The organism is Pirellulales bacterium, assembly GCA_019694435.1.
Classification (GTDB): domain Bacteria; phylum Planctomycetota; class Planctomycetia; order Pirellulales; family JAEUIK01; genus JAIBBZ01.
The window spans coordinates 1-57,671 of sequence record JAIBBZ010000010.1; the positions used below are offsets into that span (position 1 = coordinate 1).

46 protein-coding genes (1 of these 46 running past the window's edge) are annotated in these 57,671 nt (G+C 65.8%); 28 read left to right on the forward strand and 18 right to left on the reverse strand.

Annotated features, from left to right (window positions below):
- The 3 genes from K1X74_09930 to K1X74_09940 form a co-directional block, all read right to left on the reverse strand.
- Positions 1-356 (reverse strand): hypothetical protein (locus K1X74_09930; GenBank protein ID MBX7166651.1); only part of this gene is annotated, 356 nt, incomplete at its 3' end.
- Positions 357-406: 50 nt separating this feature from the next.
- The gene (locus tag K1X74_09935; GenBank protein MBX7166652.1) at positions 407-1,321 is read right to left on the reverse strand and encodes an alpha/beta hydrolase; all 915 of its coding nucleotides are present in this window, start codon (positions 1,319-1,321) and stop codon (positions 407-409) included.
- Between the two features lie 131 nt (positions 1,322-1,452).
- Positions 1,453-1,683 carry a winged helix-turn-helix domain-containing protein gene (locus K1X74_09940; protein MBX7166653.1) on the reverse strand — a complete coding sequence of 77 codons (231 nt, stop codon included), beginning with the start codon at positions 1,681-1,683 and terminating at the stop codon, positions 1,453-1,455.
- 691 nt (positions 1,684-2,374) lie between these two features.
- On the opposite strand from K1X74_09940, the gene K1X74_09945 reads away from it, so the two are divergent.
- Entirely contained in the window at positions 2,375-3,433 is a 1,059-nt protein-coding gene (locus K1X74_09945; protein MBX7166654.1) for a tartrate dehydrogenase, read from the forward strand.
- A 13-nt stretch (positions 3,434-3,446) separates the two neighbouring features.
- On the opposite strand, the gene K1X74_09950 is transcribed toward K1X74_09945, so the two are convergent.
- The 4 genes from K1X74_09950 to K1X74_09965 form a co-directional block, all read right to left on the reverse strand.
- Positions 3,447-5,327: an exo-alpha-sialidase gene (locus K1X74_09950; GenBank protein ID MBX7166655.1), complete on the reverse strand. Its 1,881-nt coding sequence runs from the start codon at positions 5,325-5,327 to the stop codon at positions 3,447-3,449.
- 36 nt (positions 5,328-5,363) lie between these two features.
- Positions 5,364-7,208, reverse strand: coding sequence for an exo-alpha-sialidase (locus tag K1X74_09955; protein MBX7166656.1), 1,845 nt, complete (start codon positions 7,206-7,208; stop codon positions 5,364-5,366).
- Between the two features lie 378 nt (positions 7,209-7,586).
- Positions 7,587-8,660 (reverse strand): lipid-binding SYLF domain-containing protein, encoded by a 1,074-nt coding sequence (locus tag K1X74_09960; GenBank protein MBX7166657.1) that lies wholly within the window; start codon positions 8,658-8,660, stop codon positions 7,587-7,589.
- Positions 8,661-8,753: 93 nt separating this feature from the next.
- Positions 8,754-9,803: a LysR family transcriptional regulator gene (locus K1X74_09965; GenBank protein ID MBX7166658.1), complete on the reverse strand. Its 1,050-nt coding sequence runs from the start codon at positions 9,801-9,803 to the stop codon at positions 8,754-8,756.
- Positions 9,804-10,154: 351 nt separating this feature from the next.
- Here K1X74_09965 and aceB point away from each other — a divergent pair, with 351 nt between their 5' ends.
- From aceB to K1X74_09980, 3 genes are all read left to right on the forward strand, one after another.
- Complete coding sequence (gene aceB, locus K1X74_09970; protein ID MBX7166659.1) at positions 10,155-11,759, forward strand: malate synthase A; 1,605 nt, start codon at positions 10,155-10,157, stop codon at positions 11,757-11,759.
- 72 nt (positions 11,760-11,831) lie between these two features.
- On the forward strand, positions 11,832-13,133 hold the full coding sequence (gene aceA, locus K1X74_09975) for an isocitrate lyase (protein MBX7166660.1): 1,302 nt from the start codon (positions 11,832-11,834) through the stop codon (positions 13,131-13,133).
- 233 nt (positions 13,134-13,366) lie between these two features.
- Positions 13,367-14,884, forward strand: a complete 1,518-nt coding sequence (locus K1X74_09980) for an arylsulfatase (protein ID MBX7166661.1) — start codon at positions 13,367-13,369, stop codon at positions 14,882-14,884.
- Here K1X74_09980 and K1X74_09985 read toward each other — a convergent pair.
- Positions 14,881-15,309 carry a hypothetical protein gene (locus K1X74_09985; GenBank protein MBX7166662.1) on the reverse strand — a complete coding sequence of 143 codons (429 nt, stop codon included), beginning with the start codon at positions 15,307-15,309 and terminating at the stop codon, positions 14,881-14,883. The two genes, K1X74_09980 and K1X74_09985, sit on opposite strands and share 4 nt — an antisense overlap.
- Positions 15,310-15,518: 209 nt before the next feature.
- On the opposite strand from K1X74_09985, the gene K1X74_09990 reads away from it, so the two are divergent.
- Positions 15,519-16,511 (forward strand): tetratricopeptide repeat protein, encoded by a 993-nt coding sequence (locus K1X74_09990; GenBank protein MBX7166663.1) that lies wholly within the window; start codon positions 15,519-15,521, stop codon positions 16,509-16,511.
- Positions 16,512-16,681: 170 nt separating this feature from the next.
- Positions 16,682-16,921 (forward strand): hypothetical protein, encoded by a 240-nt coding sequence (locus tag K1X74_09995; protein ID MBX7166664.1) that lies wholly within the window; start codon positions 16,682-16,684, stop codon positions 16,919-16,921.
- A 33-nt stretch (positions 16,922-16,954) separates the two neighbouring features.
- On the opposite strand, the gene K1X74_10000 is transcribed toward K1X74_09995, so the two are convergent.
- Positions 16,955-18,829, reverse strand: a complete 1,875-nt coding sequence (locus tag K1X74_10000; protein ID MBX7166665.1) for an ABC transporter permease — start codon at positions 18,827-18,829, stop codon at positions 16,955-16,957.
- Between the two features lie 119 nt (positions 18,830-18,948).
- Between K1X74_10000 and K1X74_10005 the strand changes: the two genes are divergently transcribed.
- On the forward strand, positions 18,949-19,662 hold the full coding sequence (locus K1X74_10005) for an SDR family oxidoreductase (protein ID MBX7166666.1): 714 nt from the start codon (positions 18,949-18,951) through the stop codon (positions 19,660-19,662).
- Positions 19,663-19,961: 299 nt separating this feature from the next.
- Here K1X74_10005 and K1X74_10010 read toward each other — a convergent pair whose 3' ends face one another.
- The gene (locus K1X74_10010) at positions 19,962-20,948 is read right to left on the reverse strand and encodes a hypothetical protein (GenBank protein MBX7166667.1); all 987 of its coding nucleotides are present in this window, start codon (positions 20,946-20,948) and stop codon (positions 19,962-19,964) included.
- Positions 20,949-21,205: 257 nt separating this feature from the next.
- Here K1X74_10010 and K1X74_10015 point away from each other — a divergent pair, with 257 nt between their 5' ends.
- A complete protein-coding gene (locus K1X74_10015; protein MBX7166668.1) occupies positions 21,206-22,507 on the forward strand; it encodes a SpoIIE family protein phosphatase in 1,302 nt (433 codons plus the stop codon).
- Positions 22,508-22,529: 22 nt separating this feature from the next.
- On the opposite strand, the gene K1X74_10020 is transcribed toward K1X74_10015, so the two are convergent.
- The 4 genes from K1X74_10020 to K1X74_10035 all read right to left on the reverse strand — a co-directional run bounded on the left by K1X74_10020 (position 22,530) and on the right by K1X74_10035 (position 28,428).
- Complete coding sequence (locus K1X74_10020) at positions 22,530-23,579, reverse strand: hypothetical protein (protein ID MBX7166669.1); 1,050 nt, start codon at positions 23,577-23,579, stop codon at positions 22,530-22,532.
- 437 nt (positions 23,580-24,016) lie between these two features.
- A complete protein-coding gene (locus K1X74_10025; protein ID MBX7166670.1) occupies positions 24,017-24,628 on the reverse strand; it encodes a superoxide dismutase in 612 nt (203 codons plus the stop codon).
- A gap of 143 nt (positions 24,629-24,771) precedes the next feature.
- Positions 24,772-26,190, reverse strand: coding sequence for a hypothetical protein (locus K1X74_10030; protein ID MBX7166671.1), 1,419 nt, complete (start codon positions 26,188-26,190; stop codon positions 24,772-24,774).
- Positions 26,191-26,250: 60 nt separating this feature from the next.
- Positions 26,251-28,428 carry a diguanylate cyclase gene (locus tag K1X74_10035; GenBank protein MBX7166672.1) on the reverse strand — a complete coding sequence of 726 codons (2,178 nt, stop codon included), beginning with the start codon at positions 28,426-28,428 and terminating at the stop codon, positions 26,251-26,253.
- A 308-nt stretch (positions 28,429-28,736) separates the two neighbouring features.
- Between K1X74_10035 and K1X74_10040 the strand changes: the two genes are divergently transcribed.
- Entirely contained in the window at positions 28,737-30,206 is a 1,470-nt protein-coding gene (locus K1X74_10040; GenBank protein MBX7166673.1) for a DUF1501 domain-containing protein, read from the forward strand.
- Between the two features lie 31 nt (positions 30,207-30,237).
- Here the strand turns inward: K1X74_10040 and K1X74_10045 are convergent, their stop codons facing one another.
- The 3 genes from K1X74_10045 to K1X74_10055 are packed head-to-tail and all read right to left on the reverse strand — an operon-like array spanning position 30,238 to position 34,258.
- Positions 30,238-31,863, reverse strand: coding sequence for an alkaline phosphatase family protein (locus K1X74_10045; protein MBX7166674.1), 1,626 nt, complete (start codon positions 31,861-31,863; stop codon positions 30,238-30,240).
- Complete coding sequence (locus tag K1X74_10050) at positions 31,860-32,642, reverse strand: class I SAM-dependent methyltransferase (GenBank protein ID MBX7166675.1); 783 nt, start codon at positions 32,640-32,642, stop codon at positions 31,860-31,862. The genes K1X74_10045 and K1X74_10050 overlap by 4 nt, the downstream gene beginning before the upstream one ends.
- 32 nt (positions 32,643-32,674) lie before the next feature.
- Positions 32,675-34,258: a glycosyltransferase family 39 protein gene (locus K1X74_10055; GenBank protein MBX7166676.1), complete on the reverse strand. Its 1,584-nt coding sequence runs from the start codon at positions 34,256-34,258 to the stop codon at positions 32,675-32,677.
- 418 nt (positions 34,259-34,676) lie between these two features.
- On the opposite strand from K1X74_10055, the gene K1X74_10060 reads away from it, so the two are divergent.
- Positions 34,677-35,813, forward strand: coding sequence for a hypothetical protein (locus K1X74_10060; GenBank protein ID MBX7166677.1), 1,137 nt, complete (start codon positions 34,677-34,679; stop codon positions 35,811-35,813).
- Here the strand turns inward: K1X74_10060 and K1X74_10065 are convergent.
- On the reverse strand, positions 35,810-36,592 hold the full coding sequence (locus tag K1X74_10065) for an alpha/beta fold hydrolase (protein MBX7166678.1): 783 nt from the start codon (positions 36,590-36,592) through the stop codon (positions 35,810-35,812). The two genes, K1X74_10060 and K1X74_10065, sit on opposite strands and share 4 nt — an antisense overlap.
- A 116-nt stretch (positions 36,593-36,708) precedes the next feature.
- On the opposite strand from K1X74_10065, the gene K1X74_10070 reads away from it, so the two are divergent.
- From K1X74_10070 to nusA, 18 genes are all read left to right on the forward strand, one after another.
- Positions 36,709-37,053 (forward strand): DMT family protein, encoded by a 345-nt coding sequence (locus K1X74_10070; protein MBX7166679.1) that lies wholly within the window; start codon positions 36,709-36,711, stop codon positions 37,051-37,053.
- A 118-nt stretch (positions 37,054-37,171) separates the two neighbouring features.
- The gene (gene gltX, locus K1X74_10075) at positions 37,172-38,734 is read left to right on the forward strand and encodes a glutamate--tRNA ligase (GenBank protein MBX7166680.1); all 1,563 of its coding nucleotides are present in this window, start codon (positions 37,172-37,174) and stop codon (positions 38,732-38,734) included.
- 95 nt (positions 38,735-38,829) lie between these two features.
- Positions 38,830-39,732 carry a sugar kinase gene (locus K1X74_10080; protein ID MBX7166681.1) on the forward strand — a complete coding sequence of 301 codons (903 nt, stop codon included), beginning with the start codon at positions 38,830-38,832 and terminating at the stop codon, positions 39,730-39,732.
- A 46-nt stretch (positions 39,733-39,778) separates the two neighbouring features.
- Positions 39,779-40,363 (forward strand): RNA 2',3'-cyclic phosphodiesterase, encoded by a 585-nt coding sequence (thpR, locus tag K1X74_10085; GenBank protein MBX7166682.1) that lies wholly within the window; start codon positions 39,779-39,781, stop codon positions 40,361-40,363.
- Positions 40,364-40,624: 261 nt separating this feature from the next.
- A complete protein-coding gene (gene recA / locus K1X74_10090; GenBank protein MBX7166683.1) occupies positions 40,625-41,788 on the forward strand; it encodes a recombinase RecA in 1,164 nt (387 codons plus the stop codon).
- A gap of 86 nt (positions 41,789-41,874) precedes the next feature.
- Positions 41,875-43,425 (forward strand): PDZ domain-containing protein, encoded by a 1,551-nt coding sequence (locus K1X74_10095; GenBank protein ID MBX7166684.1) that lies wholly within the window; start codon positions 41,875-41,877, stop codon positions 43,423-43,425.
- A gap of 381 nt (positions 43,426-43,806) precedes the next feature.
- On the forward strand, positions 43,807-46,428 hold the full coding sequence (gene alaS / locus K1X74_10100; GenBank protein MBX7166685.1) for an alanine--tRNA ligase: 2,622 nt from the start codon (positions 43,807-43,809) through the stop codon (positions 46,426-46,428).
- Between the two features lie 142 nt (positions 46,429-46,570).
- On the forward strand, positions 46,571-46,759 hold the full coding sequence (gene rpmF, locus K1X74_10105) for a 50S ribosomal protein L32 (protein MBX7166686.1): 189 nt from the start codon (positions 46,571-46,573) through the stop codon (positions 46,757-46,759).
- A 187-nt stretch (positions 46,760-46,946) separates the two neighbouring features.
- Complete coding sequence (gene fabD, locus K1X74_10110; GenBank protein ID MBX7166687.1) at positions 46,947-47,804, forward strand: ACP S-malonyltransferase; 858 nt, start codon at positions 46,947-46,949, stop codon at positions 47,802-47,804.
- Between the two features lie 73 nt (positions 47,805-47,877).
- On the forward strand, positions 47,878-48,645 hold the full coding sequence (gene fabG / locus K1X74_10115) for a 3-oxoacyl-[acyl-carrier-protein] reductase (protein ID MBX7166688.1): 768 nt from the start codon (positions 47,878-47,880) through the stop codon (positions 48,643-48,645).
- A 499-nt stretch (positions 48,646-49,144) separates the two neighbouring features.
- A complete protein-coding gene (locus K1X74_10120) occupies positions 49,145-49,387 on the forward strand; it encodes an acyl carrier protein (protein MBX7166689.1) in 243 nt (80 codons plus the stop codon).
- Positions 49,384-50,631 (forward strand): beta-ketoacyl-ACP synthase II, encoded by a 1,248-nt coding sequence (gene fabF / locus K1X74_10125; GenBank protein ID MBX7166690.1) that lies wholly within the window; start codon positions 49,384-49,386, stop codon positions 50,629-50,631. The genes K1X74_10120 and fabF overlap by 4 nt, the downstream gene beginning before the upstream one ends.
- A 236-nt stretch (positions 50,632-50,867) precedes the next feature.
- Positions 50,868-52,100, forward strand: coding sequence for a hypothetical protein (locus K1X74_10130; GenBank protein ID MBX7166691.1), 1,233 nt, complete (start codon positions 50,868-50,870; stop codon positions 52,098-52,100).
- Between the two features lie 78 nt (positions 52,101-52,178).
- Positions 52,179-53,585, forward strand: coding sequence for a DUF1501 domain-containing protein (locus tag K1X74_10135; GenBank protein MBX7166692.1), 1,407 nt, complete (start codon positions 52,179-52,181; stop codon positions 53,583-53,585).
- 167 nt (positions 53,586-53,752) lie between these two features.
- Complete coding sequence (locus tag K1X74_10140; GenBank protein MBX7166693.1) at positions 53,753-55,123, forward strand: beta-ketoacyl-[acyl-carrier-protein] synthase family protein; 1,371 nt, start codon at positions 53,753-53,755, stop codon at positions 55,121-55,123.
- 22 nt (positions 55,124-55,145) lie between these two features.
- Positions 55,146-55,646: a DUF1569 domain-containing protein gene (locus tag K1X74_10145; protein ID MBX7166694.1), complete on the forward strand. Its 501-nt coding sequence runs from the start codon at positions 55,146-55,148 to the stop codon at positions 55,644-55,646.
- Between the two features lie 112 nt (positions 55,647-55,758).
- Complete coding sequence (locus K1X74_10150) at positions 55,759-56,964, forward strand: ATP-binding cassette domain-containing protein (protein ID MBX7166695.1); 1,206 nt, start codon at positions 55,759-55,761, stop codon at positions 56,962-56,964.
- A 305-nt stretch (positions 56,965-57,269) separates the two neighbouring features.
- Positions 57,270-57,671, forward strand: partial view of a transcription termination factor NusA gene (nusA, locus tag K1X74_10155; protein ID MBX7166696.1) — the 5' portion only. 954 nt of this gene lie beyond the right edge of the window; only the first 402 of its 1,356 coding nucleotides appear in the window; it begins with the start codon at positions 57,270-57,272; its stop codon lies beyond the right edge, outside the window.

A 57,671-nucleotide genomic window follows, 5' to 3' on the forward strand; every position in this document is an offset into this window, starting at 1 on the left:
TCCGCGGCGCCGTCGCGCGCGGCAGCCGAGACGAGCGTTTCGGCCGCCGGCGCCGCAGCGCCGCCCAGGCGTCCGAGCAGCGTGGCTGCCCAATAGGCGACGTCTTCGGTCCCGTTGCTCAACAGCGCAGTGAGCTGCGCCAGATCGGCCGCGGCCGGTGGTCCCAGGTCTTCCAGCACGCCGCTGGCAAGCTGCCGGACGGCTTCACTCGCATCGCCGCTCGCCTCGACGAGGGCCACGGCCGCCGCTTGCAGATGCGGCGAGCGCATGAGCTGCTCGATGGCCGCCGTGCGGCGCGACTCGGCATCGGCGCGCAATTGGTCGATCCAAGGCTTGATCTGTGCCGCCGGGTCCATCGATGCGCTCCCCTGCGAAAACAGCCGCCCCGCTGGCAATGGCACGCAACTCAGCGCCGCTCGATCCAGCCATGCGCGATCATCCAGTTGGCCGCCAGCTCGGGCCACACGGCCAACGCGGCATCCTGGACGCCCAAGCCGAACCCGTGCGGGCCGTGATCGAAAATGTGCAGTTCGCAATCGACCCCTGCACGGCGCATCGCCAGGTAGAACAGCACACTGTTCTCAGGCGGCACCGGCGCGTCGGTCGAAGAGTGCACCAGAAAGGCCGGCGGCGTCTGGGGGGTCACCTGTAGCTCGTTGGAAAACAGCTTGACGAGTTCCTCGGAAGGGTTGTCGCCGAGCAGATTCTTCCGCGAACCGGCGTGTACGAACTCGGTCGTGAACGAGACGACGGGGTATCCGAGGAACACGAAATCGGGCCGGCAGCTCTGCTTGTCGACTGCGTCGGAGGACTGTTCGTCCCCGCGATCGAAATGCGTGGCGGCGCTCGAAACGAGGTGGCCCCCGGCCGAAAACCCGATCATCCCGATGCGGTCAGGCTTGACGCCCCAGGCCTCGGCCTGCGAACGCACAAAGCGCACGGCACGCTGCGCGTCGGCGAGCGGCGCGGGGTGGTGGTAGCGCGGGGCCAGGCGATAGCGCAGCAAGGCCGCAGTCACACCGTGCCGATTGAGCCATTCGGCAATCTGCACTCCCTCATGATCGACTGCCAGATGGGCATAACCGCCGCCCGGACAGACGATCACCGCGCACGGTTGGCGCGCGTCACGTTCGGGGCGATAGATCGTCAGGCTCGGACGATCCACTTCTTCCTCGCCCACGGCGCCCGGAGCGCCTTGCGGCCACAGTAACATTTGCTCGGGATCGTCGGCCACAGCCGGCCGCACCCCAGGCGCACCACACATGGCCAATAGACCGACGATCACACCACGACGCCAAACCAGCGGCAACGACCAGCGCATAGCATTTCTCGGGTTGCAGGCTCGAAAGCGGGAACTCCCCCGGCCGGCAACATCATGCCACTGGGCAGCACGCGAAACAACGGCGGCGTCCCGACGAGCCAGGCGGCCGACCGAAGAATTCCCCGGGCCGGCTAACCGGGGTATTTGAGCGCCACGACCCGCCCGCGCGAGGTCTCCTCGATGGCGACCTTGTCTTCGCGAGCCAGCCAGCCGAGGGCTTGCATCACGAGATCGCGTGGTGCGCCGACCTCTTTGATGAGCTTGTTGAAGCTGAGCGGGCCATGATCCGCCAGCGTGCGCCACACCGTTCCCGAAGTCTCGCCGATCTGTTGAACGGCTCCCTCGACGATATCAGTCGCCATGCATGCGCCCTCCGTAGACCGCAAAGGTGGCCGCGGCGCGTCGTGCGGGTGTGCCGCTGGTCCGGCAATATACCTGCATGGGAAATCGACCGACAAGTCGAAGACCGCCGCTCGCAAGGTGCGGCGGTAGCGCCGGCCAAATTGCAAAAAAAGAAGGGTCCGCCTGGCGTCGGAGGAATGCCAGGCGGACCCTTGGCCGTGAAAAGATGGCCCCAGCCCGTTGTGGGCGTGGTCGCCGGTTGCGCGGCGACGGGCGACTAAGATTCACGGAAACGCCACCGGCAAAGGCGGCGCGGGTCGAGCAAGCAGCGCGTTGCGGGCTACGCCAGATCGACCCTCTCGTTGCTGAAGATGGATTGCAGTTCCCGTGCCATGCAGGCTTCGAGTCCGGCCCCGTGGACGGCTGTTGCCGGCTAAAGCCCGCTGGAGGAATGTCTTGCGGCCCGTTGGCCCGCGTGACAGCACGCGTTTCGTCGCGCGCGAACCGATGTAGTTCTTGCAACGCACTACACGCGTCAGGCTCGCAGCCACGGCCGCGGGCGAAATCGGGGAATTTTCGCCCGCGGCGGCACACCGGCCGCGCCCGCTACGCGAACGCGACCAAATCGCGTAAAACTCGCTCTCCGTGGCTGCCCGGCAAGTTGGCGTGCCGGCACGAGGCGGCCTCCCGTTGAAGCGATCGGATCGACCTATGCAGTCTTACAAAATTGCGGTTTATCCCGGCGACGGGATTGGAAAAGAAGTCACCCCCGAGGCGCTGCGCGTGTTGCATCGCGCGGCCGAATTGGCGGGCACTTTCAATCTGGAAACCACCGAGCTCCCCTGGGGCGCAGACTACTACGCGCAGACGGGGCAGGTCGCGCCTGCCAACTTTCTCGACGTCTTGCGCCCGTTCTCGGCGATTTACCTGGGGGCCGTCGGCTGGCCGGCGACGCTTCCCGATCACGTGACGCTGGCCCCCTTGGTGCGCATCCGCCAGGCGTTCGATCAGTACGCCTGTCTGCGGCCGGTCAAGCTCTATCCCGGCGTGCGCAGCGTGTTGGCCGGCAAGGGGCCCGAACACATCGACTTCGTCGTGATCCGCGAAAACAGCGAAGGGGAGTACGTCGACTCGGGCAGCCGGTTCCGCGTCGGGCAGCCCGATGAGACGGCCCTGCAAACGGCCATTCACACCCGTCGCGGCGTCGAACGTATCGTGCGCTTCGGCTTCGAAACGGCGCGTCGCCGGCGAAAGCGGCTGACGATGGTGACCAAGAGCAACGCCCTGCGCTATGCCTTCACGCTGTGGGACGAGGTCCTCGAACAACTGCGGCCCGAGTATCCGGACATCGAGGCCGACAAGCAGCACGCCGACGCATGCGCGATGAACTTCGTCCGCCAGCCCGAGACGTTCGACGTGGTCGTGGCGTCGAATCTGTTCGGCGATCTGCTCACCGATCTGGGCGGAATCATCGCCGGCGGCCTGGGCCTGGCGCCGAGCACGAACACCAATCCGGAGCGGCGGTTCCCCTCGATGTTCGAACCGGTGCACGGCTCGGCGCCGGATATTGCCGGACGGGGCATCGCCAATCCCGTGGCGATGATCCTGAGCGGCGCCTTGATGCTCGATTGGCTCGAACAGCCCGCCACCGCCGACAAGGTACGAGCCGCGGTCGCTGGAGCCCTCGCGGCCGGCGAGACGACCGGCGACTTGGGCGGACGGCTGACGACGGCTCAGGCGACCGACGCCGTGCTGAAACGCCTGGGTTGAGTTGGCTGCGGCGTTAAGCCCGGCGCCTGCGCCGCCGTTGGACCACCCCCAAGGTGATCACGCCCGTCGCCAGGAGCACATAGCTCGACGGCTCAGGGACGGCGATGGGCGCGTAGCCGCCGCGGGTGATCTTCACATAGTCGAGATCGCCGACAAACGACCGGGCCAGGTTCGACCATTCGCCGATGATGATGTCTTCGTCGTTGAACAAGAACGACAGATCGTCGTCGCGAAAGGTCGTCAACTGATCGTTGATGTAGAGCTTCAACAGGTGCTCGTTGGCATCGCGCACGGCGTTGACCTTGTACCACTCGCCGTCCGACAGGCCTTCGCCGGCGAGCAGCGTACGCGTGCGGTTGGCGACGTCGCGCAAGACGAACCGCAGTTGTCCATTGTCGACCTGCAGCACCCAGTACGATCCGCTCAGATCAGCTTTGCCGCTGCCGATGATCACGCCGCCGCCGCTGAACCCCCCGGTGCCATGCGACGTGGTGCGGAACATGGCCTCGATCGAAAACGAGTCGTAGAAGTCGAAAAACAGCGACGCGTCCTCTTTTTCGATGACCACCCGATCGTCCGACGCGGAAAAATGCAGTGCGCGGCCGTCGCCCCCGGGGGCACCGGGCACGTAGGTCGGTAGCTCGTAGGCGCTGCCGTGCATGTCGACGCCGCTCGAGTCGAGAATATTGCCGTCGACATTGTGGGCCGCCGCGCCGCTGGACTGCTCGGCGAAATCGTAGCGGACGAAGTCGTCCTGGCCGCCTTCGAGCCACTGCTGGTCGAACTGGGCAAAGGCGATGGATTGGTAGGTGTGCTCGAACCCCGGGACGTTGTACCGCCCGCGTTCGTAGAGCAAGTTGACCGACTTGTCAGGACTGACCGCCAGGTCCGAATAGGCCGAGCGGCCCCAATAGACCGTCCGCGGATTCGTCCACGAGTCGGTCTCGTCGTAACTGGTCAGCACGGTCATCTTCTCGCGCGTCGTGGTGCCGTACGGCGTCGAGAACAAGATCCGGTTGGCATCGTCGTTCACTTCGTCCGTATAGCGAATGGAGCTTCCCTCGACGTTGACACCGCCCAAGTCCGCCTCGTACTGCGCATCCGACCAGGTCTCACCGCCATCGGTGCTCCGGGCCGTATTGCGAATGGACGACGCCCCCCAATCGTAGCGCATGATCGCCGTCACGTTGCCGTCCATGGTCTGCACCGAGGTACCTTCGCCCAGGTTGAATTGGCCGATCGTTTCGCCCAACTGCCACGTGGCGCCGTGATCGTCGCTGTAGAACGAGTGAGCGTAGGGCGTGCCCGACACGCCCGGCCGGTGATAGGCCTGCACCAGCAGCCGTCCGCTGTCGAGCTGGATCGCATGGCCCGGCCCCGGGGCATACCAACCCCAGCCCGGATCCTTCACCTGCGAGGTGATTTCGACGGGCGCCGACCAGTTCGCCCCGTCGTCGCTGCTCTTGGTCACGAACACCCGGCTGGCGTCGAGAATGAAGGGCATGATGATCTCGCCCGTCACACGGTCGACGATCGGTGTCGGATTGTTGTAGTTGCTTTGCGTGGCGAAGCCGGGCACCACGACCTGGGTGTTTTGCCAGGTCTGACCATTGTCGAAGCTGCGGCGCAGGATCAGGTCGCTCGTCGCGCGATCGTTGAGCGTCTCGTAGCGACCTTCGGCAAAGGCCATCAAGGTTCCGGAGTTGCTCACGACGAGGGCCGGGATGCGGTAGGTGTAATAGCCACCGGAGCCACCTTGGAACAGGATCTGCTGGTTCAGTTCTTGCGCCGCCGCCCACGGGCAGACAAACGCGAACAGGGCCGCAACGGCCAGCCCCAGCAGCCCGCAGCGTCGACGACGATCGTCCGCTCGATAGATCGAATGCAAAGCCATGAAGATCCTTCGCGCCCCGCGATTTGAATCCGCGCCTTAGGGATGAACTTCGCGCGCCTCGTGGCGCCGCCGCCTGCAGAACAACCCGCCCGCGAACACCCCCGTCGCCAGCAGCACCAGGCTCGAAGGCTCGGGCACGGCCACGGGCGAGAACACGCTACGGCTGAATGAAATATAGTCGATATCGCCGTCAAACGATCGGGTCATGTCCAGCCACTCGCCGATCATCACATCGGCCTCGCCGGTCAGGATATCGAGCAAGTCGTCCGACCGTTCGGCGACCAGCACACCGTTAATGTAGAGCTTGAACAAGCGATCGTTGGTGTCGCGGACAGCGTTGATCTTGAACCACTCGCCGTTGGCCAGATCGGTGCCCCCGGTCAGGGTTCGTGCGCGGTTGAGCATATCGCGAACGAAGAACCGCACCTGCCCGTTGTCGATCTGCAGGAACCACTGCGAGCTGGCAGCACTCTCGGCGCTGCCGACGATCATGCCGGCGGCGCCAAAACCGCCGGAAGCATGACTGTTGGTACGGAGCATCACCTCGATCGAGAACGGGGCGCCGTACTTGAAATCAAAGAAGTCGGCCGTATCGTCCTTGTCCAGCACGATGCAGTCGTCCGTCGCCGAACTGAAATGCATCGCCCGGCCGTCGCCACCCGCCGCGCCCGGCACGTAGGTAGGCGCGCCCAAGGCCGTGGCGTGCATGTCGTAGCCGCTCGAATCGAGGATCGAGCCGTCGCGCGGGTTGGGTGTGCCCGCTGCCTGCTCGGCGAAGTCCCAACGCACGTGTTCGGCGGGCCCGTGTTCGAGCCACTGCTGGTCGAACTGCGTGAAGGCGATCTGCTGGTAGATGTGGTTGTAGCCCAGGTTGTAGCGACCCCGTTCGTAGAGCAGGTTGATCGTCTGATCGGGACTGATCGCCAGGTCGGAGTAGGCCGAGGGGCCGTAGTAGACGGTACGCGGATTGACGAACGATTCGGTTTCGTCGTAGCTGGTCAGCACCGACATTTTTTCGCGAACATCGCTCCCGTACGGGGTCGAATACAAGATACGGTTCGCGTCGTCGTTGATCACGTCCGTGAGCCGGATCGCGCTACCCTGCACATTGACGTTGCCCAGCGAGGCCACCTCGACGGGCGAGTCCCAAGTCGCGCCGCCGTCGTAGCTGTGAGCCGAATTCCGCAAGGGAATGCTGTCGTGGTCGTACCGCATCAGGTTGACCACGGAGCCGTCGAGCATCTCGACCGCGCTACCCTCTTCCAGATAGAACTCGCCGGTGATCGACTCGCCGTACTGCCAGGTCGTGCCGTGATCGTCGCTCCAGAAGGCGTGCGCGTAGGGCAGGTCGCGATCGATACCGCGATGGTACGACGGCACCAGCAGCCGGCCGCTGCTCAATTGGATCGCATGCCCTGGACCAGGCGCATAGAAGTCCCACAACGGGTCCTTGACCTGCGAGGTGATCTCCTCGGGAGCCGACCAGCTCGCCCCGTCGTCGCTGCTGCGGGTCACAAAGACCCGGCTGGCGTCGAGGATGTAGGGCATGATGATGTCGCCCGTCACCCGATCGACGATCGGCGTGGGGTTGTTCAGATTGAGCTCGTCGACAAACCCCGGCACGACGACCTGTAGGGGTTGCCAGGTTTGGCCATTATCGAAACTGCGCCGCAGGACCAGGTCGGTCACGGCGCGGTCCAGCGTGCTGTCGTAGCGCCCTTCGGCAAAGGCCAACAGCGCGCCGCTGTTCGATACCACCAGCCCCGGAATGCGGAACGTGTGGTACCCGTTGTCGCCGGCGTCGAACAGAACTTGCTGATGTAGTTGATCAATCGCGCAGGCCGGATGGACTGCTGGCTGCAGCAGTCCGACGGCAAGCATCGCCAGTCCGGCGAGCCGCGAAGATTGAGTGCGGAAGTTGGGTAGGTGTGGTATGCGTCTCAAGGGTGAAGCCGCCAGGGAAAACCAGCGCGCTGGTTGTCGTGTGAAGAAATGGATGCGGGCCAACAAAAAAACGGCGCGCAGCCCGATCCTGGGTTGCCGTCGCCGGAATGAGCGCTCGAGAGATTAGCGTTGTTCCGTAAGGAGGAGGCCCGAATTACCCGCACTGGCCCACCACACGCACACAGTAGATACGAACGTGATAGCGGTCAAGGATTTATGCGTGGAAAGCCGCACAAATCCGGCACCTTAGCGGGAATTCAGGAACCGCGCCCCCACGTTTGCGGAACCTCCCGGCCTAACCAGGATCGCTATGCCTCATTGAGGAGGCGGCGGCGGCAACGGCAACGTCGCTTGAGCCGTCAGCTTTTCGGAGTATTGCCGCAGCAGATCGAGCGTTTGCTGGAACTCCACACGGCCGGAGAGATCGTGGTATCGAGCGTCGGCGGCGACAGTCTGGTACCGCTGCATAGTCACCGCCAGGCGCGCGGAATCGACCTTGCCGCCCGGCTGCTGGAGTTCGGCCGGTAGCGCCAAATACTCGCGCCAGCGCTCGTCGAGCAGCGGTTGCAACGAAGCGGACGCCCGGAGCAAGGCCGGAGTGAGCGTCTCGAGCGTCGCGGCGCTGCCGGCAGGGGCGGGTTCCGGGGGCGGTACCAATCGGTTCGCGCCCGCGTAGCGCGAGACGAGGTCGAGAAACCGCATGGCCGACGGGGGAATGGCCGGTGCGACCTGGGCATTGGAAGCAGGCGCGACGGCCGCGTAGTACCGCGCCGTGGCCGCTTGATCGACCTGAAGTGCGGAGCCATCCAGGGCGGCGCCTGCGAAGATGCCGCGGCTGCGCGAATAAGAATAGATTTCGGCCTGCAACTTCACGTCCGTGCCGAGCGAGGCCTCGCGACCAACCGGTCCTGCAGCCGCCGATACACCGGCGCCAATCGTGAACTTGCCGGTCGCCAGGCTTTCCAGGCTGTGTTTGGTCTTGAAGACGAGCACCAGGTCCGTCGATTCGATGCCGGCCTGCCACCCAATACTGCCGCCGGTGATGGTGATGAACGTCGGAGCGACCCAGCCGCCGTTCTCGGCGCGGCTCACCAGAATTCCCCGGCCGTGACGTACGCCGACGACAAAGCCGCCCTTGGTCATGCGCGGCAAGACGGCAATCGCCTGGGCATCGGCCAGCATCGACTTGGGAATCGCGCTCGCCGGAGTGGCCATGATTTCGCCGAGCACTTGCGTGGCCAGGTCGACCACGGCCGCTTCGCCGATGGCTGCCGAGGGAGCCGGCGGAGCCGTGACTCCAGCAGAGGTGGGAAACTGGGCGACCGCTACCGAGGTGGTCAGGGCGAGGGCGGCCAAGCAGGCAGACACCATCCAACGACGCCAATCCATGACGACTTCTCCCGGGGAAACTACCGCATCCGTTCAACCGCTGATCGTACCGGGAAGGCAGAATTCCGGCAATTCGAGCCGGGAAACCGGCCGCTAGATCAGCGCACCACCCAGGGGGGCCACGGCCCGGCGCTTCGCCCGGCGTTTGCCCGCGGCCGTGCTGGTCGAGCCGCCCACTTCGGGGGCCGGCGGCATGGCTCCCGACAGGACGTCGTTGCCCGCCGAACTCTGGATCTGCGCCAAAGCCGAGGGCTCGATGATCTCGAGGAACCGCAGCGCCTGAGGAGAAAGATATTTACCCCGCCGCAACACGACTCCATACGTTCGCATCGGGAAATAGCGCCCCAGCGACACCCGGGCGAGCTTTTCCTGACCAGTCAGACAGATGCTCGTGACGATCGAGATGCCCATGCCCATCTCGACATATTTCTTGATCACCTCCCAGCCGCCGGCCTCGAGGGCCACGTTGTACTTGAGCCCGTGCTGCTCGAAGACCAGGTCGACAATACGCCAGGTCGTCAAATGGCGAGGGGGGAGGATCAACGAGTGCTGGGCGATGTCCTTCATCGACACCCGTTTCTTCTTGGCCAACGGGTGTTCCAACGGCGTAATCAGCACGGGGTCGTACTGGAACGTGGGAAAATAATCGATGTCGGTCGGCGCATCGATCATCGACCCGACGGCGAAATCGACCTGGTCGGCCCGCAACATCGCCAAACCGTCGCGGCCGGTGACGTTGTGCAGCTTGAGTTCGACGCTGGGGTACGTGGCAACGAATTGCTTCACATATTTCGGCAGGATGTAGAGGATGGTTGACTCGCCGGCGGCAATGTCGAGCTTGCCGTGCTCGATGCCGTCGCGGACCGATTCAAACTGCTCGGGCAGGGCGTCCATGGCCTGCACCAGCGACGCCGCGAGCTCATAGAGCTTCTTGCCATCCGGCGTGAGCGTGATCCGCGGGCCGCGGCGTTCGAACAACACGGTCTTCAGCTCGCGCTCCAGCGCCTGGATTTGCAGCGACACGCTGGGCTGGCTCAAGTACAGTCGCTCGGCCGCCTTGGAAATGCTGCCGCTTTGCGCCGCGTAACAAAATCCGCGCAATTGTTGCAGGCGATTGTGCTTGTAGTGCTGCAGGTTCGACATGGCCGACGGCCCTTCGAGGCGCGAAATTCCGGCGAAAAACGGGGCTTCTGTTTATAGCGCCCATCAATAGTTTGCATTTAATAGTAGCCATTAATACTATAGATTGATAGAATTGTGCGATCAAATTTTGCAGCCCCCTAGTAGAGTGCGCTGACTCGCTCGCGGTGCGGTGGGCTGCTCATGGTCTGGGCTTTTCCCGGGAGAGTTGCCGTCGGCAGGTGACGGCAAAAAGGGAAATCTGCTCTGGAGCCGGAGGACGACGGCTCTCTTCTCTGCGAACGAGCGTGCGGCGGCGCGCTGCCAATTTCCGAGCGTCGCTGCGGGGAACGTTTTCGCGGAGGAGTACACACCATGGCGGTCGATACCGGTCTGAAGAGCGAGAGCATCGAGCTCACGCGCAGCGTGCCTGACGAAGCGCAGGCCATTCTTACGCCCGAGGCGCTACGGTTCGTGGCGAACTTGCAGCGCAAGTTCAACGCCCGACGGCTCGAATTGCTGGCCCGGCGACGCGAGCGGCAGGCCCGGCTCGATGCCGGCGAATTGCCCGATTTCCTGCCCGAGACGGCTGAAATTCGCCGGAGCGAATGGCAAGTCGCGCCGACGCCGGCCGATCTGCTCGACCGCCGCGTGGAAATCACCGGCCCGGTCGATCGCAAGATGGTCATCAACGCGCTGAACTCCGGCGCGAAAATCTACATGGCCGACTTCGAAGACTCGCACGCCCCGACGTGGGTCGGCACGCTCGAGGGCCAGATCAATCTGCGCGACGCGGTGGCCGGCACGATTCAATTCACCAGCCCCGAAGGCAAGGTCTATCAACTCAACAAACAGACGGCCACGCTGCTGGTCCGGCCGCGCGGCTGGCACCTGAACGAAAAGCACGTGCTGGTCGACGGTCAGGAAATCTCCGGCTCGCTGTTCGACTTCGGCCTGTACTTCTTCCACAACGTGCGCCAGTTGCTCGAGAAGGGCACGGGCCCGTACTTCTACCTGCCGAAGCTCGAAAGCCATCTCGAGGCCCGGCTGTGGAACGACGTGTTCGTCGAGGCTCAGCAACAGCTCGGCATTCCCCAGGGCACGATCAAGGTGACCGTGCTGATCGAGACGATTCTGGCCGCGTTCGAGATGGACGAGATCCTCTACGAGCTGCGTAACCACATCGTCGGGCTGAACTGCGGCCGCTGGGACTACATCTTCAGCTTCATCAAGAAATTCCGCCGCCGCGGCGATTTCGTCCTGCCGGATCGTGCTCAGGTGACGATGACGACGCACTTCCTGCGATCGTACTCGCAACTGGTCATCAAGACCTGTCACCGTCGCGGAGCCCACGCGATGGGCGGCATGGCCGCGCAGATTCCGATTAAGAACGACCCCGCGGCCAACGAAGCCGCGCTGGACAAGGTCCGCCAAGATAAGCTCCGCGAGGCCGGCGACGGCCACGACGGTACCTGGGTGGCCCATCCCGGACTGGTGCCGATCGCGATGGAGATCTTCGACGCGAAGATGCCGGGCCCCAACCAGCGCAACGTCCTCCGCGAAGACGTCAATGTCGACGCGAGCGACTTGTTGGCGATTCCCCCGGGCACCATCACCGAGGCGGGACTGCGGACGAACGTCAACGTGGGCCTGCTGTACCTCGAAGCCTGGCTGCGAGGCACTGGCTGCGTGCCGATCTACAACCTGATGGAAGACGCCGCGACGGCCGAGATCAGCCGCACGCAGGTCTGGCAGTGGATTCGCCACCCGGCCGGAAAGTTGGCCGACGGCCGCAAGGTGACGGTCCAACTCTTCCGCCAGGTGCTCCAGGAGGAGCTGGCCAAGATTCGCGAGTTGGTCGGCGCCCAGGCCTACGACCACGGCAAGTTCAAGCTGGCCGCCGAGCTGTTTGACAAGTTGATCACCGATGACGAGTGCGCCGATTTCCTGACGCTGCCCGCTTACGAGCATCTGGACTAGCGCGGCCGGCGCCCCGTTCATCACAACCGCCTTACGATTGAAAACATCCCCCCCGAATCAGGAGTTGAAGCCATGTCTGGAATGCAAACGGTTGCCGCACTGAAAGAAGCCTGGTTATCGGACGAGCGCTGGCAAGGCATCCAGCGCGATTATTCGGCCGAGGACGTCGACCGGCTGCGCGGCAGCGTGTTCGTCGAGCACTCGTTGGCCCGCCAGGGCGCCGAAAAGCTGTGGCAGGCGCTGAAGACCGAGCCGTACATCAACTCGCTGGGGGCCTTGACCGGCAACCAGGCGGTGCAAATGGCCGAAGCCGGGCTCAAGGCCATTTACCTCAGCGGCTGGCAAGTCGCCGCCGACGCCAACCGCGCCGGACAGATGTACCCCGACCAGAGTCTCTACCCGGCCGACAGCGTGCCGCACATCGTCCGCGCCATTAACAACGCCCTGCGCCGCGCCGACCAGGTGCAGCACTCCGAGGGGCGCAATGAGATCGACTACCTGCTGCCGATCGTCGCCGATGCCGAGGCCGGCTTCGGCGGGGCGCTGAACGCCTTTGAGCTGATGAAGGCCATGATCGAAGCCGGCGCCGCGGCCGTACACTTCGAAGACCAATTGGCCAGCGAAAAGAAATGCGGCCACATGGGCGGCAAGGTGCTGGTGCCGACCTCGCAGCACATCCGCACGCTGACCGCCGCACGCCTCGCGGCCGACGTCTGCGGTGTGCCTTCGATCGTCGTGGCCCGAACTGACGCCAACAGCGCGCAATTGATCACCAGCGACGTCGATGCCCGCGACCGTGAATTCATCACGGGCGAGCGCACGGCCGAGGGCTTCTACCGCATCCGCGGCGGCCTGGACATCGCCATCGCCCGCGGTTTGGCGTATGCCCCGTACTCGGACCTGATCTGGTGCGAAACCAGCGAGCCGAACATCGACGAGGCCCGCGAGTTCGCCGCCGCGATTCATGCCCGCTTCCCGGGCAAGCTGTTGGCCTACAACTGCTCGCCATCGTTCAACTGGAAGCAGAAGCTCGACAACCGTTCGATCGCCCGCTTCCAGCAGGAACTCGGCGCGATGGGCTACAAATACCAGTTCGTCACGCTGGCCGGGTTTCACTCGCTCAACCTGTCGATGTTCGAGTTGGCCCGCGGCTACCGCGACTCGGGCATGGCCGCCTACTCGCAACTCCAGGAGCGCGAGTTCGCCCTCGAGGCGCAAAGCGGCTACCGGGCCACGAAGCACCAGCGGTTCGTGGGCACCGGCTACTTCGACCTGGTCGCGCAGACCGTGGCCGGCGGTCAGGCCTCGACGACCGCCTTGTCCGGCTCGACCGAGGAAGAGCAGTTCACCACCAGCAACGGGGCGCATCACTAAACCCGCCCCAGGGCTCGAGCGGCCTGACCCGAACGACTTCCGCGAAGGCCCGGGGTTGCGTGCGGCAGCTACGCACCCCGGGCACCTTCGCGCTCACCGTGCAATCCTGCCGATCGTGGGAAACCCGAGTCGCATCGAGCACGGCGCAAGAATAGCGCCGCGCTCGGTGCCCTCGGGTTGCTATTTGCGCCGGCGGTGTGCAGCCGCTGATCGTGCACGCTAATCTGGCGGCTATGAACAACCGCCCCTGGCTCGCCGTGTTCGTCGTTCTGCTCGTGGTAGTTGGCGCCGAGGTGTCGCCGCTCGCGGCGGCCCAGCCGCCGCCGAACATCGTCTTCATCCTGGCCGACGATCTCGGTTGGGGCGACTTGGGCTGCTACGGTCAGACGAAGATCCGTACGCCGAATATCGACCGCCTGGCGGCACAAGGCATGCGGTTTTCGCGCCATTACAGTGGCTCGCCCGTGTGTGCGCCATCGCGATGCGTGTTGATGACCGGGCTGCACTCCGGTCACGCGTTCATCCGCAACAACCGCCAACGGGTGCAGGGCGAGCCCGGGCAATACCCGATTCCCGACGAGACCGTCACACTTGCCGAATTGCTGCACGCGGCCGGCTATGCGACGGGCGGTTTCGGCAAGTGGGGGCTCGGCGGCGTCGAGACTTCCGGCGCACCACAACGGCAAGGCTTCGACCGCTTCTTTGGCTACAACTGCCAAGGCGTGGCCCATAACTTCTTTCCCACGTTTCTCTGGGACAACGATCGGCGCGTCGCGCTGGATAATCCGGAATTCGCCGCGCATCAGTCGCTGCCGCCGGATGCCGACCCGCACGACCCGGCGAGCTACGCCCGGTATACCGGTCGGCAATACTCGGCCGACGTGATCGCCGAACAAGCGTTCGAGTTTGTCCGGGCCCATCGCCAGCGGCCGTTCTTCCTGTATTTCCCCTCGACGATTCCGCACCTGGCGCTCCAAGCCCCGGCCGACGCCTTGGCTGCCTACGAACACGCCTTTGCCGAGACGCCCTATCGGGGCGAGCGCCGCTATTTGCCGCAGCGCATGCCGCGCGCCTGCTATGCGGCCATGGTCTCGCGGCTGGATCAGCACGTCGGCCGACTGCTCGACCTGCTCGACGAGTTGCAGCTGGCCGACAACACGCTGATCGTATTCACCAGCGACAATGGCCCCGCGGTGAGCGGTACGGGCGGCGTCGACACCGACTTCTTCGGCTCCGGCGGCACGCTGCACGGCCGCAAGGGTTCGATTTACGAAGGTGGCTTGCGCGTTCCCTTGATCGTTCGCTGGCCCGAACACATCGCGGCGGGTTCGACGAGCGACCGCGTCTGCGGGTTCGAAGACTGGTTACCGACCTTGCTGGAGTTGACCGGCCAGGGCGCATCGATACCGGCCGGCCTCGACGGCCTTACGTTCGGCGCGACCTTGCTTGGCCAGTCGCAGAAGGAGCGGCCGTTTCTCTACCGCGAATTCGCAGACGACGGCGGTCAGCAAGCCGTGTGGCAAGGTCCGTGGAAGGCGGTGCGCCAGCGCATGGCGAGGACCAAAGGCAAGCAGGGTCCGCGAACCGAACTCTACAACCTGAGCATCGATCCTGACGAAACGACCGATGTGGCCGCGGCACACCCGGAAGTCGTATCCCAACTAGAAGGCATTTTGGCAGCGCAACACGTGGCGTCGACCGTGTTTCCCTTGCCTGGCATCGGTCCGAAAGGCAAGCCGGGCGGCGACTAGGTGTCGCTCTGCAACAAGCTCGTGGTCATCGCACGGAACACGGGCTCTAACCGGGCAAGCTGTCGATCTTCTGCCTGGCAGACGATTACCAACGTCTGATCGCCGTGCCGCACGGCCCGAATCAGGGCCCGAGTGATCAGGTCCAGATAGATGAAATCGAGATCGAAGCCGGTCAAGTCGCGCTCGGCGATCTGCTCATGGACCGGGTAGGTGTCGACGCCCTGATACTCGGATTGAAACGCGCGGACGGCCTCTTCGACCAGCACGTCGCGGTCGGCGTCTTTGCCGAACGCGTTGACCGACCAGTACCAGCCGTCGGGGCTGTAGACCGTCACCGACGCCTGGGCCTCGTCCGAGTTGTCTTCCACGGTCCAATCTTCGGGATAGAGAAAATGCAGACCGTGGCGGTCGAAGATAGCGGGCATAGCTGGCAGGCCTTCGGGCAGTGGAATGAGCTTTCGCGGCGCGGGTGCGGCTTGCTCCGCTTGTTCAGTTTACCGCATCGACGCCGCGACACAGCGTGCGCGGCCGAAGCGGCCTTGTCCCGGCCGCGCGAGCCCAGTACGATCACCGCCCAATTCACGCAGAGCATCCCACTTATCAGGATGAACCCAAGCGGGGTGGGACGCCGGGCATGGACGCCCTTCTCAGGATGCAGATCACAGCGCCGCAGGAGCGCTTCGTAAGCGCCTCCGCGCCGAGGTTGCGCGCCGGGGCCGTGCCTTACGGCGGGCGGCTGCTCGTGGCGCTGGGCTTGTGCCTGTTGTCGATCATGCCCGGCGGCTGCGCTTTTACTCAGCGCTTCGGTTCGGCCCCCAAGGCGATTGTCAATTCGCGCCAGTTGTCGTCCCAGGGCATCAGCGCCATCGAGCGTGAGGATTGGGCCGAGGCCGAGACGCTCCTGGCCGAAGCCGTACAAACCTGCGACGTCGATCCACAGGCCAGGCGCTACTATGCGCAGGCCCTCTGGCATCGCGGAGCGACGCACGAGGCGCTCGCGCAGATGAACGAGGCGTTACGGTTGTCGGCCGACGACCCCAAGCTGCTGCTGGCCGTCGCCGAGATGCAAGCTGCGCTGGGCCAAACGGAGCAGGCGCTTGCCCGCGTCGAACGCTCGCTCGATCTCGACCCGCATGCCGCGGCCGGTTGGGCCCTGCACGGCCAGATGATGCAGCAGGCCGGCCTGCCGCGGCGGGCGTTGGCCGACTATCAAAAGGCGCTCGGCTACGAGCCGCAGAATCGCGACGTGCTCTTGCAGATTGCCGAAATCTATCGCCAGCTCAATGATCCGCAGCAGGCAATGGTCAACCTGCACGCCTACCTCGATCTGTATGCCGATGGCGAAGAACCGCAACAGGCCCTCTATTTGCTCGGCCAGTCATACGCAGCCATGGCCCGTTACGACGACGCGGCCGAGACGTTGCGTTTGGCCCTGCGCCGTGGGCCGCCGACGGGCGACATCCTCTACCAATTGGCCGACGTCGAGATGCGGGCCGGCCGCCCGGCCGCGGCCCAGGCGATCGCCCAGGAAATGCTGGCCCTCGAGCCGCAGGGAACCCGCGGGCGCGAGCTCTATTCGCGGGCCGCACTGGCCCTCCAACCGGCACAGCCCACCCTGCTCCGGTAGTGGCGCGGGCACCGGCTGCGCAATCGGTCCAATCTCCCGAACCGGACCGGACGGCACCTGCATGGCCCGGCCCCCACGGCGGCGAAATGCCGCGGTTTTGGCGTTGGTCGCGCCACGACGTAGAGTTGCCTGGTGACCTCGAAACAGTGCGACTGGTAAGGAGCACGAACATGACCGGCGCGACCCTTCAGGAATCGAATCCGCAACCGTTCGTCGAACGCCGTCGCAACGAAGGAGCAGCCGGCGCCGCAATCGAGCGTCGTCAATTCTCGGCCAGTCACGAGGAATTGTCGCCCGCGGCCCAAGAGCTGGCCAACGCGATCGACAGCTACAAGCTGCGGCACCGTCGCCGCTTCGTGACTTACGAAGAAATGCTCTCGGTGATCCTCTCGCTGGGGTATCACAAGTAACACGGTCAGGCGCCCGCGCCGCAGCCGAGGCATCTATTCGTCAGCCGTCGTGCGGCCCGTGGCGACGTCGAACTCGTATAGCGCCGGCACGAGCATGGCGGCCGTGGCAAAGCCGTAGGTGAGCCCCGTCACCAGGAACACGCCCAGCGTGTATTCCAACAGGAAGCTCGTGATCGCGTAAAACGTCGCGAACGGGCACAAGGCCGAAGCCAAGGCGATCGCCGGCGAAGGATTGCGCGCCCCCAGGGCCAGGTACAGCCCCACTCCGCCACCGACCATGAAGGCCAGAAACGGCTGGAGCTGAACCTCGAAGGACCCGCTGAAGGCCACCATCAGCCGCATGCACACGGCAATGCCGACGAACAGGAAGAAGACCGTTCCGAGGCTGGTGAAGATCGCCGTCCGCGAACTCTCGTAGATCATGCCGACGTGCAGCCCGAGTACGGCCACGAACAGGTCCATCACCAGCAGACCGCCACAGACGTAAATCAAGTTCTCCCCGCTCAGCTCGCCGACCCACCACAAGTAGCCGCACAGCAGCAACGGCGCCAGCACGACTTCCTTGACGTTGTAGAAGATTCCGCCGAGCTTGCCGAAGATGAATTCGGCGGGGCTCAAGTCGCTGACCAACAGCAGGTCGATGGCTCGGCCGTCGCGTTCGCCGGTCAATGCAGTCACGGCCTGGGCATTGATCAGCACCAGGCTGAGCACAAACAACGGCACCAACGCCAGGCTGGCTTGCGCGCGGGTCAAGCCGCCCGGGCTGCCGACCATGCTCACCAGCGCCGCCGCCGCGAGCACGGCCAGCGACAGATACGCGAGCTGCACGACGATGATCTTGCGGCCATATGCCCAAGTGCGGACCTCGCGCCAGAGAATCGGATTGTCCCAAACCTGGCGATGGAGGCGCAGAGGCGGCGCCGGCAGCGTCGCGGCCGGCGCGCGCTCGCGGCGTTTGCGGACAATATCGCCGATCGAGAGGGCCACCCCGGTGGCCGACGCCTCGGTCGCGGCGGCGGGCTCGGCTTCAATTCGCCCGGTGATCGTTTCCCACAACGAACCGCCGGTCCAAGTCTCATCCGTGGCGGGCCGCGCCTCGCGCGATGGATTCCACACGCGCACACGCAAGATCGCCACCGCCGAGAGGCAGACGGTCACCGCCAGCGAGAAGGCGACGAACAGCGTCAAAGGCCCCGGAAAGGGGCCGATCGGCGGACCGAGATGCCCATCGGGGCGGACCGCCGCAAGCACGGCCTGCCAAGGGCTGAAGGCGGCCGCCCAAGTGGCGCTTGCCACGCCATAAAACGACTCGCCCAGCACGCCGGCTCGAACGACTTCCCAACCGACGAGCCAGGCGGCCAAGGCCAAGGTGACCAAGGCGAGCGTCTGAAAGGTCTTCTCGCGCCACAGCGCTACGGTTGAGCCCAAGCTGCCGGCGGCCAGGGCGCTGGCGAGCGTCACGGCGAAGGACCAGCCGAGCTGTGCCCACGACACGCCTCCCAGCGCCAACAGCAGGGCATACACGGGCAAGGCCGCGGCCAGCAGCGCTAAGACCGAAAGCAGGCTGGCCAACCACTTGCCGAGCACCAGCTCGGAGTTGTTCAACTGGGTGAGCAGCAACAACACCAGCGTGCGGCGGTCCTTCTCTTGGGCCACGGCGCCGGCCGCCGCCAGGGCCGAAAAGAATACGGCCAGGGCCAACTGCAAAGGCGCCAGCAGTTGAAAGAGTATCGCGCCGAACCGCGCCAGGTCGTCCACGCCACGCACCACGCTCGTGCCGGTGACCACGAGCCAGGCAGTGCAGGCGAGCACCAACAGCATCCCGGCGTAGGTGATCCGCGCGATGAAGAACCTGCGCCGCCGTGGGAGCGTGACCGCCTCGCGGCTAAAGACCGGGCCAACGAGCAACGCGGTTACCTCGAACGATGCAGGACTTGCAGGACCGATTTGAATGGCGACACTGAGCACCTCTAGTGTGGGCCGCTGTGCCCCGCCGTCAACACCGCGCGTGCCCCCAGGGAAGCTCCATGACTGCCCAACCGTCGAACGCAAAACGATTGATCGTCCTCACCGGGGCCACGCGCGGCCTGGGCCGTGCGCTCGTCGAGGCGTTTGTCGCCGACGGACATACGGTGATCGGTTGCGGGCGCTCGACCGCCGACGTGGCCGCTCTGCGAAGCCGTTTTCCGGAACCTTGCCGGTTCGACGCGGTCGACGTGGTTGACGACGTGGCCGTTGCCGCATGGGCTGGCGCGGTCCTCGACTCGCACGGCCCGCCCGAGTTGTTGATCAACAACGCCGCCGTCATCAACCGCGTGGCGCCGCTGTGGGAGATCAGCGCCGCGGAGTTCGATCAATTGATGGCCGTCAACGTGCGCGGCACCGCCAACGTCTTGCGCCACCTGCTGCCGGCCATGATTCGCCGCGGTGCGGGCGTGATCGTCAATCTCAGCTCCGGCTGGGGACGATCGACGTCGCCCAACGTGGCCCCTTATTGCGCCAGCAAATACGCCATCGAAGGGCTGACGCTGGCCCTGGCTCAAGAATTGCCTCAGGGCATGGCCGCGGTGCCGGTGAACCCAGGCATCATCAACACCGACATGCTGCGGAGTTGTTTCGGCAAGGACGCCGTGAACTACCCCACGCCCGAGCAGTGGGCCCGAAAGGCTGCGCCGTTCCTGCTCGGATTGGCGGCGCAGGACAACGGCCGTTCATTGTCGGTGCCCGGCGCACCCGAATAACGGTGCGCTCCGCGCTTGCTCGGTGGCGTTCGCGCGCCAAGAACGAAAAAGGTCATGGTCACGCGATCCGTCGCTTGACCATGACCTCTATCCTGATTTCGAGATCGCCGCGGCGACCTCGCCCTCCCGATCCATCGGTACCCGTGGTATCGGTCGAGCGCATCGCGCGTCTGGAACGATTCCCAGTGCCGCGCGGGTCGCTCTGGCGAAAGCCCTTGTCATGTCGCCGCTTCGTGGCGGAGAAATTTTTTCCGCGCCGCGACTGACAGCAATGCTAGCTGCTAGCTACTGGCGGTCGCTTACCGCACCGGCACCGGCACGGGCGCGGCCGGCAGCGCCGGAGCCCGCATCGCATCGTCGGCCGGCGGCAGCGGCGGTTGCAGCGTGCCGTCGATCACGGTGCCGTCTTGATAGGGCGTGCCCTCGGAAACCGTCGCCGCGCAGCTCGCCTCGCACGTCGATTCGACGACGGCGGCGTCGGTCCACGTCGGATTGCCGTAGTAGGCCGAATAAGGCTGGCCGTAGTAGGGCGTCGCTTGCGGAGCATAGTTCGGCTGCGGCGCGTAGTACGCATAGGTCGGCGCGGGCTGGCGGCTCGGGCAGATGCACTCGCACAGCCGTTGCCAGAAGCTCGGCCGCGGCGGGGCGTAGACCGGCACCGCGTAGGCCGCCTGGTACTGAACCGGCGCCGCGGCCATCGGGGCCTGGCAGCTCGCTTCACACGAAAACTCCATGCCACTCGAGCACGACGGTTCGGCAAAGGCCTGGCAGCTCGGCTCGACGGGCATCGTCGGCGCCAGGGGCGCAGGCGCTGCGTAGGGCGCCGGGGCCGCATAGGGTACGACCGGCTGCGGCTGGGCATACGGGGTCGGCAGCGCTGCCAGCGGCACGGGTGTGACCGGGGCCGCCGCCTGCGGCGCATAAGCCAGGGGCGCGCCATAGCTGGCTGCCTTGGGCGGGCACAGGCATTCCCAGAAGCGGCGGCAGCAGTCCTTCACGCCGTCGCAGCAATCGCGGATCCCGTCACACAGACCATTGCCGGTCGGGGCCGGACCGTAGTAGGGCTGCGTGTACGGATTAAGCGGGGCCACGGCTTGCGGCAGTGGAGCCACGGCCTGGCCCGGAGGCAGCGGCTGCGGGGCCACTGCGACCGGCTGCAGAGCGGTGTACGAGCCCGGCGGCTGATAGTTGGGATCCAGCAGACGATCCAGCCACTCGAAGGCCGCCGCGGGGGAGACCAGGGCCAACGCCACGAGCCAACCGGCCAGGACGCTTCGCAGAGACATCGTCGAAAATCCTTCGTTCGTCGGAACGGTCTGGGGAGGTTTGACGAACAACCTGCGAGCCGAATGCGGCGCATGTCTCGTCTGGGAAACATGCCTTCGGCGCGACCGTAGAGCAAACGCAACCGTTGAGTTTTCGCAGCATTTCCCCGGGCCCGTAACCGCGCAACTCATCCTCGCCGGAACAACCCGTACCGCCGGCGCCATGCGACCATTGGCCCGATTTGCCGCATTCCAGGGGCGTTTCTAAACTGGGGCACATGGACGCCACTCCCGCCGAACTCGCTAACGGCGCCAGCCCCGACGAGCACCTCCGCCGCCAACGAGCACTGAACACCTTGCTCGACGTGACCCGCGAGCTGGCGGCGCAGCTTGATCTGCACGACATTCTCGAAACGGTCACCCGGGGAGCGGCGCAGGCCCTGAATTGCGATCGGGCCAGCTTGTTCCAGTACGACGCCAAGACGCAGGAGCTCTATACCCTTGTCGTGACCGAGCTGGAAATCGCCGAGATCCGCCACGGTCTCGACCAGGGCATCACCGGCGACGTGGCCCAGCATCGCCGCGTGGCGAACGTCGCGCAGCCCGGCACCGATCAACGCTGGAACCGCGCCGTCGACCGGGCCACGGGCTATGTGACTCGCAACATCCTCGCCGCGCCGGTCGTTTCGCTCCAGGACGGCAAGCTGCTCGGCGTGCTGCAGTTGCTCAACAAGCACGAGGGCGAGTTCGACGCCTTCGATGAGCAACTGCTCTCGGCCTTCGGCCAGCATGCGGCCGTGGCCATCGACCGGGCCCGGACGATCGAGGAGCTGCGCCGGCGCAATGCCGTCGATGCCTCGCTAAACGTGGCCCGGGAAATCCAGCGCGGCTTCATGCCCACGCAGCTACCACAGATCGATGGCTACGAAGTCGCCTCGTGGTGGTACCCGAACCAGGCGGTCGGAGGCGACTATTGCGATGTCGTGCCGCTCGGCGACGGTTGTGTGGGCCTGGTCATCGCCGACGTCAGCGGACACGGGCTGGGGCCCGCGTTGATCATGGCCTCGGTCCGAGCCGCGCTGCGGACGCTGATCCTCGAGCATAGCGCCACGGGCGAGTTGCTGACCTTGCTCTCGCGGGCCCTTGAACCCGACCTACAGGACGGACGGTTCATCACGATGGTAATCGCCGGGCTCGATCCGCGCAACCACACGGTCGACTACGCGAACGCGGGCCATGCGCCCGCGTTGCATTACATCGCTGCCGAGGACCGGTTTGTCGAACTCGAAGCCACAGGACTGCCTTTGGGCGTGGTCGATCGATTGGAGTACGACCAAGGGCAACGCCAAGAGATGGCGGTCGACGACCTGCTGGTGCTGTGCACTGACGGCATCGTCGAGTCGATGAACGAGGCCGATGAGCAGTTTGGCATGCAGCGGCTCGAAAGCCTGATTCGCAGCCTGGCTCGCGAACCGCTCGAAAAGCTCGTCAGCGAGATTGGCCGCGAAGTCGAGTCGCACTACGTCGGCGAAAGCCCGCCAGATGATCTGACCGTGCTGGCGATTCGACGCAACCGATAAAAACTCGACACCAGGCGCACGTCTACGGCGTCGGCGGGAGCGGGACGATCGTGTTCATCGGAGCCGCCGACTGGTACGAAGCCGGAGCGACGTTGCCGCTGGCCGCCGGGGCATAACCTCCCGGCATCGGGCTGGTGCTCGTCGCCGGCGGCAACAGCGAACGGACGTCGCCTGTGCCACCGGGCCGGTAGGTGCCGCCCGGGTAGTAGTTCGGATCGCTCGTCGGCACGGCGGGCGTCTGATAGGCCGGCGGAGCCTGATAGGCCGACGTCGGGGCATAGCCCGCACTGGTTCCCGGCTGATAGTCGGTCTGGCCGGGGACGTACGGCGCGGCCTCGGTCGGAGCACTGGTCACCGGAGGCTGAGCAGCCCAGGCATTCGGATCGGTGGGCGCGGCTTGCGGCGCACCTGCCGGATAAACCGTGTTCGGAACGGCACCGGGCACGGGGGCATAGGCACCCGGCTGCATGCTCGCCTGCGGCACACCGCCGGCGGGCGGCAGCGCGCCCGACATGTCGTATTGCGAGCCGGTGTTATAGGGGCTCGGCACGCCGCCCATCCCCTGGGGCGCTGCCGGCTGCTGATATCCGGCGGCGGGTGCCGCATAGCCCGGCTGCGGCGTGGCAGCGTTCCAAGGTTCGGCGCTGCCCGAGTTGTAGTAACCGTTTTGCGGTTGCATCGCGACCTGGTCGTAACCGGCCGGCGCGGCCGCGGCCTGCGTCGGATCGGGATAGGCCGGAGCCGGAGTGTATGCCGGCATACCCGTGTAAGCGGGGGCACCACCGGCGGGCGGAGTGGCGGCATACGCTGCAGCGGCCGGATCGACCGGCGCCTGCAGCGGGGTCACCGGGTAACCGGTGCCGCCGGCGACGGCCGTCGTCGGCGCGGCCCCGGTCGTGGGCAGGGCCGGGGCGGTCGAGGTCGAATCGGCGTCGGCCACGGCAGCATCGGGCTGGGAACGTTTCCAGAACTTCCAGCCATTGTTCGCAAACCGCTTCGAGCCGCCGGCGCAGCCCGTGCACAGCAACATCAGGCCGGCCACGACCAGCAAACGCGGCAGGGAAGTTCTCATCACGTCGACTCCTTGACGTTCCTCGTTCCGGCGCGGGCGACCGCCGACCCTGTTGTGTCGCGGTCAGCCAGATGAGCGCGGGAAACCTTCGAAAAGCTGTTGACCTGTTTCGTTGTGGCAGAGTCTCGCTGCGGTAGCGAGCAGACCGCCCCTGTCGATTGTTTCGGTCGAACCGGAGCGAACGGTCCAGCGAAAGGTGCTGAATCCACCGCGCAAACCGCCGAAAGCTGCCGCGAGACAAGTTGGTGCGGGAAAGTACCGAGGCGGCGGCCCCCCGGTCAACGGCATTTCCGCATGCGCGCAGCGGCAGCATGGCAGCGCCAGGCTGGCGCTGCGGCCGCGCAGAAGAAAGCCCCCGGCGGTGCTCCGCCGAGGGCTGGTACAGCAATCTGTGGCGAACGCGTGCGAGCCGTTCGCCGGCGCGGGCCTTGCGCCCGTTATTTCTTGGCCGCGTCGTAGCGCCGCGAGACCTCGGCCCAGTTGATCACATGGAAGAATGCCGCCACGTAATCGGCGCGGCGGTTTTGATAGTTCAGATAGTAGGCGTGTTCCCAGACGTCGATGCCCAGGATCGGTGTGTTGCCGTGCATTAGCGGGCTGTCTTGATTGGCAGTGCTTTCGATGACGAGCTTCTTACCCTTATCGACGCTCAGCCAGGCCCAACCGCTGCCGAAGCGCCCCATCGCGGCTTTCGACAGGGCATCTTTGAACGCGGCATAGCCGCCCAAGTCGCTCGCGATGGCCGGCGCGACGCTGCCGCTTGGTTCGCCGCCGGCGCCGGGGCCAAGGATCGTCCAGAACAACGAGTGGTTCGCATGGCCGCCACCGTTGTTGCGCACGACCGTGCGGATGTTCTCGGGCACCGAATCGATCTTGGCGACCAGTTCCTCGATCGATTGACCGCCGAGGCTTGTCCCCTCGATCGCGTTGTTCAGATTGGTGACGTACGCCTGGTGATGCTTGGTGTGATGGATTTCCATCGTCTTGGCATCGATATGCGGTTCCAGGGCGTTGTATGCGTAGGGCAGCGCTGGCAGAGAATAGGCCATGGTGAATCGATCCTTTGGAAGGCAGAAAGCGGGCGGAACCGCCGGAATTTGCACAGATTTCCCAACTGCGCCGCAGCATACCCGAGTCGCTGCGCAGAGGCAATTGCCCAGCGGCGGGCGAGAGTGCCGCCGTGCGGTGCCCGTCAGCCCAGGCCGGCGATCTGCCGGATGAGCATCACTAGATCGCTGCGCTGGCTGGCGAGGATCGAGAGGCCGGATACCGCGTTGTCGGCCAACGCTTGATGTTTGGCGATCAACAAGGTCTCGGCTTCTTCATCGGCCTTGTCGAGCGCGTCGATCGTATCGCCGAGATCCTCATCCCAAGCAGTCAGCAGGCTGCTCGACGCGCCGAGTGTCGCGTTGACAAAACCCTCGACGCGTCCGCCGGCGGCCTGGACCTGGCCGATCGCTTCGTCGACCACGCGAATGGCTGCCGAGGTATTCGTGGCGAGCCCTGACAGGCTACCGCCGCTCAGGAGTTGATCGAGCCTGCCGCTCAGGCCGCCCAGTGCGTGCGGCATCAGGTTCGGCAACCCGATCACTGCCGAGCGTCGTGCCGTCGTGCCCAATTGGAACACCCGGCTGCCGCCGGGCGCCACGTGCAGCGTGTCGATCGCGCCGGTCACACCGCCGGTCGTTTCGAGCGCGAAGCTGAACCCGTTGTCCGAGACGACAAACCGGTTTCCCCGGCCGGTGACGGTCCGGCCATTGATCGTGGCTTCGCCGTCGACACCATAGGCGGCCCCTTGTGCATCGCCGCCGGTGAATGCGAAGGTCCCCGAATTGACGGCAATCTGCGCCTGGGCCTGCGTGCCGTAATCGACGCTGGAAAACCGCAACGCGTTGCCGTTCACGCTGGCCGTCACGCCGGTGTGATGGCTCTCGAGGTTGATCCGGTCGCGCAGCACGGTCAGTGCTTCGGCATTGTTGACGCTGATCACGGCCGAGCCGCGAGCGCCGGTCAGCGTCAGGTTGGCCGCGGCGGTCGTCAGACCCGCCGCGCCGGTGTAGGTCAGCGTGGCTTGCGTCGCGGCAGTGGTCACCTCGGCGGCGATGTCTTTAGTTCCGCCCACGGGCAGAGAATACACCGTCAGCCGGCTGACTTGATTGGCGTTGCGTCCGGTGACGGCGAAATCCGACGAGCCATCGAACAAGGCGTGCCCGGCGGCCGACTCAGCGGCCAATTGCCCGATCTCGTCAAGGGCCTCGTCGATCGATGCTTGCTTGGCTTGCCGCTGTTCGGCGTTGAGCGATTGGTTTTCGTCGGCCACGAGCGCCGCGCGAATCGCACTTAATTGCTCACCGATTTCGCCGAGAACGAGCTGCGCCTTGGCCCCCACGGCCGAGGCAGCCGTAACGTTGGCCAGCGCCTGTCCGACTGCGGAACGTTGCGATTCGAGCCCGGCAATCTCGACGTATCCCGCCGGATCGTCCTGGGGATCGTTGATCTTGCGTCCGGTCACCAGCCGGAGATTGTGCAAGGCCAGGCCGGCATTGGCCTCGGCCAGCCGATTGACCAGCCGCAGTTCAAACCCGCTAAGCGTCGCGCCGATGCGTGCCATGGTGAGCCCGGTGAACGCGCGGCGCCTGCGACGCCCGCACAGGTACGAATTCGAGGTGCGTCAGGTGTCGCTAATGCCGCCGATCGGTGCGCCGTCGGCGGTGGCCATCATGTAAGCGCGGAAACTCGCCAGCAGCGTCCGAGCCCGGCTCAGGGCTTCGTCGCGACGTCGTTCGCGGCTGCGGTAGAGCGAAATCCGCAACTCGATGCGCGTCGCCCGCTGGTGCATGGGGTTGTCACCTTGTTCGTCGAGAAAGATCTCCAAGACCAGCGGCACCTTGCGATCCGCATCGCGACGCACGAACGGCAAGCTCGTGGTACCGATCTTGAGCCGCACGCGGTTCTCGTCAGTGGCCAGGACTTCGGCTCCGTGATCGGCCGTGAAGCCGCGGAGCTTTTCCCAGGCAATCGCCTGAGGGACGTAGGTGACCATTTCCTGGGCGATCAAGGCCGGCCCGCCGAGCTCGTTTTCGGCCGCGGCGGCGCCATCATTCAGCGGTCCGGTGCCGAACTGGATCACGCAGTTGCGGCCGCGCTCTTTGCCCACCAGCAGGGCCCGATCGGCGCGGTTGAGCATGGTTTCGGCCGTGTCGCCGTCTTGGATGGCCGTGACGCCGTAGGTCGCCGTGACGCGGCGGCCGTTCAGCCCGTCGATCGGCAGCTCGCTCAACGCGCGGCGGATCTGTTCGGCGCGCTCCGAAGCGACCGTGTTGTCGCAGTCGGCGCACAGCAGGACAAACTCTTCGCCGCCGTACCGGGCCACGAGATCGCCCGGGCGGCACGAGCCCTTGAGCAAGCGGGCATAGGAGCGGATCACCTCGTCGCCCACCGGATGGCCGAAGGTGTCGTTGATCGATTTGAAGTGGTCGATATCGGTGATGATCAGGCTGCAGGGCAAGTGATGTTGCTGGTGCGCCTGGACGAACAATTCGTGCACGCGATCAAACTCGGCGCGGTTGGCCACCTGGGTCAGCGGATCGCGCGTGGCCTGTTCGTGCAGCGACTGGCAGCGCGCGGCCAGATTGGCCTCGCCCGAGATGTCGTGGACCACGACGACGACGCCGTGATTGACGCCGTCGGCGCTGAGCACCGGCAGCACGTGCAGATGCACAGGCACGGGGTGGCCGTGCCGGCCGCGCAACCGCAGGCGCCGAGTGCCGAGTTCGCCTTGCACCAGTGCGTGGAGGATCGGGCAATCGGTCACGTTCAACGCGTGGCCATGTTCATCGGACAGCTCCACCAGGTGCGGCAGCCACTGGCGCTGATGGACCGCCGTCGCGGCGAGACCGGTCAATTGCTCGGCGCCGCGGTTCCAGAGCACGATCCGCTGGCCTCGGTCGATGAAAATCACGCCGTCGTTGATGCCACCCAACAAGGTCTGCTCGAACAATTCGATCAAGGCGACCGGGCGGGCCTCGGTCAATTCTTGATTCAAGCGCCAGCGCGAATGGACCAAGTCGTAGTCGAGTGCTTTGAGCCAGGTCCGCGCGGCGGAGATGCACAACGTGACCGGCTCGCCGGCGACCAGCTCGCGGAAACGCGCGACGAGTTCGGGATCGAACTGTCGCCCGGCAAAGCGATACAGCTCTTGGAGCGCACCGTCTCGGCTCAGGGCTTCGCGGTACAGCTGGTGCGAAGTCATGCTGTCGAACGCGTCGACAATCGCCAGGATCCTCGATCCCAGCGGCAATTCCAGACCGCATACGTCGCCGCGCTTGATCGAGCCGTCGTACCAGGTGCCGTAATTGGCCACAATCTCGAGCACCGCGGGGCTCGAACAACTGCACTTGAGGATTTGATGGCCGATGGCCAGGTGCTGCGCCATCACAGCCTCTTCGTCTGGCGTCAGCGCGCCCGGCTTGAGCAGCACGGCGTCCGGAACGCCGATCTTGCCGACGTCGTGCAGCAGGGCGGCCACTTCCAGGGCATCGCGCTGGGCCGAGTTCAGCCCCAAGTGCGAGGCCCACGAGGAGCACATCAGACCCACGCGGAAACTATGCGCGGCCGTCTCCAGATGTTTCGATCGCAACGCGGCAAACAAGCTGCTGGCGATGCCCAAGCGCACTTGGACCAGCAGGTTTTCTTCGACTGAAGCCAGCTCGCGCTGCTCGGGCAGAATCTGTTCCGAGGCCGCAATCAACAGTTGCAACATCTCGGTCAGAACTTCGGCGCGCTGGCCGGCCTCGATGCCCGAGCGCGTGCTCGCGACCGGTGTCGGCGTTGATAGGTGCGTTTCCATAGCGCGATGGACTCCTCGCTGCATCTCACGACCAGGCGGCGCAGTTCTTTCGAGCGCGGCCTCGGCGCATACCCCTTCGCACGAGGTTGAGGCTGGGCAACGCTAGGTCGCCACTCAGGGGTGGTCAAACACCCAGGCGTTCACCGCACTTTCTTTTGGGCATGAAGCTGGCGCCGGCGCGGCCAGGTGCTCAAAAGACCCGCGCAGGTGCGCCCGGCGACAACGGTCGTGTGGATTGCAGCGATCGCGGCGATGGATTAGGCTGCCTTGGCAGTCGACCGACGCTCCTCTCCTCGAGGCATTGATACGTGCGCGTCTGTCCCCAGCCGCAACTCGCCCATCCGCACGTCGACCGCCGCACGGCGATTCGCGCCGGCGCCATCGGCCTGCTCGGCCTGGGCATGAATCACGTTTGGGCGCTGCGCTCCGCAGAGCTGCGCGCTGCGGATTTGAGCGACCGCGGCCCGGCCCCTCGGGCCAAGAACGTCATCTACATCTTTCTTTCCGGTGGGTTGGCCCAGCACGAGAGCTTCGATCTCAAGCCCGAGGCTCCAGACACCGTGCGCGGCGAATTTCGCCCGATCGCCACGCGCACGCCCGGCATCGAGATCTGCGAGCACCTGCCGTTGCTGGCCGAGCGTAGTCGGCACTGGGCCTTGGTCCGCTCGCTCACGCATCCTTACAACGATCACTCGCAGGGGCATCACGTGATGCTCACCGGCCGGACGCCGCTGCCCCCGGGTTTCGACGGCACGCGCCCGCGGCCGGGCGACTGGCCTTCGATCGCTGCCACGGCCGGCGCAGCAACCCGTCCGCGAAACAACCTGCCGCCGGCGGTCGTGTTGCCCGAGGTGCTGATCCATCGCACGGGCCGCGTGATCCCCGGGCAGTTCGCCGGCGAAATGGGCGCACAACGCGACCCCTGGTTCGTGAATGCCTCGCCGTTCAACGGAGTCAGTTACGGCGCTTATCCCGAATATGGTTTTCACCACGAGCGCGGGAGCGAGAATCCGTCGTCGCTGGTGTTTCAGGCACCGAATTTGGCGCTGCCCGAGGGACTCGTTCGCCAGCGGATCGATGGCCGAGTCTCGCTCTTGGAATCGATCGAACGGCAGCGGGCCGATCTGGAACTGACCGCCGAGACAGCCGAGTTCGACCGATTCCGGCAACAAGCGGTGTCGCTGCTGGCCGATCCCCAGACGCGCGACGCGTTCGACGTCGTACAGGCCGATGCGGCCGTGCTCGATCGCTACGGCCGCAACACGTTCGGCTGGTCGCTGCTGATGGCACGGCGATTGGTCGAGGCAGGCGTCAACCTGGTGCAGGTCAATCTAGGTAACAACGAAAGTTGGGACACGCATCAATCGGCTTGGCCCAATCTGAAAAACTTCCTGCTCCCGCCGACCGACCGCGCCGTATCAGCGCTACTCGATGATCTCGATGCGAGCGGTCTGCTCGACGAAACGCTGATCGTGATGGCCGGCGAATTCGGTCGCACGCCCAAGATCTCGACGATTCCTGGCGCGGGCGAACCCGGCCGCGATCACTGGGGGGCCGTGCAATCGGTCTTTCTGGCCGGCGGCGGCGTGCGCGGAGGCACGGTCATCGGCGCTTCGGACCGCAATGGCGGCCATCCGGCCGCCGATCCCCAATCTCCCGAGAATCTCGCGGCCACCATCTATCACGCGCTCGGCATTCCACCGACCGCCAATTGGCACGACGCCGTGGGCCGGCCGCATCACGTGTACTTCGGCGAACCCATCGCCGGGTTGATGTGAAGCGTCATCGTCGCGACGGCGATCGCGGTCTTCAGTCGAGGTAGCCCAGGTTGCGCAGCCGCGCCAAGATGGCGGCCTCTTCATCGACTGCGTTGTCCGGAAGCGACAAGGGCTGGCTCGACGGTGGCAGCGTCCCCTGGCGCGCGTCGAACAGCAGGCTGGGACACATGCCGGTCAAGACCTGGCCCTGCATCTCCTCGCCACCCGGCAATCCGAGCAGGCGCAGAATGGTCGGGGCCACGTCACGCATCTCCGCCTCGTGCATCTCGCCGCCGGCGGCGCCGGGCACATCGAGCATCAACACGCCCGCTGCACGGTGCGTGCCCGTCAGGCTCGGGTCGGGCCGCATCAGCTTGTGGCCGCGATCGAAGCGATGCCGGGTGTGAAACCCGTCGGCCGGAATACCGATGATATCGGGCCAGCCGTGCTCAACCGGGTCGCAGTCAAAGCGTTGGGCCGACCGAAAAACCTCGGAAAAGAGCGGCTCGTCCGTATCGGGGTGCCGGGCCTCGCCGAGCGCGGCCAACACCTCGGCGGCGACTTGCTCTTCTTGAGCCGGAGTCACGAGCGGACCTTCGCCGAAGCGCCGGGCGCCGTGCAGGTAGACCAGCGCACCAAGATTGCAGTGGGCCGAAAACGCAACCGTGCGGCGCCAGTCACACGGCAGTAGACCGGCCAGCGACTTCTTGACGCTCGCCGCGCTGCCGTCGCGCGACAGGTGGCGGCGCGCCCATTTGCGCAACTTGAGCCAGCTGCGGTGGCCGCGAAACAAAAAGCCTTGCGACCAGGTCTGGTCGTACAACAACCCGCGCCGGCGCAGCAGCTCAGGCATCGAGATTTTTTCCCGGAACGGGCCGAATCCGTGGTCGCTCAAGACCATCGCACCCGCGCCGCGACGTTGCGCGAGCTCGAGCAGTTCGCCGACCGCCGCGTCGAGCGCGACGAAGGCGCGTCTGAGTACCTGGCTCCAGGCCGTAGGTGCCTGCCCGCCGACGCCCGCCAGCAAGTGCCACGCGCGGTGTTGCAGTGCGTCGAGCGCCTGGAACTGCACGAGCAGCAATCGCCAATCGGGGCGCTGCTCGTCGGCCACGCGCGCGGCGGCGCTGCGGTCGAGAAAATCGCGCTCGGTGGCGGCCACGCGGATCGCCAGCTCGTCGAGCGACTCCGGCGGCCGTTCCCAGATCGTGTCCAGGCTGAGCTCGATGCCTCGACGGCGCAGGGCGTGCCGGAAGTCGGGGTACGGTGCGAGCGCCGCCTCGGCCGATGGCCAGTCGATGCCGCCAACAATCAATCCGCGCGGATCGTCCAGGGCGGCCGTCATCGGCACGTTGAGCGAGATAACCTCAGCACCGCAGGACAGCGCCCGCGCCAAGAAGCTCGGCCGGCGCAAATCGCGCGCTTGCTGCAGACACAGGGCACTATGGCTGCAGTCGAGCCGGCGATAGTCGAACACGCCGTGCAGCTCCGGCCCACACCCGGTGAGAAATGTGGACCAAGCCGTGGGTGTAATGGCCGGTCGCGTGGAGTTGAGATTGGCCAGTGCCGCCGTGCGCAGCAGCGTCCGCAGGTTCGGCATCACTCCGGCCTCGGCCAGCGGCAACAGCACGTCGTACGTCGCGCCGTCGAGTCCCAGAATCAGGAGCCGCTCCAGCCTCATCGCCGGGCCCTCGCTCCGACGCCATGCGGAGCGGCCATGCGCGGCTGTCCCGCATCGACCAGCGCGCCGGTGAACCCGCCTTGCTCGCCGGTTGCCGGTTGCGGCAAATTGATCACAAACCGCGCGCGGTAATACTCGCCCGCGCGGTTGCGCTCTTCACGGCTGCGCAGGGGGGAGACAAGCACCTGCTTGAGCCGTTGTCGCCAGGGTCGGCTTGCTTCCTGGCGATCGAGCCAACCTTGGAACGCTTCGATCAGTTGCCCCGCTTGTTCGGCGAACCGCGTCGCGACCGGCGCCCGACAACCGATGCCGAAAACCGTGTGCGGGAACTTGTCGCGGCCCTGCCACACCACGACCGAAGCCGCCAGCGGCGCGAGCAGCCGCTCGATGCATGCCGGAGTGAACCGCCAGTAGTCGGCCGGGTGATTGTGCACGCGAAACTCCATGGGCACCGCGACCAGCAAGATGCCGCCAGGAGCCAGCACGCGAATCAATTCTTCGACCGCGCGGCGCGCCTCGAAGACGTGTTCCAGCGTGTCGACACAGATGGCCGTCGGCACGCTGCCGTCGGCCAATTGCAGATGGCCCAAGTCTTCGATCCGGTCGACGCCCGGCCCGGGTCGCATGTCGCAGCCCACGTAGTCCCGGCCGGGAAAGAATCCGCGGAGATCGCCCGAGGCGTCGCCCGGCACCTGGAAAGCGCCGAATTCGTAGATCGGCGCCGCGAGCGGCATGACTTGGGCTGCCAGTTCGACGAAAGCACGTACGTTCTCGCGCATGTTCAAGGCTCGCTTGTGTGGAGGGTTATCGCTCAGGGCCGGACGACGCCGTCCAGCGCCGCCAGGCGTTCGGGATACAGGGCATAGATTTCGACGGTCTTCGTGGGGGCCGCGTGGGGCAACGGGAAGCTGGCGACCTGCCGGCCCATCGTCGCTACGAGCCACGCCAAGGTCCGGCTACGAGCGCTATCGAGCACCAGCTCACGCCGCTCGACAACCAGGTAACGCAAGCGCGGGTCGGACAGTGCCGTGGCCGCGCGGTCGAACCGGTAGGTGGGTCGGCCCGAGTACAACAAAGTCCAGCCGCGGGTATCGAGCACGCTGCCCGAGGTGGGCAGTGCTCGCAGCCACTCGCCCGCAGCGCGATGCGCACCGCGACTGGCGTGCGGATGCGCGACCAACAGGGGAGCCGCCATCGACGCGGCCACGGCCGCCACGACGGAAACCTTCAGCCTCGCGCTACGCTGCGCGGTTAAGTCGACGAGCGCCACCGCGCCGAGCCCCGCGAACAGCGCCGTGGGCACGGCCAACAGCACCAGGTGCCTGGCCGACAGATATCCGGCGCGCGTGGCCACGTAGGCAGCGGCTGCCAGCGTGACGCCCGTCAAGGCAGCGCAAAACGGCCACACAAGCGCAGTGCGAATGTTGCGACGGCCGATCGCGATTCCCGCGACCCCCAGCAACAATGCCGGAATGCCGGTCGCCGCAGGCAATTCCTGAGCCAGTTCGGCCAGCGCCATGCGCGCCCCAAAGGCCCGGCGGCTATCGCTGCGCTCTTTGTCGTCGAGCGCCAGGGGCTCGCCGCTGGGAAGCCGCAGCGCCATCGCCTGGTGATCGGCTTCCTGCTGGTGCACCCGATCGACCTGGCGTGCTCGCGGAGGCTGTTGATGGACCGACAACTGCAAGATCAGTCGCACAGCCGAACCCTCGGAACCGAGCGCCCAGGCCGTCGCTGCGTGAGCCACGACGCATGCCAGCCCAACCGCCAGCGCCACGCGCGCCAGGCGCTGCCCCCGCGCCGGCCAGTTCGCCGCCGGCAAGAGCGCTGCGGCCGCGACCGCGATTGGTGGAATCAGCCAGGCCTCGGTGCGCAATTGCGTGGCTACGCCGGCGACCAGGCCGGCGAAGCCCAATGCACGCCCGCCGCCGGCCCCCAAGCCCGATATGATCGCCGACAGCGCCGTCAGCGCCAGGCAAAGATGCACGGCGTCGGCCTGACCGTCGGCACCCAACAGAGGAATCGTTCCCGAGGCCGTCATCACGGCGCAACCGGCCAGCGCGACCCGCGGCGAGGTCAGTTGTACGAGCAGCGCGTATAGCGGCACGCTTGCCAGCACGACCGCCATCCCGGCCAGTGCTTGAGCGGTCCGTGCCCAGTCGTTCGGGTCGGCGGCCAGGGCCCGCACGCGCGCGACGTGCGCCGTGGCCAGCAGCGCCGCGGCCGCGGCCTCGTCTTCGCCGCCGAGCGCGGCGCGGCCTTCCTGATTCAAGCGCTGGGCAAGCTCGACGACGCGCACGACGTCCTGCGCCGGAGTTGCTGCCTGGCTCAAGAGCCAGGCTTGAACGCCGAGCGACAGCAGTACCAGCGCGCCGAGATGAATCCAATGCAGCCGCATCGCCGTCCTTGGCCTTTAGGTTGCAGGCACGCCGCGCCTGCAGCATGCGGTGCAGGGTGGGGCGAGGACGGCAGACTACCCCTCGGGCAAAGCTAGCGTCAATCGGGTTTTGGCGGTGGTGGCAAACCTTGCCGAGTGGGCGGTCTTTTCGCGTTTGCCAAGGCATTTCTGGGCCGCTGCAGCACGGCCGCCACGGCCCAACGGCTGCGTGTGCACGGTGCCACGGCGGGGCAAGATGCTAGCAATCAGGCCGTAGTAGATTCTTGCCGGGCCGGCGGCCGAAACTGGTGTTGTGGGATGGGCGGACGCGACGCGCCTGTCTCTGCGAGCGTGCTGCGCGTCAAGGATGCCGCGCCGACGCACGAGCCCGCCTTGGGCCAAACCCCCTCCGACGCTATCCTGGGCGACCCTCGCAGCGATGCCGCTTCGTCCCGAAGATCAGCGCGACGACCGCCGGCGCCGCCAGCAGTCGCCCGCGTCCGTGGCTCCCGGTTCGAACGGCGAAGGCAACAGCGCCGCTGCGACCACCGCCGCCGTTCGACCGCGAACGGGCACGAAGCCTCCCCGCGCGAAAGCCACGAGCATGGTCACTTCGCCACGCGTCATCGACCTGGTGCCCAAGAGCTTTGTCGCCTGGGGACTGATCGCCCTGGGCGGCGCCGCGCTCATCAGCGGGCTCGAAGGTCTGTACCTGGCGTCGTCCGCGCTCGCCGGTCGCACCACCGACGGCACCGTCGCCGCATTCGACCTCGACCACGAAGGCAGCCTGGCCACCTGGTTCTCGTCGTTCCTGCTGCTGGTCGCGTCGGTGTTGGCGCTCGTGGTCTACACCGTCCGCAAGCAACGGCCCGACGACTATCACGGCCGCTACCGCGTCTGGATGTGGGCCTGTTTGTGCTGGCTGGTGATGAGCATCGACGAAAGCTCGAGCCTGCACGAGGCCTTCAAAGAGCTGATGTTCATCGCCACGAGCCAGCGCCTCGTCGGCGACGGTTCGATCTGGTGGATGATTCCCTATACCCTGGTGCTGGGCGGCGTCGGCGTCCGGCTGGTGCTCGATCTGCGTGCCTGCCGCCTGGCCATCGCCACGTTCGTCGCCGCCGGCATGTGCTTCGCCGCTGCCGTGCTCGCGCAGCTCGACCTGATCGTGATCGGCGCACAGTTGCAGGCGATTGCCCTGGAAGAGGGCTTGGAAATGTCCGGCGACTTGCTGCTGGTGCTGACGATGGGTCTCGCCGCGCGGCACGTGATTCTCGATGCCCAGGGCTTGCTCGCGCCAGCCAAGAAGGCTGCGGCCAAGTCCACGGAACCCGAGCAGCGCAAGCTCAAGGACGGCCGCAAAGCATCGATTCACGGCGCACACAGTACGCCGCCCGAGCCCAAGCAAGGCAGCGGCACCCCCGCGCGTCCTGGGGCACAGTTGAACCGCTCCAACGCGGCGGTCAGCTCTTCGCGCTACAACGAAGAATTCGACGAGGAAGACGACGGCGACGATCACCGGATGTCGCGTGCCGAGCGCAAAGCCTTGCGGCGGATGCGTCGCGACGGGCGTTAATTCGCCGCCGCCATCCGGTGGCTGTCCAAAAACTCGCGGATCGCCTTCCGCAGCTCGGGACGCATCACACAGGTCGTGTGCGTAGCGCCGGGCACCTCGATGACCGGCACATCGCCGCGCACCTCGTGCAGGCGCCGGACGCCGTCGATCAGGCGGTCCTGGTCGCCCACCACGCAGATGAACGGTACGCGAATGCCCTCGAGCTGCTCGCGCGTGATCGTCAGGCCGAGAAATCCGCGCATGCAGGCCGCCAACGGAGTCGCGGCGTCAGCCTCGCCGCGCAGCGCCTCGAGCCAGCCGGTCTCCGTGGGCGGCTCGCGCCAACCCATGCCGCCGACGACGGCGCTGCGCACACGTTCGGGATGCTCGGCCAGCGCCTTGAGCGTGATCATGCCGCCCATCGAATAGCCGACGAAGTGCGCCTGATCGATGTGCAGGTGATCGAGCAGCCGGATGGCGTCCTGCTCCATCTCGGCGCCGTAGGCCTTCGGCGCGAGCGGTTTGTCGCTGCCGCCGTGCCCGCGATTGTCCAACGTGATCACGCGGTACTCGTCGGCCAGGGCCGCAATCACGCCGGGCAACCGCCAGTTGAGCGCGCCCGAGGCCGAATAGCCGTGGATCAACAGCACGGGTTCGCCATCGGCTGGGCCGTCGATCGTGTAGCGAATCTTCACGCCGGCCGAGTCAAAATTCGCCTGCTCGACCGCCGCCGCCTGACCCATCATCGATAGACTCGCGAGCGCGGCGAGAATTGGCATCCAGTCGGTTCGACGTGGCACGGTAGACTCCTGGCTCGATATTTCCGCCCCCGGGGCCGGGTCATTATGGCGGACGCCAGCCGCTGGACCAATCCGCCCCGGGGACGACGCCCGTTTCTCCCGAGAGGTGGTCGAAGATGTCGATCTATGCCCAAACGGTGCTGCTGTTGCTCTGTTCGAACGTCTTCATGACGTTTGCCTGGTACGCGCATCTGAAGAACCTGGCCACGGCGCCCTGGTATCTTGCCGCGCTGGCCAGTTGGGGCGTCGCGCTCATCGAATACCTGTTCCAGGTGCCGGCCAATCGCATCGGCTATACGGCGCTGTCGCTCGGGCAGCTCAAGATCCTCCAAGAGGTCATCACCCTGAGCGTGTTTGTGCCGTTTTCGGTCGTGTACATGCGCGAAGGGCTCAAGCTCGACTACCTGTGGGCCGGGTTGTGCCTGCTCGGCGCGGTGTTTTTCATGTTCCGTGGGCAGTAATTGGGCCGCACGCGGCGGCGTCCTAGTCGCATTCCGGCAGCCTTGGTAAAACGCCGTACTTTGCCCGGCCGGCGCCCGCGACGGCCACCGCCCAACGACCCCAGCGACGTAGCGAGCCATGACCGTCCGTACGCGATTTGCCCCCAGTCCGACCGGCTATCTGCACATCGGCGGCGTGCGCACGGCGCTGTTTTGCTGGCTGTTCTCGCGGCGGCATGGCGGCAAATTCATCCTCCGCATCGACGATACCGACCAGGTCCGCAACGTCGACGCGGCCCTGGCGCCCATCCTCCACGGCTTCCGCTGGCTGGGCATCGACTGGGACGAAGGGCCGGAAGTCGGCGGGCCGCACGCGCCCTACTTCCAGTCGCAGCGTCTGCCGCGCTATCAGGCCGAAGCGGCCCGGCTGCTGGCCTCGGGCCATGCCTATCGCGACTATGCGACTCCCGAAGAGTTGCAGGCCGAGCGCGAGCAGGCCCAGGCCGAAAAGCGGCCCTTCCTGTACAGCCGCCGTTGGATGGCCGCTACGCCGCAAGACGCCGAGCGCTTCGAGGCCGAGGGCCGCGCGGGCGTCGTGCGGCTCAAAATGCCCCGTGAGGGTACCCTCGTGCTCGACGACCTGGTGCGGGGCCGAGTCGAGTTCGATTGGGCCCGCGAGCAGGATCATGTGATCCAGCGCTCCGACGGGACGTGCCTGTACCACCTGGCAAGCGTCGTCGACGACTTCGACTATGAGATCACGCACGTGGTCCGTTCCGAGGAGCATCTTTCGAACACACCGCGGCAGGTGTACATCGCCCAGTCGTTGGGCTACCCACTGCCGCAATATGCCCATCTGCCGTACGTCGCCGAGCCGGGCAGCAAGAACAAGCTCAGCAAGCGCAAGCTCGAGAAGTATCTCAAGAATCCCGATTTCGCGACCATCAACGACCACGGCCGCAAGATTGCCGAGGCCCTGGGCCTGACCGTTTCGGCGGAGACGTTCAATCCGGTGATCGTCGATTTCTATGAACAGGTCGGCTATCTGCCGCACGCCGTCTTGAACTACCTCCTGCTGTTGGGCTGGTCGCTCGACGATCGCACCGAGTTTCTGTCGCGCGAAGAGATGATCGCCAATTTCTCGTTGGACCGCGTCACCAAGGCCCCCGCCAGTCTCGACACCAAGAAGCTTTGGTCGTTCCAGGATCACTGGATGCGCGAATTGCCGCTCGCCGCGAAGGTGGACATGATGCTGCCCTTCATGCAGCGGGCCGGGCTGATTGCCGATCCTGCGCCTGCGGAAGACGTCGCGCTGCTGTCGCGCGTCGTGGAGGCCTCCGGCGATCGGATCAAGGTGGCGGGTGACGTGCTGGCGTATGCCGGATTCTTTTTCTGCGACGAGCTGCACTATGAAGAACGCGATTTCGACAAGCGGATCCGCGCGGCGGGCGCCCCCGAACGGCTCGCCCAGTTCCGCGAGCAGCTCGCCGCCGTGGCGCCGTTCGAAGTCGCCGATCTCGAAACGGCGCTCAATGCGTTTGTTGCCGCCCAAGGCATCAAGCCGGGCGATATCGTGCACGCCGTGCGCGTCGCCGTGACCGGCAAGGGCGTCGGCCCGGGCCTGTTCGATTGCCTGGCGATCTTGGGACGCGAAAAGTGCCTGGCTCGCATCGATCGAGCCTTGGCCCGGGCAGCCGGTTGACGCCGCTCAGCCGCGGACCCTTGTATCGCGGCGCCCCGGCGTGATAATCGGCCCGCGCTGCGTAACGTCGAATTTCGCCCGAGGAACACCCCGTCATGCCGTTGCTAGTCGTCGGATCGGTGGCGCTGGATAGCGTCGAAACCCCGCAGGAAACCCGCGACAACGTCCTGGGAGGGTCGGCCGTCTATTTTTCGTACGCGGCCAGCTATTTCACCTCGGTCCGGCTGGTCGGCGTGGTCGGCGAAGACTGGCCGTCGGCGCACACCTCGCTGCTCCAGGCGCGCAAGATCGACACCTCGGGCCTGCAAGTCGTCCCCGGCGCGGCCACGTTCCGCTGGCGGGGCAAATACCTGCCCAACATGAACGATCGGGAGACGCTCGAAGTCCATCTGAACGTCTTCGAGCAATTCAACCCGGTGCTCAGCGACGAGCACCGCCGGGCCAAGTTCGTGTTCCTGGCCAATGGCTCGCCGGTCGTGCAGCTGCGCGTGCTCGAGCAGGTGCCCGGCGCCGAACTGACCGTGGCCGACACGATGGATCTCTGGATCCGCACGCAGCACGACGAGCTGTTGGAGCTGCTGCAGCGCGTCGACGGCCTCGTGATGAACGACTCCGAGGCGAAGCTGCTGACCGACGACGAAAACCTCGTCCGCGCCGGTCACAAGATTCGCGCGCTGGGGCCCCGGTTTGTCGTGATCAAAAAAGGCGAGCACGGGGCGATGTTCTTCGGCGAGCACGAGACCTATGTGATGCCTGCGTACCCGACCCCCAACGTGGTCGACCCGACCGGCGCCGGCGACAGTTTTGCCGGCGGCATGATGGGCTATCTCGCCGCGCGGGGCAATTTCGAGCCTCGCACCCTCAAGGAAGCCATGGCCTATGGCACGCTCGTGGCGAGCTTCAATGTCGAGGATTTCAGCCTCGAGCGCATGAAACAGATCGAACGCCAGGACCTCGAGCAGCGAATGGCCGAATATCGCCGGATGCTGAGCTTTTAGCGGAACGGACGTTGCGCCGGCCGGCGCAACCCCCGGAGCGTGGGCCATGCCCCAGGTCTTTCGTACGTTTGTGGCCTTGGATCTGAGTGCGGGCATACTCAAACAGGCCGGTTCACTCATCGATCGGCTGCGATCCACGGCCGCGCAAGTGCGCTGGGCCCATGCCGGCCAGATGCACCTCACGCTCAATTTCCTGGGCGACGTGGCCGTCGCCGGCGTAACCGACGTTTGTCAGATGGTGGCCGAGGCCGCTGCGCAGCATACGGCCTTTACCGTGCAGGTTGCCGGCGTGGGGGCCTTTCCCTCGGTCGACCGGCCGCGCGTCGTCTGGCTCGGGGTGACCGCAGGAGCCGAGCACGTCGCGGCGCTGCAGCGCACGCTCGAGGCGGCGCTCGAAGTTGCCGGGTTTCGTCCCGAGGAGCGACGCTTCACGCCGCACGTGACGATCGGCCGCGTGAAAGGCCTGCCTCGGGGCGACCGGACGCTGGCCGACCTGCTGCATCGTGAAGCCGCCTGCGATTGCGGTAAGATGCCCGTCGGCGAGGTGGTGGTGTATTCCAGCACCCTGAGTGCGCAGGGCCCGACTTACGAGGTCCTGAGCCGCGCGCGGCTGCAGCCAGCCGGGACCTGATTCGGTTGTCCGCCTGGCCGCAAACGCTAGCATTCGCCCGAATTTCCCCTTTTTTTCACCCGCAAAGGAGGGCCAACGCAGCCACCGACAAAAACACGGCAAAGAACTCTTGAACCGCAGGAGCGAGACCGATAACATGATCAGACGTTCACTATACGCCTGAACACGTATCCAAGCCTCCCCCAACGGTCCTTCGCCCGTTCTGCCGTGAAAGGAAACTCGATGTCCCTGGTTGCCACCGCCCCGAAATCGAACCATCGCATGGCCAAGAAGGATGCACCGGCGGCCCCCGCTGCCTCGAAGGTTGCCGCTAAGGCGGGCGACGGCAAGGCCGCGCCGGCCGAAGGCAAGGCTGCCGGCAAGAAAGACAAGGACCCGGCCCGCAAGCTCCTCGAGCAGAACGCGACGCTGAAAACCACGATCGCGCAGATCGAGAAAGAGTTCGGCGAAGGGGCCATCATGCCCCTGGGCAGCGACCACATCGGCCCAATCGAGGGCATCAGCACCGGCAGCTTGTCGCTCGACCTGGCGCTGGGAGGGCAGGGGATCCCCCGTGGCCGCGTCATCGAGATTTACGGCCCGGAATCGAGCGGTAAGACGACGCTGGCCCTGCACGTCGTGGCCCGGGCTCAGCAGGCCGGCGGCATCGCCGCGTTCATCGACGCCGAGCATGCCCTCGACCCAAGCTGGGCGAAAAAGCTCGGCGTAGAGCTGGAAACGCTGCTGGTCAGCCAGCCGAGCAGCGGCGAAGAGGCCATGCACATTACCGAGATGCTGGTCAAATCGAACGCGGTTGACGTGATCGTCGTCGACTCGGTCGCGGCCCTGGTGCCGAAGAAAGAACTCGAAGGCGAAATCGGCGACTCGCACGTCGGTTTGCAGGCCCGGTTGATGAGCCAGGCGCTGCGCAAGCTGACCGGGGCGATCAACCGCTCGCGGACCAGCGTGATCTTCATCAACCAGATTCGTGAGAAGATCGGCGTGATGTTCGGCAGCCCGGAAACCACCCCCGGCGGCCGGGCCCTGAAGTTTTATGCCTCTTGCCGGATCGACGTTCGCCGGATCGGCTCGCTCAAGGAGGGGGAAGAGGTCGTCGGTCAGCGGGTGCGGACCAAGGTGGTCAAAAACAAGGTGGCCCCGCCGTTCCGGATCGCCGAGTTTGATATGATGCATACCAACGGCATCAGCTATGAGGGGGATGTGCTCGATCTGGCCATTGCCCAAAAGCTGGTGGTGCGTTCGGGCGCCTGGTTCCGGTATGGCGATTTGCAACTGGGTCAGGGGCGCGAAAAGACGCGGCAATACCTGGTCGATAACGCCGCGTTCACCGAAGAATTGAAGAACAAGATCCTGGCGGCGGGCGCCCCCTTGGAAAAACTCGGGGCGGCCGGCGCGGAGGATACGAGCGGGTCGCCTGACGAATGACGCCGCCGCGGTAGACGCCGCGCAGCGCGAGCAGGCCTCCGAATCGACACGGGACCGCCCCGCCCGCCTTGTGCGAGATACCGCCGATGGCCGAAACGACTCGGTTTGCTGGGCCGCCTCAGAACCCCATCGCGCCGCCCGACGGCCGCGCCAAGACGCACACGTTCGCACGCTGCTGGGTTGCGCAGGCGTTACGGCTGGCACTGATGGCCGCCGCATGCCTGGCAACACTGCCCGCCCGGGCACAGTCGGCCCCCGATGCAGCGACCGGCCTGCAGTTGGCCGCGTCGATCGAGCAATCGATGGTCGCCGCGATTGGCGAGGCGGAAAAATCCGTCGTGGCGATTGCCCGCATTCGGCGCAACGACGCCGAAGGCGGCCCGGCTGGCCCCCTGTTCGATCCTTTCGGTCAACAGGCTACGACGAACGAAGAGTCCGATCCGAGCCAGCCCGGCTTCATCCCGACCGATTTCGGAACGGGCGTGGTGGTCGACCGCAGCGGACTGGTGTTGACCTGCAACCACGTTCTGGGCGACAGCGACAACAGCATCTATCGGGTGACGACGATCGACCGGCGTACCTACAACGCCAAGGTCAAAGCGAGCGACACTCGCAGCGATCTGGCCGTATTGCAGCTGGAAGACGCCTCGGGCCTGACGCCGATCAAATTCGGTAACGGCGCCGCACTGCGCAAGGGGCAGATCGTCATCGCGCTAGGGAACCCCTATGCGATCGCCCGCGACGGCCAGGCCAGCGCGAGTTGGGGCATCGTGGCGAACCTTTCGCGCAAAGCCGCGCCGGGCGCCAAGGACGAATCGCAGCGTCCGCGTTCGACGCTGCACCATTACGGCACGCTGATCCAGACCGATGCCAAGCTGAATCTGGGCACCAGCGGCGGGGCACTGGTAAATCTCAAGGGGGAAATGGTCGGCCTCACGACCGCCTTGGCGGCCATCGTTGGCTATGAACAATCGGCCGGCTATGCAGTGCCGGTCGACGAGACCTTTTTGCGCGTCCTCGAGGACCTCAAGCAGGGGCGCGAAGTGCAATACGGATTGCTGGGCATTTTGCCGAACAACTTGTCGGCCGACGACATCCGCGGAGGCCGGCAGGGTGCGCTGGTGACCGGAGTACAGGTGGGCACTCCCGCTCAGCGGTTTCTCGAGCCGGAAGACGTGATCACCGCCGTCAACGGACAGCCGGTCTTCGATGCCGACAGCCTGGTGTTGAACGTGGGTCGCCTCGAGGCCGGCGCCACCGCCGCGCTGAACATCGAACGCGGCGGGCGGCAAATGCGCGTGGCCGTCGAACTGGCCAAGTTTCCCGTGGCGGGCAAGCGCGTGTTCACGCCTGAGCCCGCCTGGCGAGGATTGCGGGTCGATTACAAGACGGCGCTGCTCGACCAGGCCGCCGGGGTGATCCCGCCCGAAGACTGCGTGGTGGTGATCGACGTCGCGTCGGACAGTTCCGCGTGGAACGCGGGCTTGCGCCCCGGCATGTATATCAGCCACGTCGATGGCCGCCCGGTGCGCAACCCACGCGATTTTCGCGAAGCGGTGGCCGATAAATCGGCGCCCGTGCGCGTGCTACTCCCGTTGGGTACGGACAGCGAGCGAACTCGCGTCATCGCGCCCTAGGCAGCCAGGCTAGGCGCCCCAGGTAGCCACAACGGCGTGCCGTGTCGCTGGCCTTTGCACTCCGCAGTCGCTTTTTTTCTCAAGCGCATTGGCCGTCGAACGATCGGCGCCCAGGCACGGCATCGCCGCGGCCCGGCAACCTGGCCATTACCCCTGAAGCTGTAAGACATTACCGCCTAGGCGGATTTTAGGGGCAGCGGTATCATGACCTGTTTGAGCCGCGGTCCGCCAGGGTCGGGCGGTGAATGGCTTCGCCATTAGCTGCCCGTCTTCGGGGCTGTCGCACTGCGATTTGGAAGCTGTCGCACTGCGATTGCCGGCCACCGTCTCCCCGGCACAGCGCTCGTCCCGAACCTGACTTCAGCCGCTACCTGATCGCCCATGCAGACCGACGAAATCCGCGAGAAGTACCTGGCTTTCTTTGAGTCGAAGGGCTGCGTGCGCCGCCCCAGCGACGTGCTTGTGCCCCACTGGGACCCCTCGGTGCTGTTCACGCCGGCCGGCATGAACCAGTTCAAAGATCACTTCCTGGGCAAGTGCAAACTCGAGTTCACCCGCGCGACAACGTGCCAGAAGTGTCTGCGGACGGGCGACATCGACAACGTGGGCCGCACGGCCTATCACCACACGTTCTTCGAGATGCTCGGCAACTTCAGCTTCGGCGACTACTTCAAGCTCGAAGCGATCGTCTGGGCGTGGGAATTTCTCACCAGCAAGGCCTGGCTCGGAATCGACCCGAACCGGTTGACGGTATCGGTCTACCAGGACGACGACGAGGCGGCCAACATCTGGATGGAACAGGTCGGCCTGCCGGCCTCGCGCATCACGCGCATGGGCGAAAACGACAACTTCTGGCCGGCCGGCGCTCCGAGCCACGGCCCCGACGGTGTGTGCGGCCCCTGCAGCGAGATCTTCTATCACACCGAAAAGCAGGGCGAAGTCGAGATCTGGAATCTCGTCTTCACGCAGTTCAATCGCGTGGGCGAACCGCCCGACAATCTCCGCCCGCTGCCCAGCAAGAATATCGACACGGGCATGGGCCTCGAGCGTGCCGCCTCGGTGCTGCAAGGGGCCGACACGAATTTTCACATCGACATCTTCAAGCCCCTGGTGGCCAAAGCGGCCGAGATTTGCGGGCAGAAATACGATCCAGCGAGCGAGACGGGACGACGACTGCGGCGCATCGCCGACCACCTGCGGGCCTGCGTGTTCGCAATCCACGAAAACGTCTATCCCGGGCCAGACAAGGAAAAATATGTCGTCCGCCGTTTGTTGCGCCGGGCCGTACTCGACGCGCACCAGATGAACGTCCGCGAGCCGCTGCTGCACAATCTCGCGAGCGTGGTGGCCCAAGTGATGGGCCGGCCCTATCCGGAATTGAAAGACAGCGTCAATCGCGTGGCCGACGTGATTCGCCGCGAGGAGGCCAGCTTCCTGGCCACGATCGACTCGGGCCTGGAACGCATCGACCGCTTGTTCCGCGCGCTGAAAGACCAGGGCCGCGTGATGGTCTCGGGCAGCGAAGCGGCCGATATGTATACGACCTACGGGTTCCCGCCGGAGTTGTTCGAGACGCTGGCCGCCGAACACAACCTGACGTTCGATTGGGACGGCTACCGCGCCGAGATGGAAAAGCACGGCGACAAGTCGGGCCGCCGCAAGTTCGAATTGTTCCAGACCGGCCCGCTCGACGCACTCAAGAAGGCCTACGGCACGACCACCTTCCTCGGCTACGATCGGATCGAGTCCCCGGCAAAGATCGTCGGCATCGTCGCTCAGGATCACCTGTGCGAAGCGGTCGACGAGATCGGCCATGCCGAGCCGATCCGCGTGGTCCTCGATCAGACCCCGTTCTACGGCGAAGGCGGCGGCCAGGTGGGCGACACGGGCCAGATCACCGGCGAGGGGTTCGAGTTTGAAGTGGTCGACACCCTGAAGGACGGCGGCCTGCTGGTCCACGTCGGCCATCTGCGCCAAGGAAGGATGAAACTCGGCTCGCAAGCCACGGCCCGGGTCGACGCCGTACGGCGCCAGGCCATCCGCCGGGCGCATTCGGCCACGCACGTGCTGCACTACGCGTTGCAGAAGCATCTCGGCGGACATGCCCAGCAGCGCGGCTCGAAGGTCGACCGCGACCTGCTGCGATTCGATTTCACGAATCCCTCGGCCGTGACGCGCGAGCAGCTGGCCACGATCGAAGACGAGGTGAATGCCCGTATCCTCGATGCGGCACCCGTCGCCTGGCAGATGCTCCCCCTGACCGAGGCGCGCTCACACGGCGCCATGATGCTGTTCGGCGAGAAGTATCCCGACGAGGTCCGCATGGTCTCGATGGGCGGTTTCAGCAAGGAGCTGTGCGGCGGCACCCACGTGGACAACACCGCGCAGATCGGGCTGTTTCGCCTGGTTGGCGAGGAAAGCGTGTCGGCTGGTACCCGACGCATCACGGCCCTGACCGGCGCCGCGGCACTGGCCGACATGCGCAAGACGCAGAACCTGCTCGCCGAGGCGGCCGCAGCTCTCAGGGTGCCGCTCGACAAGGTGCCCGAACGCGCCGAAACACTGGCCAAGGAGAATCGCGAACTGAAGAAACAGGCCACGGCCGCGCCGGCCAAGGGCGACCGGAGCCTCGAGAGCCTGTTGGCCGGGGCCGAAGACATCGGCGGCACGAAAGTGATCGTGGCCGAGGTGCCGGCGCCGGTGCCCATGTTGCGGCAGTACATCGACTCGCTGCGCAAACAGGCAGCGCCCGCGGCCGTGCTGCTGGCGGCTCGCGACGGCGACAAAGTGATGCTCGTCGCGGGCGTGAGCCGAGATCTGGAGCAGCGCGGCGTCAGCGCGGCCGAATGGATTCGCTCGCCGGCGGCGTTGGTTGGCGGCAGCGGGGGCGGCCGCGCCGACATGGCCCAGGCCGGCGGCAAGGATCCCGCACACCTTGCGGCCGCCTTGGACGAGGCCCGCAAGGGCATCCGCGACCTGCTGGCGGCCAGTGCGGCGAAGTAGACCGCCAGCCGCAACTCGTCGAAATCCGCGGCACGCGCAGCGGTTGACAGGGTTCGGCCACGGTCTTTACGATGACGGGCTCGCTTGCCTGCCCTGGGCCGTACCGGTCCCGACCTTTCTTGATTGTGTTCGAGGTGCCCCGATGGCCGTACCGAAGCGCCGCCAGTCCAACGCCCGTACCCGCACCCGTCGCGCGCACCACTTCGTCACGCCGATTCAGACGGTGAACTGCCCGCAGTGCAGCACGCCGCTGCCGTCGCACGTGGTGTGCCCCAACTGCGGCCACTACATGGGCCGGACGGTCGTCGACATGACGACGGAAAAGAAATAGCCCGCCGCCCCGGGCCTCGCTCGTGGCCGCCGCGCCTGTGCTGCAGGCCGGCCTGACGCTGCCCAAGGGCCGCGTCATCTGTTAAAACCTCCAGCGCCAAGTTTTCCGGGGGTTTTTACGTGGAGACACCGACGCCGTGAGTCGCATCGCGTTTTTGTTTCCAGGCCAAGGCGCGCAAACGGTCGGCATGGGCCAGGCGCTCGCCGAATCGCTGCCTGCCGTCCGAGAGTTGTACGATCGCGCCTCGGGCGTACTGGGCTACGACTTGGCGGCCTTGTGTTTCAACGGGCCGGCCGAAGATCTCGATTCGACCGTCTACAGCCAACCGGCCCTGTTCGTCACGAGCCTGGCGGCGTTGGAATCACTGCGACACGAGTCGCCCGACGTGGTGCTCTCGTGCGAAGCGGCGGCGGGCTTGAGCCTGGGTGAATACACGGCCATGGTGTTCGCCGGCGTCATGGACTTCGAAGAAGGGCTGCGCGTAGTCGCGCAGCGCGGCGCGGCGATGCAAGACGCCGCCGATGCGACCCCCAGCGGCATGGTCAGCATTCTCGGCATGGAGCGCGTGCAGGTCGAACGGTTGTGCGACGAAGTTCGCGGCAACGAGATCCTCTCCATCGCCAACCTGCTGTGTCCCGGCAACATCGTCATCTCGGGCAGCAATGCCGCTTGCGAACGGGCGGCCGAGCGGGCCGAAGCGGCCGGCGCGATGAAGGCGGTCCCCCTGGCCGTGGCAGGCGCGTTTCACACCTCGATCATGCAGCCGGCCGTCGAGCGGCTGGCGGTAGCTTTGAGCAAGGCCACGCTGCGCCGCCCAAAGATCCCGGTTATTTCCAACGTCGATGCGCAGCCACATGACGATCCGGAGGAAATCCGCGAGCTACTCATCCGGCAGGTCGTCTCGCCGGTCCGCTGGGAGGATTCGATGCGGTACCTCGTCGCCCAGGGGTTCACGCAATACTACGAAGTGGGGCCCGGCCGAGTGTTGCGGGGACTGATGCGGCGCATCGATCGCCAATGCACCTGCCACGGCGCGATGAACTAGTTCGTCATCCGGTTTGCCGTTGCAACGCGTCTGGCGCGGCGGCTGTTGGTTTCTCGAATCGAGGCACGACCCTATGTCCGATGGAATTGGCGGTTTGAAGGTCGATCTTTCCGGCCAGGTGGCCATCGTCACGGGAGCCTCGCGCGGGCTGGGAAAAGCAATGGCCCTCCGGCTCGGCGAGGCCGGGGCCAAGGTCGCTTGCGTGGCGCGCGATGCCGCCAAGCTGGCCGATACGGTCGGCGCCATCGCCGCCGCCGGCGGCACGGCACAGGCGTTTCCCTGCGACGTGTCCAATGCCGAGGCCGTGGCGGCCCTGGTCGACCAGGTCACCGAGCAATGGAAAACCGTCGAGATCCTGGTCAACAACGCCGGAATTACCCGCGACACCTTGTTCCCGCGCATGCAGGACGACGAATGGGACGAAGTGATCGCCACCAACCTGCGCGGTCCGTTCTTGTTTGCGCGCGCAGTTACGCGGCCGATGATGCGACAGCGTTATGGCCGGATCATCAACATCTCCAGCGTCAGCGGGCTGGTCGGTAATCCGGGACAGGCCAACTACTCGGCGTCCAAGGCCGGATTGATCGGGATGACCCAGACGGTGGCGCGCGAACTGGCGGGCCGCAACGTCACGGTCAACGCGGTCGCGCCGGGATTCATCGAGAGCGACATGTCGGCAGCGCTGGGCGACCTGGTGATCGAAGAGGCCAAGAAGCGGATCCCCGTCAAACGGCTGGGCACCCCCGACGAGGTGGCCGCCGTGGTACTGTTCCTGGCCAGTCGCGCAGCGAGCTATGTGACCGGGCAGGTATTCGTCGTCGACGGGGGGATGACCGCCTGAGCCTGGTCGGCGCCGGTTGGTCGCGAAGTTGCGGAGAGCCCTCCCGGCCCGAGTGACCTGCTGGCTGTGCGCGGCAACTCACACGAGCTGCGCCGGCGGCCTCGCTAGCGCTGCTGCCAAAGCCCCACGACTGCCCGTTCGCGCGGGCCCCCGCCAAATCGCCGTAAGTCTTCCGCTGACAGGGTTTCCGCACGCGTAGTTAGGTGTAGACACGTACCTGGAAAACCAGTATATCTTGACCAGCCTAACTAAGGCCCTCCAGTCGTTTGACTTAACCGATCTGGCTGACTTGACCGATTCAGACTTAGTCGATTGAGTGAACGATGAGCCCGATCGACAGCCGACCGCTTCCTGGGCCGATGTGGGCCCCGTGGCGATGCGGCTGTCGGGTAGTTGCAACCCCAACCGAGCCGCGCATAACTCCACCGCAACGGCGCGTGTCCCCTGGCGAGGCGCCGGCTCGACCTTTCGTACGACCCAAGTGAGGAGATCCTCAGCCGTGGCCTCTGTAACCGAACGAGTGATTGAGATCGTCGCCGAGCAGCTCGGCGTCAGCAAGGAACAGGTCACGCCCGAGACGTCGTTCGTCAACGATCTCGGTGCCGACTCGCTCGATACGGTCGAGCTCGTAATGGAGCTCGAGGAAGAGTTCGACATCAACATTCCCGACGACGCCGCCGAGAAGATTCAAACCGTCGGCCAGGCGATTGAGTACATCGAGAAGATGGCTTCGGCGAAATGAAGCGCCGCGTGGTGATTACCGGGCTCGGGGCGGTGACGTCGCTCGGTTGCCGGATCGAAGATCTCTGGCAACGCGTCCTGGCAGGACACAGCGGCGTCGGCGAAATCAGCTCGTTCGATACGACCGACTTCAAGGTCCGCTTTGCCGGCGAGGTCAAGGACTTCTCGACCGAGGGGTACCTGCCCACCAAAGAAGCCAAGCGAATCGACCGCTTTTCCCAATTCGCCCTGGTCGCCGCGACCGATGCGATCCGAGATTCGGGCATCGACTGCGAGCGCGAGGACGCGTTTCGCATCGGGGTCGTGCTGGGCTCGGGCGTCGGCGGGTTGCACGAAATCGAGACGCAGCACACCCGACTGATCGAGAAAGGCCCCGACAAGGTCTCGGCCTTTACCATCCCCAAGCTGATGGTCAACGCGGCCAGCGGGCAGGTTTCGATTCACTTCGGCCTGCGGGGCCCGAACACGGCCGTGGCCACGGCCTGCGCCAGCGCCGCCAACGCGATCGGCGAGGCCTTCAAGGCGATTCAATACGACGACGCCGACATCATGGTCACCGGCGGCACCGAAGCAGCCGTCACACCGATGGGCATCAGCGGTTTTGCGTCGATGCGAGCCCTTTCGACTCGCAATGACAATCCGGCCGAGGCCAGCCGTCCGTTCGACAAAGAACGCGACGGTTTTGTGCTCGGCGAGGGGGCCGGAATCCTGGTCCTCGAAGAACTCGAGCACGCCCGGGCTCGCGGCGCGCGGATCTACGCCGAATTGCTCGGCTACGGCACCTACGGCGATGCCGGGCACATCACCCAGCCGGATGAGAACGGCATCGGCGCCGTCAAAGCGATGCGCCGAGCGCTGACCGATGCGGGGCGGGACCCCAGCGCGATCGACTACATCAACGCACACGGCACCAGCACGATGCTGGGCGACGCCGCCGAGACGCAGGCCATTAAGAACGTCTTTGGCGAGTCGGCACGCAAAGTGAGCATCTCGAGCACCAAGAGCCAATTGGGACACCTGCTGGGGGCCAGCGGCGGTGTCGAACTGGTGCTCAGCACGCTGGCAATTCGCGACAACATGGTCCCCCCGACGATCAACTACTCGACTCCCGATCCGGCGTGCGATCTCGACTACACGCCCAACCAGCCGCGCGAGCGTAAGCTCGATTACGCCATGTCGAACAGCTTCGGCTTCGGCGGCCATAACGCAACGCTGGTCATCGGCCGGCTCAACGGCAAGCACTAGCAGCGCCGCCACTGCTGTCGGCCCACGCCCACTCGATCTTGTTCTGCGCGGGTGGCATTTCTATACTCCCGCTCCCTTTTCGCCATCTGCCGGTGTGCGGTCGGCTGGCGCCCTGCGGTGGTCGTCGCTCGTGGACGACACGCTACACCGCCGGGGCACAGTGCTCGTCTCGACCGCGCGTCGCGCAGCCAATCGCCGACCGGCAACGGTCGCCCGGGAGCAGGAGATTTCCCGTGATGCCAGGCCTTCGCTCTGCGTTGCCTTTCGTGTTTCTGGGTGGGCTGTGCGGCTTCGCCGCCGTGGCGCAAGCGCAACAACCGCTGACCCCGGCGAACGACCCCAATTGGCGTGCGAGTAGTCCCCGGGCCACGGCCCGAATCGCCCGCAGCGAGGCTCCGGAGAGCGAGGCGCCGCTGGTGCCGATCGAGCCGACGCAACCCAATGGCCCGCCCCCTTCGGCGCGAGCCACGGTCAAGACGGGCCCCATCGAGCTGCCGAACGAGCGCGGCCAGGTCTGGCGCGAGTATGACCTGACTCCGTACACGAGCCGGGTGACGAATACCACACATCCCGAGCAAGCGATCGTCGATTGGATCCTGCGCGAGACGGGTTACGAAGTCTGGCACGGCGATCCGTTGGGCGTGTTGAGCGCCAACACCCGGACGCTAAAGGTCTATCACACGCCGGAGATGCATGCCGTCGTGGCCGACGTGGTCGACCGTTTCGTCTCGAGCGAAGCGGAAACGCAGACGTTCGGCGTGCGCGTGGTCACGGTCGACCAGCCCAACTGGCGCGCCCGGGCGCAAAACCTGCTGCGCCCACTGGCGGTGCAAACCCCCGGTGCGCAGGCCTGGATGCTCGCCAAGGAAGACGCGGCGATGCTGCTGGGCGAGCTGCGCAAGCGGACCGACTTTCGCGAGCACAGTTCGCCGCACCTGATGGTGAACAACGGGCAATCGACGGTGATCGCCGTCACGAGGCCCAAGACCTATGTCAAGGAAATCGTGGCCAAGCCCGAGGCCTGGCCCGGGTTCGACACGACGATGGGCCAGATCGACGAGGGGTTCACCCTCGAATTGACTCCGCTGTTGGCGCTCGACGGGCGTTCGATCGACGCGATCGTCAAATGCAACGTCGACCAGGTGGAAAAGCTCGTGCCGGTCGTGGTCGAGGCGCCCTCGACGGTGGCGCCCCGGCAACGGGCCAAGATCGAGGTCCCCCGGATCAGCCAGGTGCGGATGCACGAGCGATTTCGCTGGCCAGGCGAGCAGGTGCTGGTGATCGGCCTGGGCGTCGTCGCGATGCCGGTGCCGACCGAGCCAGACGCCCTGCTGGGCGCCGTGCCTTTCTTGAACGGGCCGGCCCGGGCCGACCTGTTGATCTTTGTCGAGAACAAGGGCAGCGGCGCACCCCCGACGATCACGCGCAGCGCGGCGACCGACCCGCGTCGCTACAACGGGCGGTATTAGCAGTTCGCGCGTGACAACTGCACGCACATCGTGAGATAATGCCGCAGACCTTCCATGCCGCGGCACGAACTCACGACGATGTCCACGCGCCAGCCTTCTTTCACTCACGGCGAACATGCGTTCACCGCGCTCAATCCCCGGGTGCGTGAGGGCCTGGTGTGCTACGGTCGGCGGAGTGTGCTCAAGGCGAGCCTCGCCGGGTTGGCTGGGTTGTCCGTGCCGGGGTTGCTGCGACAGCGGGCCGAGGCCTGGGCTGCCGGCCGTCCGGCCGCCTCGACGAAAAGCGTCATCCTGCTGTGGATGACCGGCGGGCCCAGCCATATCGATACCTGGGACCTCAAGCCCGACGCGCCTGCCGAGATTCGGGGGCCCTTCGGCACGATCCCGTCGGCGCTCCCCGGCGTGCGGCTGTGCGAATATCTGCCCAAGCAGGCGGCCTTGCTCGACCGCATGACGTTGATCCGCTCGGTCGATGCCCGGCACTCGAATCACGAGCCCAACCACGTCATCCAGACCGGCAACAGCGAGGCCGAACCTCGGCTCAATCGCGACGGCGACAAGTATCCGGCCATCGGCTCGCTGGTGGCGCGGTTCCGCGGGGCGAACGATCCGCGGATGCCGGCCTACGTATCGCTCAACCTGCAAGACCGCAGCCACCTCGCGTGGGCCGGTTATTTGGGCAAGCAATACGACCCGTTCGTCGCCAAGGACGCCGCGCGGCTGTTCGAGCTGCCCCGCGGACTCGACGAGGCTCGGCTGAACAACCGCCGGGCGCTGCTCGCGGATTTCGACCGGCTGCGGCGCGATTTGGACCGCACGGGCCAACTGGCAGCACTGGACAGTTACGGCCAGCAGGCGGTCGAAATCGTGGCCGGACAGCGGGCCCGCGAGGCATTCGATCTGTCGCGCGAGCCGGAAATCGTGCTGGCGCGCTACGGCGAGCATGGGTGGAGCCGGCAAGCGCTGCTCGCGCGGCGACTGGTCGAAGCCGGCGTTAGTTTCGTGACGATCGACTTGAGCAATCACACGGCCTCGGGCACCTGGGACACGCACGGCGACAACATCCCGCCCTATGGCGGCATCTGGAACGGGTTGCGACCCTTGCTACCCGTGTTCGATCACGTGCTGACGACGCTGGTGGGCGATCTGGAAGAACGCGGGCTGCTGGATCAGGTCTTGGTGATCGCGATGGGCGAATTTGGCCGCACGCCGCATTTGGGGACCCAGGGCAGCACCGACGGCCGCGATCATTGGCCGAGCGTGTCGTCGATGACGCTCGCCGGCGGCGGACTTCGCCACGGCCAAGTAATCGGCGCTACAGAGCGCGACGGCGGCCAGATCAAGCATCGCCCCGTGACGCCGGGTGACCTGGCAGCGACGATCTTTCGCCACATGGAAGTGCCGCTCGACGCGACGTACCTCGATTTTCGCGGGCGTCCTAGACCGATCGTCGAAAACGGCGAACCGATCGCCGAGCTGTTCTAAGGCCGCGGCGAATCGTGTGATTCACCGCTCGATAGCAGGGCATCAACTCCGGGACCGGCCCCGGCGCGGCCCGCCGGCGGGCGCTCGTTGAACTCGACGGTCTCGCCGCAGGCCAGTAAAATCTCCGTGTTTTTGGCATATCAAGGCGGCACGGACGACGGCAATTTATGGCAAGTTCCTCGCAATCGCGGCGGGTCGTGATCACCGGGATGGGCGTGATCTGCCCGCTGGGCAACACGCTCGACGAATTGTGGTCCGGATTGAGCGAACGCCGCAGCGCCATTGGACGTCTCGAATGGGTCGACGGCCGCGGCCTGAGCACCGATTTGGGCGCGCCGGCCGAGCAGTTCCGCGGCGAGATCGACGATTTTGGTCCGCTCGAATCGGCCCGCAAGAAAGCCATCCGCAAAGCGCTCAAGTTGATGTGCCGCGAAACGCAAATGGGCGTGGCCGCGGCGCAGCGGGCATTGGCCCATGCAGGGCTGGTCGACGAAACGACCCCCGATGGACGCTACGAGCCGGAGCGGATCGGCATCGTCTACGGCTCGGACTACATGTTGACCGATCCCGACGAGCTGAGCGCCGCCGTTGCGGCGTGCCTGGATACGAGTGCGGGTGACGCTGCCGCTGGCTTGGATCGTCGCCGGTTTCAGTACCCCCGCTGGGGCGGCGAAGGGATGCGGCAAATGACGCCGCTGTGGCTGCTCAAGTACCTGCCCAACATGCCGGCCTGCCATGTGGCGATCTATAACGACCTGCGCGGGCCCAACAACTCGTTGACTCAGCGCGAGGCGGCATCGAACGCGGCGATCGGCGAGGCGCTGCGGACGATTCAACGCGGCAGCGCGGAGATCATGGTGGCCGGTGCGACCGGCACGCGCATCCACCCGATGAAGGCCGTACACGCGCTGCTGCTGGAGGAAACCGCCACCGACGTTCCGCCGGAGCAGGCCTGCCGCCCGTTCGACCGCAATCGCTGCGGCACCGTATTCGGCGAAGGAGCGGGGGCCGTGATCCTCGAATCGCTCGAGTCGGCCCAACGGCGCGGTGCGAAGATCCTGGCCGAGGTGCTCGGCTTCGGCTCCTCGACCGTGGTCGATCGCCAGCGCGTCGCCCAGCGCGACCGGGCCGCGGCCAATGCCCTGCGCCTGGCGCTCGCGGACGCAGGACTTTCACCGGCCCAGATCGGTCATGTGCATGCGCACGGCCTGGCAACCCATTCGGCCGACGCGGACGAGGCCCGCGCGATTGGTGCGGCTTTCGGCGACCGGGCACGCGACGTACCGACGGTGGCCGCCAAGTCGAACTTCGGCAACCTGGGCGCCGGCTGCGGCGCGGTCGAGTTGGTGGCGAGCGTCCTGGCTCTGCATAACGGCCGGTTGTTTCCCGTGCTGAACTACACGACGCCCGACCCCGAGTGTCCGGTACGCGCCGTGACGCGCGACGACGAACCGGCGGGCCAGAACTTTGTGAATCTGAATTTCACGCCGCAGGGGCAGGCCACGGCGATCGTCGTCGGCGCATGGGACGGCCGATAATCGACGCAAAGGTAGGCGAACGATGGACGGCGATGCGGCTGCGGCAAGCCGGTCCAGGCGACGAGCACTAAAGTTCGCCACGCTCGACGAGGCGGTGCGCGACGCCGAGCATTTGCTGGCCTGTGGTTACGATCGGGCTGGCAACTGGGACCTGAACCAATGCTGCCGTCACCTCGCGGCGGTGATGCTGTATCCGCTCGACGGCTTTCCAGCGTTTGCCTTTCCGCTCAACGTGATGGCCTGGCTGCTGAGCAAGACTTGGGCACCTCGATTTCTCCGACAGGTCTTAGAACGGGGTGAATGGCCCGCGGGCGGGGCAACGGACAAGCGCACGGTCCAGCCCTCGGGAGGTAACGATCGGGACGGCGTGGCCCAGCTCAAAGCGGCCGTCGCACGATTGGAGGGCCACGAAGGCCCGCTGCATCCTTCACCCCTGTTCGGCCCGCTCGACAAGGCCACGCTCGTACGGCTGCACTGCATCCACACGGCCCACCACCTCAGCTTTCTCGTCCCGAGGTCCTGACGGTCGTTCGACTCGACCGGCCCTCAGCGCCATAATTGGCCGACCCGCCACGGCCGTTGGCGATGTGCGGGCAGGGCTCGTCCTGGCATTTTTCCTACGATCCGGCAGCTTCATGGCGTGCGTTTCGTTCGACGGGGTTTCTCGCGTCTTTGCCAACGGTACCGTGGCGGTCGATCGTTTGACGCTCGACGTACAAGACCAGGAGCTGCTGGTCCTCGTCGGTCCTAGCGGGTGCGGCAAGACCACTTCCCTGCGGCTGGTCGCCGGACTGGAAGAGTCGAACCAAGGCACGATTCGCATCGGCGGCCGCGTCGTCAACGACGTGCTGCCCAAGGATCGCGACGTGGCGATGGTGTTTCAGAACTATGCCCTCTATCCCCACATGTCGGTCTATCAAAACCTGGCCTTCGGACTCGAACTGCGCCAGGGGCCAGGCTATTTGAGGCGCGTCGGCGGCTGGCTCCTGGGTGGCAAGCTGGGTAAAGACGTCGCCGAACGCCGCCGGTGCATCGAAGCCCGTGTCCGCCGGGTGGCCGAGCTGCTCGACCTGGGTGCACTGCTCGAACGGCGCCCCGCGCAACTTTCGGGTGGGCAGCGGCAACGTGTCGCACTCGGCCGGGCCCTGGTGCGGGAGCCGGCCGTGTACCTGCTGGACGAACCGCTCTCGAACCTCGATGCCCGTTTACGGGTCGAGATGCGCCGCGAGATCCGCGCGCTGCAGCGGAGGCTGGCCACCACGATGATCTACGTGACTCACGATCAGATCGAGGCCATGACCCTGGGCGACCGGATCGCCCTGATGCACCAAGGGCGCCTGCAGCAGCTCGGCGCGCCTTTGGATCTTTATGACCGACCCTGTAATCGGTTCGTAGCGGGCTTCTTGGGGACGCCTCCCATGAACTTCGTGATGGGCACGCTGGCGCCGGCAGAAGCGGGGCTCGAGTTTCGCACGCCCGGGCTGCGAGTTCCGGTCGACAGCAAGGGCCTGGAAGCGGTACAAAGGAGGCTTGGCCGCGAGCTTGTGCTAGGTGTCCGTCCCGAGGCCGTTTGGCTGGGGGCCGACCCGCTGGCGAGCTCCGGGGTTTCCGCCACCGGCAGAATCGCCACGGTGGAGCCCTTGGGGGACGCGACGGTCGTGCACCTCACGGTGCTGGCACCGCCGGGCGAGCCGGATGCCGCGACAACGCTAGTGGCCAAACGGGAGGCTCGACTGAGCGTCGCCCCGGGCGACGTGCTCCAGTTCGGCTTCGCGACGAGTGCGGCTCATTGGTTCGACGCGGTGACGGGCGACAGTTTGCTCTGGCCTCCGGCCAGTTGAAGCAGACGCGTCCGCCAAACATCGAACGATGGCCGCCCCGACGCGCAGCGCCGGCTGGCCCCACAACCTGGGATTTGAGCAGCCGGGGAACGGTCCTGCCGGTGGCCGCACGATGTGTGGCCGTCGGATAGGGAACGTTGCCTTTTTTGTTTTGAGGGAGACTGCAGCACGCAAACCAGCGGGCCGCGATCGCGTGGCGACGGCGGCGGCGCTAGGGTTTGCGGAACACAACTCGGACAACCTGGACAATTCGGACAACTCGAACCCGGAACCCCGGCCGCACACCGGGGTGGAAACGCACAACCATGAACGCCAGTGAAATTCTGCGGCTGGTCGACTCGATCCATCGCGACAAGAACATCGACAAGGAAATTGTCTTCGAAGGCATCGAGGCGGCGCTCGTGTCGGCCGCCAAGAAACACTACGGCGAAGAAGACGAGATCATCGTCAAAATCGACCGCACCGACGGTTCGATCACCAGCTCGCGCAACGGCGAAGCGCTCGACCCAGAAGAAACCGTCGGCCGCATCGGCGCGCAGACCGCCAAGCAGGTGATGATCCAAAAGATTCGCGAGGCCGAACGCGACGCGCTCTACGACGAATACGACGCGATGAAGGGCCAGTTGGTCAACGGCGTCGTCCAACGGTTCGAAGGCGGCGTCGCCACGGTCCAATTGACCAACGTCGAAGCACTGCTGCCGCGCAGC

What these genes read in the sequence shown, in the direction of transcription:
- K1X74_09935 (MBX7166652.1), bottom strand. Translation starts at nt 1,321, where the DNA reads ATGCGCTGGTCGTTGCCGCTGGTTTGGCGTCGTGGTGTGATCGTCGGT.
- K1X74_09940 (MBX7166653.1), bottom strand. Translation starts at nt 1,683, where the DNA reads ATGGCGACTGATATCGTCGAGGGAGCCGTTCAACAGATCGGCGAGACT.
- K1X74_09945 (MBX7166654.1), top strand. Translation starts at nt 2,375, where the DNA reads ATGCAGTCTTACAAAATTGCGGTTTATCCCGGCGACGGGATTGGAAAA.
- K1X74_09950 (MBX7166655.1), bottom strand. Translation starts at nt 5,327, where the DNA reads ATGGCTTTGCATTCGATCTATCGAGCGGACGATCGTCGTCGACGCTGC.
- K1X74_09955 (MBX7166656.1), bottom strand. Translation starts at nt 7,208, where the DNA reads ATGCTTGCCGTCGGACTGCTGCAGCCAGCAGTCCATCCGGCCTGCGCG.
- K1X74_09960 (MBX7166657.1), bottom strand. Translation starts at nt 8,660, where the DNA reads ATGGATTGGCGTCGTTGGATGGTGTCTGCCTGCTTGGCCGCCCTCGCC.
- K1X74_09965 (MBX7166658.1), bottom strand. Translation starts at nt 9,803, where the DNA reads ATGTCGAACCTGCAGCACTACAAGCACAATCGCCTGCAACAATTGCGC.
- aceB (MBX7166659.1), top strand. Translation starts at nt 10,155, where the DNA reads ATGGCGGTCGATACCGGTCTGAAGAGCGAGAGCATCGAGCTCACGCGC.
- aceA (MBX7166660.1), top strand. Translation starts at nt 11,832, where the DNA reads ATGTCTGGAATGCAAACGGTTGCCGCACTGAAAGAAGCCTGGTTATCG.
- K1X74_09980 (MBX7166661.1), top strand. Translation starts at nt 13,367, where the DNA reads ATGAACAACCGCCCCTGGCTCGCCGTGTTCGTCGTTCTGCTCGTGGTA.
- K1X74_09985 (MBX7166662.1), bottom strand. Translation starts at nt 15,309, where the DNA reads ATGCCCGCTATCTTCGACCGCCACGGTCTGCATTTTCTCTATCCCGAA.
- K1X74_09990 (MBX7166663.1), top strand. Translation starts at nt 15,519, where the DNA reads ATGGACGCCCTTCTCAGGATGCAGATCACAGCGCCGCAGGAGCGCTTC.
- K1X74_09995 (MBX7166664.1), top strand. Translation starts at nt 16,682, where the DNA reads ATGACCGGCGCGACCCTTCAGGAATCGAATCCGCAACCGTTCGTCGAA.
- K1X74_10005 (MBX7166666.1), top strand. Translation starts at nt 18,949, where the DNA reads ATGACTGCCCAACCGTCGAACGCAAAACGATTGATCGTCCTCACCGGG.
- K1X74_10010 (MBX7166667.1), bottom strand. Translation starts at nt 20,948, where the DNA reads ATGTCTCTGCGAAGCGTCCTGGCCGGTTGGCTCGTGGCGTTGGCCCTG.
- K1X74_10015 (MBX7166668.1), top strand. Translation starts at nt 21,206, where the DNA reads ATGGACGCCACTCCCGCCGAACTCGCTAACGGCGCCAGCCCCGACGAG.
- K1X74_10020 (MBX7166669.1), bottom strand. Translation starts at nt 23,579, where the DNA reads ATGAGAACTTCCCTGCCGCGTTTGCTGGTCGTGGCCGGCCTGATGTTG.
- K1X74_10025 (MBX7166670.1), bottom strand. Translation starts at nt 24,628, where the DNA reads ATGGCCTATTCTCTGCCAGCGCTGCCCTACGCATACAACGCCCTGGAA.
- K1X74_10030 (MBX7166671.1), bottom strand. Translation starts at nt 26,190, where the DNA reads ATGGCACGCATCGGCGCGACGCTTAGCGGGTTTGAACTGCGGCTGGTC.
- K1X74_10035 (MBX7166672.1), bottom strand. Translation starts at nt 28,428, where the DNA reads ATGGAAACGCACCTATCAACGCCGACACCGGTCGCGAGCACGCGCTCG.
- K1X74_10045 (MBX7166674.1), bottom strand. Translation starts at nt 31,863, where the DNA reads ATGAGGCTGGAGCGGCTCCTGATTCTGGGACTCGACGGCGCGACGTAC.
- K1X74_10050 (MBX7166675.1), bottom strand. Translation starts at nt 32,642, where the DNA reads ATGCGCGAGAACGTACGTGCTTTCGTCGAACTGGCAGCCCAAGTCATG.
- K1X74_10055 (MBX7166676.1), bottom strand. Translation starts at nt 34,258, where the DNA reads ATGCGGCTGCATTGGATTCATCTCGGCGCGCTGGTACTGCTGTCGCTC.
- K1X74_10060 (MBX7166677.1), top strand. Translation starts at nt 34,677, where the DNA reads ATGCCGCTTCGTCCCGAAGATCAGCGCGACGACCGCCGGCGCCGCCAG.
- K1X74_10070 (MBX7166679.1), top strand. Translation starts at nt 36,709, where the DNA reads ATGTCGATCTATGCCCAAACGGTGCTGCTGTTGCTCTGTTCGAACGTC.
- gltX (MBX7166680.1), top strand. Translation starts at nt 37,172, where the DNA reads ATGACCGTCCGTACGCGATTTGCCCCCAGTCCGACCGGCTATCTGCAC.
- K1X74_10080 (MBX7166681.1), top strand. Translation starts at nt 38,830, where the DNA reads ATGCCGTTGCTAGTCGTCGGATCGGTGGCGCTGGATAGCGTCGAAACC.
- thpR (MBX7166682.1), top strand. Translation starts at nt 39,779, where the DNA reads ATGCCCCAGGTCTTTCGTACGTTTGTGGCCTTGGATCTGAGTGCGGGC.
- recA (MBX7166683.1), top strand. Translation starts at nt 40,625, where the DNA reads ATGGCCAAGAAGGATGCACCGGCGGCCCCCGCTGCCTCGAAGGTTGCC.
- K1X74_10095 (MBX7166684.1), top strand. Translation starts at nt 41,875, where the DNA reads ATGGCCGAAACGACTCGGTTTGCTGGGCCGCCTCAGAACCCCATCGCG.
- alaS (MBX7166685.1), top strand. Translation starts at nt 43,807, where the DNA reads ATGCAGACCGACGAAATCCGCGAGAAGTACCTGGCTTTCTTTGAGTCG.
- rpmF (MBX7166686.1), top strand. Translation starts at nt 46,571, where the DNA reads ATGGCCGTACCGAAGCGCCGCCAGTCCAACGCCCGTACCCGCACCCGT.
- fabD (MBX7166687.1), top strand. Translation starts at nt 46,947, where the DNA reads ATGGGCCAGGCGCTCGCCGAATCGCTGCCTGCCGTCCGAGAGTTGTAC.
- fabG (MBX7166688.1), top strand. Translation starts at nt 47,878, where the DNA reads ATGTCCGATGGAATTGGCGGTTTGAAGGTCGATCTTTCCGGCCAGGTG.
- fabF (MBX7166690.1), top strand. Translation starts at nt 49,384, where the DNA reads ATGAAGCGCCGCGTGGTGATTACCGGGCTCGGGGCGGTGACGTCGCTC.
- K1X74_10130 (MBX7166691.1), top strand. Translation starts at nt 50,868, where the DNA reads ATGCCAGGCCTTCGCTCTGCGTTGCCTTTCGTGTTTCTGGGTGGGCTG.
- K1X74_10135 (MBX7166692.1), top strand. Translation starts at nt 52,179, where the DNA reads ATGTCCACGCGCCAGCCTTCTTTCACTCACGGCGAACATGCGTTCACC.
- K1X74_10140 (MBX7166693.1), top strand. Translation starts at nt 53,753, where the DNA reads ATGGCAAGTTCCTCGCAATCGCGGCGGGTCGTGATCACCGGGATGGGC.
- K1X74_10145 (MBX7166694.1), top strand. Translation starts at nt 55,146, where the DNA reads ATGGACGGCGATGCGGCTGCGGCAAGCCGGTCCAGGCGACGAGCACTA.
- K1X74_10150 (MBX7166695.1), top strand. Translation starts at nt 55,759, where the DNA reads ATGGCGTGCGTTTCGTTCGACGGGGTTTCTCGCGTCTTTGCCAACGGT.